Origin of the sequence: Micromonospora sp. WMMD737, assembly GCF_049179055.1 — a bacterium.
Taxonomy (GTDB): Bacteria; Actinomycetota; Actinomycetes; order Mycobacteriales; family Micromonosporaceae; genus Micromonospora; species Micromonospora reichwaldensis.
In genome coordinates this window covers 5672173-5728107 of the sequence record NZ_JBMHMH010000001.1, presented here as the reverse complement: position 1 = coordinate 5728107, position 55935 = coordinate 5672173, and the positions used below count along the sequence as shown (strand labels likewise).

Genomic DNA, 55935 nt, shown 5'->3' with positions numbered 1-55935 from the left:
GGGGCCTCCCGCATCAGGCGCTCGATCTCGTACTCCTTGGAGTAGCCGTAGCCGCCGTGGATGCGGAACGCCTCCTGGACGACCTCGGCGCAGTATTCCGAGGCGAGCAGCTTGGCCATGCCGGCCTCGACGTCGTTGCGCTGGCCGGCGTCCTTGAGGCGGGCGGCGTTGACCATGAGCGCGTGGGCCGCCTCGATCTTGGTGCCCATCTCGGCGAGCTTGAAGGCGACGGCCTGGTGCTTCGCGAGCGGCTGGCCGAAGGTGTGGCGCTGCTGGGCGTACGCGACGGCGAGTTCGAAGGCGCGGATGGAGATGCCGCAGGCGCGGGCGGCCACGTTGACCCGGCCGACCTCGATGCCGTCCATCATCTGGTAGAAGCCGCGGCCGACCTTCTCCGCGCCACCGAGGACGGCGGACTCATCGACGGTCACGCCGTCGAGCACCATCTCGGTGGTCTCGACGCCCTTGTAGCCCATCTTGTCGATCTTGCCGGGGATGGTCAGGCCGGGCGCGGTCTCGCCGAAGCCGGGCTCCTTCTCCAGCAGGAAGGTGCTCATGTTGCCGTAGACGGAGTCGGCACCGGTGTCGGTCTTGACCAGGGTCGCCACCACCGACGAGTACGCCCCGTTGGTCAGCCACATCTTCTGGCCGTTGATGACGTACCGGTCGCCCTCCCGGACGGCCTTCGACTTGATCGCGGAGACGTCGGAGCCGCACTCCGGCTCGGACATGGAGAAGGCGCCCCGCACCTCGCCGGTCGCCATCTTCGGCAGCAGCCGGGCCTTCTGCTCGGCGGAGCCGTGCTGGGAGATCAGGTACGCGACGATGAAGTGGGTGTTGACGATGCCGGAGATCGACATCCAGCCCCGCGACAGCTCCTCGACCACCAGCGCGTAGGTGAGCAGGGACTCGCCGAGCCCTCCGCACTCCTCGTCGATGGTGAGACCGAAGAGGCCCATCTCGCGCATCCCGTCGAGGATGTCGCTCGGGTACTCGTCGGCGTGCTCCAGCCGCTGCGCGTGCGGGATGATCTCCTTGTCGGCGAACTCCCGGACGGTCTCCAGGATCGACCGCTGCACATCGGTCAGGCCGGGCGTCTGGGCGAGTCGGGCCATCTCAGCCTCCGGGGGTCGGCGCCTTACTCATGGGTAACTGAACGCTCCGTCAGTATTGGCCGCACGGCGGTCGAGGCCAAGGTGACCAGTCCACACAACCGCTGTGAAAAGGTTCACCGCTGCGGGTAGCGTCCGGCAAGAGGGGACGCGATCCGCCACCGGCAGGAGGAGACCGTGAGCCAGCCACCGTCGTCGGGGCCGCCCGATCCGGACCGGTCGCCGTCACCCTGGGAGCCCCCGCCGGGGCACGACCCGTCGAGCTACGAGCCCCCACCGGAGCCGCCGTCGTACGGGCCGCCGTCCCACGAGCAGCCGCCCTACGAACCACCGTCCTACGAGCCGCCGGCCCACCAGCAGCCCGCGTACGGGCAGCCCAGCTACGAGCAGCCCGGTGAACCGCCGCACGGACAGCAGTGGGGGCACCAGCCCCCGTACACCCCGCAGACGCCCTACGGGCAGTACGGCCCGCCGTCCGGCCCCCGGGCCGGCGGGACGAACGTGCTCGCCATCCTCTCGCTGGTCTTCGCGTTCGTCTTCTCCCCGATCGGCATCGTCCTCGGGCACCTGGCCAAGCGGCAGATCCGCACGACGGGCGAGGAGGGCGACCAGCTCGCCACGTGGGGCCTCATCCTCAGCTACGTCATCACCGGGCTCGGCGTGCTGGCCTGCTGCGGCTGGATCGCGCTGATCGCCCTCGCCGGCAACAACGGCCCCAACTACTGAGCCCGCAGCTCAGCGGAACTCGGCCTCACGGACGCTGTTGCCGCCGTCCACCACCAGCATCTGCCCGGTGATGTACGAGGCGGCCGGCGAGCAGAGGAAGACGATCGCCGCAGCCACCTCGTCCGGCGTGCCGGGGCGGCCGACCGGGGTACCGAGGCCCTGCCGGATCTCCGCCACCGTGGAGGCCGCGGTGTGGATGGTGCCCGGTGCGACGGCGTTGACGGTCACCCCGTCGGCGATCATCTCCATCGCCAGCGCCCGGGTCAGCCCGACCACGCCCGCCTTGGCCGCCGCGTAGGCCGCCTCGGTGGGCAGGGCGTTGACCGGCCCGGCGGTGGCCGACAGGTTGACGATCCGGCCCCAGCCCCGCTCGGCCATGCCGCCGATGAAGGCGCGGCTGCACAGGAACGCGGTGGTGAGGTTGCGGTCGATCTCACCGCGCCACTCGTCGTAGCTGAGCTGGGCGACCGGGCGCAGCACCTCGGGGCTGGCCCGGCTGGCCAGGCCGGCGTTGTTGACCAGCACCTCGACGTCCCCGAGCTGCTCGGCGACCGCGTCGGCGAGCGCGCCCACCTCCGACTCGTCGGTGAGGTCGGCGACGAAGCCGGTCACGCCCAGCTCGCCGGCCCGGTCGTGGATGCGTCGGGTGGTGGAGACGATGGCCACCCGGGCGCCGAGGTCGGCCAGCCGGCGGGCCGTCGCGTACCCGATGCCGTCCGGGCTGCCCGCCCCGGTGACCAGGGCGACCTTCCCGTCGAGGCGCAGGGTCACCGGGTCCGGCAGCGGCGCGGGCTCGTCGATGCCGGCGGTGCCCGGCTGGGCGGCGGCGCGGGTGCGCCGGGCCACGCCGGGGCGGCTCGCGTCCCGTCTCGGTCGGCTGCCGGAGCGGTCCGCGGCTCGCGCGTCAATCACCATGCCAGGATCCTGCCCGCTTCCTCCGGCCCGGGCAACGCGGCACACCCGGTGGCGACACCTCGGGGTCTGGGCAGGCCTGACTACCCTGACGGGCGCACCCCGCACCCTACGGAGCAGATGAATGACATATCCCCCGCCCTCCGGCGGCTGGAACGACCCGGCGTGGTCGGGCCAGCAGTCGAGCCCACCCGCCGACCCCGCCCTCCCGGTGAGCGGTCAACCCGTCCCCGCCCAGCCCACCGGCCCCGACCCGTACGCGTCGGCCGACCCGTACGCGCCGGACCCGTACGCGGGCGGCGACCCGTACGCCGGGATGAAGCACGCCGCCGGGCAGCCCGGCCCCGCCGCCTACCCGCCGCCCTACCCGAACTACGGCTACGCGCCTTCGTTGCGGACCAACGGCCTCGCCATCGCCGCCCTGGTGCTCGCCCTGGTCGGCATCGGCTCCTGCATCACCGCGCCGATCGGCGCGATCCTCGGCCACGTCGCGCAGAAGCAGATCCGGGAGACCGGCGAGGGCGGCGAGGGCATGGCGAAGGCCGGCATCATCGTCGGCTGGATCGTCACCGGCCTCTACCTGCTGGTGGTCCTCTTCTACGTGGCGGTCATCGTCTTCGCGATCTCCCAGTCCGGCAGCAGCACCTACTGACGCGACGGTGCCGCCCCGGCGCGGACCGGGGCGGCACGGATGCCGGGAGGGCGGGGACTACTCCGCCGGCGGGGTGAACGACGAGGTGCGGGTCATGCCCGCGGCACGGCCCTTCGCCGCCACCACGAGCGCCATCTTGCGGGACGCCTCGTCGATCATCTCGTCGCCGAGCATCACCGCGCCCAGCCGGCCGCCCGCCTCCGACGTGTAGTGCTCGTACGCGTCGAGGATCAGCTCGGCGTGGTCGTAGTCGGCCTGGGCCGGCGAGTAGACCTCGTTCGCGGCGTCGATCTGGCCCGGGTGCAGCACCCACTTGCCGTCGAAGCCGAGCGCCGCCGAGCGCTTGGCCACCTCGCGGAACGCGTCCACGTCGCGGATCTGCAGGAACGGGCCGTCGATGGCCTGCTTGTCGTGCATCCGGGCCGCCATCAGGATGCGCATGAGGATGTAGTGGTAGGGGTCGCCCGGGTAGTCCGGGATGAGCGCGCCGACCACCAGGGACTTCATGTTGATCGAGGCCATGAAGTCGGCCGGACCGAAGATGATGGTCTCGACCCGGGGCGAGGCGGCCGCGATGGCGTCGATGTTGACCAGGCCGGCGGCGTTCTCGATCTGCGCCTCGATGCCGATCCGGCCGACCTCCAGGCCGAGCGTCTTCTCCAGCTGGGTCAGGGTCATGTCGAGCCACTGCACCTGGGCCGCGTTCTGCACCTTGGGCAGCATGACGCAGTCGAGGTTGGCGCCGGCCCCCTCCACCACGTCGATGACGTCCCGGTAGGTCCACGGCGTGGTCAGGTCGTTGACCCGGACGACGCGGGTCTTGCCCGACCAGTCGCCCTCGTTGAGCGCCGCGACGATGTTCTTCCGGGCGTCGGGCTTGGCCAGCGGGGCGACCGCGTCCTCCAGGTCGAGGAAGACCTGGTCGGCGGGGAGCCCCTGGGCCTTGCCGAGCATCTTGACGCTGGAGCCGGGTACCGCGAGGCAGGACCGGCGGGGACGACCGACTGCGGCCATGGATGCGCTCCTTCCAGCGTGCGCGGGCACGCCGACGTCACCTGACGAAATGCGAGGGCTTAACGATCCCAAAGGTCTTTGTGACGCCACGGTAACCTCGTGCCGTGACCGGGGTGAATGGACCTGTGGAAGATCTCACTGGGCGTCGGATCGTGGTGGTGACCGGGGCCAGTTCGGGCATCGGCCTGGCGGCCGCCGTCGACCTGGCGCGCCGCGGTGACCAGGTGGTACTGGTCGGCCGCGACCCGGCCCGACTGCAGGCCGCGGCGGAACAGGTGCGGGAGGCGTCCGGCGAGCGACCGGAGCTGTTCCGGGCCGACTTCGCGGTGCTGGACGACGTCCGTCGGCTGGCCGGCAAGCTGCGCGAGGCGTACGACCGGATCGACGTGCTCGCCAACAACGCCGGGGCGATCGCGCTCCAGCCGCTCACCACGGTCGACGGCTTCGAGCTGTCGATCCAGGCCAACCACCTGGCCCCGTTCCTGCTCAGCAACCTGCTGCGCGACCGGATCGGCCGGATGGTGGTGACCGCCTCGGGCGCGCACCGCAGCGGCGTGCTCGACCCGGCCGACCTGAACGCCGCGCTGCGCCGCTACCGGCCCATGCAGGCGTACGGCACCAGCAAGCAGGCGAACATCCTCTTCACGGCCGAGGCGGCCCGGCGCTGGCCGGAGATCCCCGCGTACTCCTTCCATCCCGGGGTGGTGCGCAGCCGGTTCGGCAACGACAACCGGCTGGTCGCCCTGGGCATGCGGATCCTGCCGCTGCGCAGCCCGGAGAAGGGCGCGGAGACGCTGGTCTGGCTGGCCAACCAGGACCCGGAGCGGCTGATCACGGGCGGTTACTACATCGACCGACGGCTGCGCCGACCGCTGCCCAGGGCGTCCGACCCGCAGCTCGCCGCCCGGCTCTGGACGGCCAGCGCCGAGGCGGTCGGCGTCGCCGGATAACGGTGTCGCCCGCGACCGGAGCGCTGCCATACTCCGCCCCATGACGACGGGGAACGGCATCGACGGGCACGGGGACGCGGGCGGCGGCGTCCTGCGGGTGCTCCGCGAGGACAAGGAACTCCAGGCACGGCTCGACGCGGAGCTGACCGCCTTCAACAACCGGGCGACCGGCGCGGACGACGAGGCCGGCCTCTGCGTCCGGGTCGACGACGCCGACGGCGAGCTGGTCGCCGGCCTGACCGGGTGGACCTGGGGCGGCTGCGCCGGGATCAACATGGTGTGGGTGCGCGAGGACCGCCGCGCCGAGGGCTGGGGCGGCCGGCTGCTGCGGGCCGCCGAGGACGAGGCCCGCCGGCGCGGCTGCGCGGAGATGTCGGTCTCCTCGTTCTCGTTCCAGGCGCCGGAGTTCTACCGCCGGCACGGCTACCTCGACACGGGCCGCCGGGAGGGCATCCCCGGCGGCCACGTCGACCACCACTTCTTCAAGTCGCTGGTCACCGACCCGGCCGCCGCCGTGCGCCTGGTGGCACTGGTGGAGCTGGCCACCGACGCGGTCGAGGCCGGCCAGCGGTACGAGGACGCGGTGCTCGGCCTGCTCGGGCGGCACGGCGGGCGGCTGGAGCGTCGGCAGCGCACCGGCGACGGGCGTACGGAGGTGCACCTGATCCGGTTCGACACCCGCGCCGGCTACGACGGTTTCCTGGCCGACCCGGAGCGGGTGGCGCTGCGCGGTGAGCTGGGCGGGGCCGCCCCGACCACCCGGGTGCTGGAGGTCCACGAGGTCTGAGCCGGCGCGGGAGCGGACCGACCCGCTCCACGTCCGCGGGTGTGTTCACTGTGGACGCTCTGCTACGGTGCAACGCAGTGATCAACGCCGATTAGTGAGGGGAGCTCCCGCATGACCGAGCAGATCGAGGCCTTCGAGCCGGTGGCGTCCGACGACTACGACCAGGAACTGACCTGCCTGGAGCCTCCGGTCGAGGTCTGACCGGTCGAAGCCTGAGTAGTCATGCGTGTCCGTGTGTCGCGGCTGGTCGTCTTCCTGTGGCGTGACGGCCAACTGGTCTGCGACGACCCGCTGAGGCACCGGCAGTTCGCGTTGACTGTGGAGGCGGAGAGGCTGCTGCGCGACTACGCCGACTGGGCCGAGCCCGAAGGCCGGCTCGCGCAGCAGCTCCTCGACGCCCACGTGCTCGTCGCCGAGGGTTCGCCGGAGCACGACCGGGAGGAACGCCTCGGCGCGTGGCGCGACCTGGGACCGGCAGCCACCTACTACCACCTGGCCAGCCGTACGCTCGGCAGCGACGTCTTCCGCTCGGCGGCTCAGGACGCGGCGGTGCTGCGCGCCAAGTCCGGTCAGCCGGATCCGGTCAGGGAGCACGACGGGCCACGCGTCGCCCTGCCTCCGGCCGACCCGCCCGCCGTCGACTTCACCACGGTCCTCGCGGCCCGGCGCTCGACCCGCTGGTTCGACCCCGACCGCCCGGTGCCGCTGCCCGCGTTCGCCGCCCTGCTGCGCTGGACGGCCGGGGTGCGCCGCGAGGTGGACGTCTCCGGGGTGGGGACGGCGCTGCTCAAGACCGTTCCCTCCGGCGGGGCCCGCCACCCGGTCGAGGTCTACCCGGTGGTCCGCGACGTGGCAGGGCTGGAACCGGGGATCTACCACTACGCGGTGCGCCGCCACGAGCTGGTGCGTCTCGCGCCCGCCCCCGGCGAGGAGCGGCTGCGCGAGTGGTGCGGCGGGCAGCCGCACGCCGCCCAGGCCGGCTTCCTGCTGATGTACGCGGCGGTGCTCGACCGGACCGTGTGGAAGTACCCGGCCGCCCGCGCGTACCGCGCGCTCCTGCTCGACGTCGGTCACCTGAGCCAGACCGTGTACCTCACCGCGACGGCGCTCGGGCTCGGGACGTTCTTCACCGCCGCCACCCGCGACGCGCCCGTCGAGGACGCCCTCGGGCTGTCCTGGCCGGACGAGGCCTTCCTCGGCGTCTCCGGCGTCGGCGTGCCGCACCCCGCCGAGCGGGACCGTCAGGCGGCGATGCTCGCCGGCGGCGACGCGGCGTTCTCCTTCCCGCCGGACGCCTGGCACGGGCGCGGCGAATGACGCCGCGGGTGAGCGTCGACCTGGCCCGGCTGGACGCGAACGTCGTGCGGTACGGCCGGCGGGTGGCCGAGGCCGGCGTCGCCCTGCGCGCGCACGTCAAGGGGCACCGGAGCCCCGAGATCGCCGCCCGGCAGGTGGCCGCGGGCGCGGTGGGCGTCGCGGTGCACTCGGCGGCCGAGGCCGAGGCCTACGTGGCGGTGGGCGTGCCGGACGTGACGGTGGCGTGGCCCTGGCGTGACGCGTGGCGGTGGACCAGGTTCGCCCAGCTCGCGCGGCACTGCGCGGTGACGGTGCACGTGGACCACCCCGACGCGGTGGCCGGGCTCGGCGCGGCGGCCGAGGCCCATGGCGTCGAACTCGGCGTACGCGTCGAGGTCGACACCGGTCTGCACCGCGTCGGTGTCGACCCCGGCGCCGCCGTGGGGCTGGCCGCCACGATCGCGCGGACCGGCGGGCTGCGGATGGCGGGCGTCACCGGCTACGTGGGGATCACCGACCCCGCCGCCGCCCGGGACCGGGTCGAGCTGGGCCGCCGCCAGGCGCGCCTGCTGGTGTCGGTCGCCGAGCGGATCCGCGCGGCCGGGTCGCCCTGCCCGGCCGTCAGCGTCGGGGGCACCCCGACCCTCGCCGGCGTGCTGGACGTCGCCGGCGTCACCGAGATCTGCGCCGGGGCGTACGCGCTGCTCGACGGCGGGTTCGCCCGGCTGGGCGAGTGCGACCCCGGGGCGGTCGCGATATCCGTCGCCACGACCGTCACCGGCACCGACGGGCAGGTGCTGCGCACCGACGCCGACGAGCTGCTGGCGGGCGCCGACCAGACCTGGATGAGCGGTGTCGTGCTGACCGCACCCGACGGCGGGCCGGTCGACGCGGGGTCGGTGTCGGTGGGCGACGAGCTGCGGGTGCTGCCCGGGCACGTGTGCCCCGTGGTGGCCCGCCGGCCGCTGCTGCACGTGCTCGACGCCGGCGAGCCGGTGGCGCGGTGGCAGGCGATCGTCCGCCCGGACCGGCCATGACCGACACCGTCGCGCCCGTGGAACGCCCGGCGGACCCGCTGCGCGAGCGCCGGTTCGTCCTGTTCGCCACGGCCAGGACGATCTCCGTCTTCGGCAACGCGATGGGTCCGCTCGCGCTGACCTTCGCCGTACTCGACCTTCCCGGCGGATCGCCCACGGCGCTGTCGCTCGTGCTCGCCGCGATCTCGGTGCCCCGGATCGCGCTGATGCTGCTCGGCGGCGTCATCGGCGACCGGCTGCCGCGCCACCGCGTACTCGTGGCGGCGGAGCTGCTGTGCGGTACGGCGTACGGCGCGATGACCGTCCTCGTGCTGAGCGGGCAAGCCGGCGTCGCCACCCTCGCCGGCTGCGCGGCCGTCGCCGGCACCGCCTCCGCGCTGCTGCTGCCCTCGCTCAACGGGCTGACCGCCGAACTCGTCGCGCCGCAGGCGCGCCAACGCGGCAACGCCCTGCTGCGGCTCGGCACGAACACCGCCACGGTGGCGGGCTTCACGGCGGGCGGCGCCCTGATCACCTGGCTCGGGCCGGGCTGGGCGCTGGCCCTCGACGCCGCGACGTTCGCCGTCGCCGCCGGTCTCCTCGCGCGGCTGCGCCTGGCCGCGACGCCCCGGCCGGCCGGGCGGGACCTGCCGGCCGAACTGCGCGACGGCTGGCGCGAGTTCGTCCGGCGACGATGGCTGTGGCAGATCGTGCTCGCCGCAGCGGTGGTCAACGCCGCCGTCGGGGTCACCTTCGGGCTCGCGGGGCCGCTGCTCGCCAGGGCGCACCTGGGCGGGGCGGGCGCCTGGTCCGGCGTCCTGGCCGGATACGCGGTCGGCATGTTCGCCGGCGTGCTGGTCGCGATGCGGATCAGGACGACCCGCCCCCTGCGTACGGCCGTCCTCGCCGTGTCGCTGCTGGGGCTGCCGGCGCTGCTGCTCGGAGCCGGTGCCGCGCTGCCGTTCGTGATCCTCGCCGCCGTGCTGGCCGGGGTCGCCTTCGACGTCTTCGGCGTGCTGTGGGAGACGACCGTCCAGTCCGAGGTGCCGACGGAGGCGATGTCCCGCGTGAGCGCGTACGAGTGGCTGGGGGCGGTGGGACTGGGCCCGCCCGTCATGATCGCCGCCGGTCTCGTCGTGCCCGCGATCGGCGTGCGGACGGCCCTGCTCGCCCTGGCCACGGTGATCGTCGTGGCCGCACTCGTCCCGTTGGCCAGTTCCACCGTCCGGCACTACGAAAGGCAACCCGATGGCCGAGTACGTTGACGCCTTCGTCACGGCGTATGACCGCTTCTGGGCGCCGTACCCCAAGCGGATGGGCGAGGCGTGGCTGCGGCTGCACGCGCACGTCGCACCCGGCTCGGAGCTGAGCCTGCTGGATGTCGGCTGCGGCACCGGCATCGTGGCCGCCCGGTTCGCCGCCGCCGGCTACCGGGTCGTCGGGGTCGACGTCTCCGCGGCGATGATCGCCCGCGCCCGGGAACGGCTGGCCGGCACCGACGCGGTGCTCATCGCCGCGGACGCCGCCGACTTCGAGGTGCCGCGCCCCTGCGCGTTCGCGGTCTCCACGTACGACGTCCTCAACCACGTCGGCGACATCGACCGGGTCCGGGCCTACCTGCGCTGCGTGCACCGGGCGGTCGCGCCGGGCGGCTGGTTCGGATTCGACATGTCCACGACGAAGGGACTCCTCGCCGACGTCCCCCCGGTCGCCCGGCAGGACGGCACCGTCTCGGTCGAGGTGTCCCGGGGCCCGCTCGACGGCGACCGCCGCCCGCTGCACGTCACCGGGGAGCTACGCACCGACGACGGCCGCACGGCCCCCTTCACCACGACGATCACCAACACCGCCCACCCCGTCGCCGACGTGCTCTCCGCCCTGGCCGACGCCGGTTGGACGACGAGCCACGTCGCCGCAATCGACGACCTGCTCACCCCGGCACCTGACCCGGAGGCGCTGCCCCGGGTCGCCGTGCTAGCCCGACGCGCCTGACGACCCGCGCCGCAGCCGTCCGCCCCAGGTACGAGGTTGATCATGAGGTTAGCGGCAGTAACGGAGATCCGCTTCGCCGCCAACCTCATGATCAACAGGGCCCCGGGATCGTCGAGCCGCTCCCAGCGCACGGCCACCCGGGCCAACGCCACCTGGACCAGGTCCTCGGCGTGGTGCCGGTCGCCGGTCAGCAGGTATGCGAACCGGGTCAGCCCCGCGGTCTCGGCGCGGACGAACTCGGCGAAGCCGGACCGGGCGCGGTCCTCACCGTCAACGGATCGACCTCCTCACCCGGCAGACGCCGGTGGGAGCCGTCGCGGAGGGAGCTACCCGCCCGGGTGCACCGGGAGGCTGGTGACCACCACCCCCGGCAGCCGGCGCAGCGCCGTACGCAGCCGCTGCTCGGTGCGGCTGTGCAGCAGCCGGTGCCAGCGGCTGCGCACCACCACCTCCGGCTCGACGACGGTCAGCACCAGGTCGGCCCGGGAGGCGTGCAGCGCCTCCAGGTAGTGCGCGAGCGGCCCGACCACCGCCCGGTACGGGGACACGATCGTCTCCAGCCGCAGGTGGTCGCCCCACACCCGCCACTGTTCCCGGAACCGGTCCGCCTCCGGTTCCTCGGGAGCGATGTGCACGGCCAGCGTCGGCTGCCCGAGCGAGGCCGCGTACGCCAGGGCCCGCAGCGAGGCCCGGTTCAGCCGGGCGACCGGCACCACCACGAGGTGACGTACCTGCTCGGGCAGTTCCTCGTCCTCCGGCGCGGCGGGCCCGGCGGCGGGCGGCGGGGCCGGCACCACCGGCGGCCCGGGCGCCGGGCCACCCGGCGGCGGGTGCAGCGCCAGGGACCGGTGCAGCCGCCGGTAGTGCCGGTGGATGGCCCGGAACAGCAGGACCAGCAGCGGCACGGCGACGACCACCACCCAGGCGCCCTCGGTGAGCTTGGTGACCGCGGCGGTCACGAGCACCAGGCCGGAGAAGGTGGCGCCCACCGCGTTGACCGTTGCCCAGCGGCGCCAGCCGGGGCCGCGCCGGCAGCGCCAGTGCCGCACCATCCCGGCCTGGGAGAGGGTGAAGGCGAGGAACACCCCGACCGCGTAGAGCGGGATCAGCGCCTCGGTGTGCCCGCGGAAGGCCACCAGGATCACCGCCGCCGCGACGGTGAGCGCCACCAGCCCGTTGCTGAAGGCGAGCCGGTCGCCCATGTGCAGGAACCGGCGCGGCGCGTGCCCGTCCCGGGCCATGAAGAAGAGCAGGCGGGGGAAGTCGTTGAAGGCGGTGTTCGCGGCCAGCAGCAGGATCAGCGCGGTGGCGGCCTGGATCAGGGCGTACCAGGGACCGCTGGGAAAGGTGACCCGGGCCAGTTGGGAGAGGATCGACTGCTCGGCGGTGGGCACCAGCCCGGACAGGTGGATCAACCCGACGAGGCCGCCGAAGAACAGCACCAGCATCGCGACCATCCAGGTGAGCGTGGTGCGCGAGTTGCGCCACTCGGGAGGCCGGAACGCCGGAACCGCGTTGGAGACCGCCTCGATGCCGGTCATCGAGACTGCGCCGGAGGAGAACGCGCGGAGCACCAGCAGAAGCCCCAGCCCCTCCACGGCCGGCACCGGCGGCGGGGCGACCGGGACGAAACCCCGCCCGGCCGCGCGGAACCAGCCGACCGCGAGCAGCGCCAGCAGCGCGACCACGAAGGCGTACGTGGGCAGCACGAAGAGATTGCCGGCGGCCCGTACGCCGCGCAGGTTGCCCGCCAGCAGCAGACCGATCACGGCGAGCCCGAGGGGCACCGTCCAGGCGGCCAGTCCCGGCATCGCCGAGGTGATCGCCCGGACGCCGGCGGAGACGGACACCGCCACGGTGAGCACGTAGTCCGTCATCAGTCCCGCCGCCGCGGCCAGCCCCGCCCCCGCGCCCAGGTTGTCGCCCGCCACGATGTACGACCCGGCCCCGTGCGGGTAGGCGGCGACGGTCTGCCGGTAGGAGACGCCGACCGCGATCATGAGCAGCGCCAGCCCGGCGGCCAGCGGCAGGGACAGCCCGAGCGCCCCGCTGCCGGCGAGCAGCAGCACGGCGAGCATCGCCTCCGGCCCGTACGCCACCGAGCTGAGCAGGTCGGAGGAGAGCACCGGCAGGGCCACCAGCTTGCGCATCCGCTCGTAGACAACTGCGGCGCTGCCCAGCGGCGGCCCGAACAGCCCCCGCCGCAGCCGGGTGCTCGCCCGGCCGAGCCGGCTGCCGGGCAGGTTGGCCGGCGCGGTGGCGACCAGTTCGTCCGGCTCCGCGATCCGGAACATCGCGATCGGGGCGAGGCGGCCGAACCGCGTCGGGGTCGGCCGGTCGGGGTGCCGGCGCAGCGTCGGGTCCACCGGCAGCGTGTCCGCGCCGGGCGGTCGTCCCCGCCGGGCGTTCCGCCAGCGGTCACCGATCCGGCGTAGGGCCCGCAGCTCGTCCGGGTCGAGCGGCGGAAACTCGGCCGACGGCGTGACGATGGTGCCGCCCTCGTCGCCGTCCCGCTCCGCCATCCGCCTTCCCGCCGCCGTGTGCCCTCCCTCGCACTCTCACGGACGCCGCCGGATCCGGCAGGCGGAACGGCCGTTCCCGCGCCGAAGGAGTGGCCGTTCGCCGGCCAGGTGGCCGTCCGGCGCCAGGGGCGGCCGGGGCGGCAGGGGTGGACGGCGGCGGGCCGGGTGGCCGTTCGGCGGCAAGGGGCCGTTCGGCGGTCAGTCGGGCGGTGGGCCGGCGTCGGCGGGGACGGCGGTGGCGACCGGGCGGACGCGGCGGGTCGAGCGGGCGCCGCCGAGCACCACCACGGCGACGCCGGCCAGCAGCAGCCCCAGCCCGGCCAGGGCGGTCACCCCGGGCAGCTGCCCCAGCCAGGCCCAGCCGATCAGGGCCGCGCCCGGGGCCTCCAGCAGGGCCAGCACGCTGACCGTGGTCGCCGAGACCTTCTTCAGGGCGTAGTTGAACATCGAGTGCCCGAGCAACTGGGCCCCGGCCACCAGGGCCAGCACGACTAGCCAGGTGCCGGTGTCGAAGCCGGTCAGCGGCACCCCGCCGACCAGGCAGACCACGAGCAGGACCAGGGCGCAGACCCCGTAGCAGACGGTGGTGTAGGTGGTCGTGCTGATCGTCGTACGGGCCCGCTCGCCGAGCGCGGTGTAGACCGCCGCGAACAGGCCGCCGGCCACCGCGAGCAGGTCGCCGGCCACGGCCCGGCCGGAGACGGCGAAGTCCGCCCCGGTCGCCACCACCGCGCCCGCGACCGCCACCCCGATGCCGACCCAGACGGCGCCCGGCAGCCGGCGGCCCTGGGCGCGGGCGATCAGCCCCTGCCAGACCGGCTGGGTGGCGCAGAGCGCGGTCGCCGCCGCGACCGAGGTGAGTTTGGTGCTGGGCATCCAGGTGGCGAAGTGCGCGGCGAGCGCGACCCCCGACAGCACGCAGTAGACGCCCTCGCGCCGGCCGGCGCCGACGGTCAGCGACCGGAACTCGGCGCGTCGCCGGGCCGCCGAGAACGGGCCGAGCACGGCGACCGAGAGCAGGTTGCGCCAGAACGCGACGGCCAGCGCCGGCGCCGCCGCGACGGCCACCAGCGGCGCGGACGACGAGACGGCGACCACGGCCAGGACGAGCGCCCCGGTGGTCGCCGGGTGGAACGACGGGCGGTGCGCTGCGGGGGACACGGGGAGCAATCCTCACACGCCACAGGCCGACACGGAACGTCAGCACTCCGTTACGATCATGCCTGTCCGCGCCGGCGATTCCCCTACCGCCCGGAGGCGCTCCCCCATGCCCACCTACCAGGCGGTCCTGTTCGACTTCTTCGGCACGCTGACCCGTTCCGTCCAGCGGGGCGAGGCCCACCGGTCGACGGCCGAGCTGCTGGGCTGCGCCCCGCGCACGCTCGTCGACGTGCTCGACCGCACCTACTACGAGCGGGCCTGCGGGCGGCTCGGCAACGCCGAGGCGACCCTGCGCTGGGTCTGCGAGCAGGCCGGGGTGCACCCCTCCGACGACGCCGTCCGCTCGGCGGTCGCCTCCCGCCACCGGGCCATCCGCGCCGACACCCGGCTGCGCGAGGAGGCGGTGCCCACGCTCGCCGCGCTGCGGGGGCTCGGCCTGCGTACGGGAGTGATCAGCGACTGCACGCACGAGCTGCCGGCGTTCCTGCCGCAACTGCCGATCGCCCCGCTGCTCGACGTGCGGGTCTTCTCCGTGCAGGTGGGGCGCTGCAAGCCGGACCCGGCGCTCTACCAGGCGGCGTGCCGGCGGCTCGACCTGGCGCCGGCGGACTGCCTCTACGTCGGCGACGGCGGCAGCCAGGAGCTGACCGGGGCGGAGCGGGCCGGGATGACAGCCGTACGGCTGGCCGCGCCGGACCTGGCCGGCCACATGGTGTTCAACGCCGACGAGGCCTGGACCGGGCCCGTGCTGCGCTCGCTCGACGAGGTGGTCGGCCTCGTCGACGGGGTGCCGGGGCGGGTGGGCGTGCCGGCGGGTTGCGTCCCCGCGTGAAGCCCGGGACCCGGGCCGGACGCCTCAGCGGCGGCGGACCCGGTGCAGGCGGAACGGCTTGCGGGTCGCCCGGACCGCCGGCGTCTCGCGGGGCACCTCGGCCAGCGAGTCCGCGGGCAGCCCGGCGCCGGCGAGCGGCTCGCCGGCCGGCTCCAGCCGGTTCACCGCGCAGCCCTCGGCCGCCCAGCGCTCCACCAGCTCGGCCGTGGGCCCGGGCGCGTTGAGCCGCTTCGCGGCCACCAGCGGCGCGGTCGTCTCCCAGTGCTCGGTGCCGGGCGCCAGGCGGCTCACGCGCGCCGGCCAGGTGACGATCCGCCCGCCATGGTCACCGCGCAGGGTGACCTGCGCCTCGGTCGCGTCGGCCAGACCCGGGGCGGACTGCTCCCCGGGGCCGCTGACCACGAAGAGCGCCCCCTCCAGGGGCAGGCACCACAGCGCGAGCGCCGGCCCGCCGGGCACGCTCACCCAGGCCACGGCGGCCTTCTTCATCGCCTCGTCGACCAGCGGCGTGCTGGTCCGCTCCGCGTCGGTCACCCTCGCATCCTCCCGCATCCGCCCCCGTCCCGTCAGTGCCGCCCGGGGCCCGGCCGCGCACCGCCGTGGACGCAGTCGGGGCGCACGGCACGGGCACGACGCCGGACGATCCGGTCCGGCGGCACGGATCGCGCAGGTCAGCCGACGAACGGCGGGACCATGATCTCGCCCCGGGCCACCGCTACGACGTGCCCGGCCACGGTGGCGCCCACCGCCTGACCGTCCTCGGCGGTCACCGTGCAGGCCAGCACGGACGGGCGGTTGATCTCGATGCCCTGGTGGACGGTGTACTCCGCGCGCCCGTCGGCGGGCAGCAGGCCGCTGGCGACCAGCCACACCCCCAGGCCCAGGGCCGCCGAACCGGTGGCCGGGTCCTCCGGCACGCCGAGCCCGGGGACGAAGACCCGGGCGTGCGCGGTTTGAGCGGCGGCGTCCCAGGAGAAGACGCTGACGTGCTCCACTCCGTACCGCTGTGCCGCCGCCGCGTTGACCCGTGCGCGGGCCACCGCGTCCGGGCGGACCGGGAGGTAGGGGAACTCCAGCCCGCAGCCGGCCACCCGGGGCGCCGGGCCGACGTGGTCGGCCGCGTCCAGGCCGGCCATCTCCAGCAGTGGCTCCGGGTCCAGCTCGGGACCGAGGGTGGGCACGCCGCCGGTGAGCGTGGCCCCGGTCGCGGTCACCTCGATCGGCAGCACGCCCGCCCCACATTCCTGGGTGATCTGCCCCACACCGAACATGCCACGGCGGCTGGCGGTCACCGCCGCGCCGACGCTGGGGTGACCGGCGAAGGGCAGCTCCTCGGCCGGGGTGAAGATGCGGGCCCGGTAGGTGGCGCCGACCTGGGTGGGCGGGAGCACGAACACCGTCTCGGAGAGGTTGAACTCCAGCGCGAGCGCCTGCATCTGCTCGGTGGCAAGCCCTTCGGCGCCGAACACCACCGCCAGCGGGTTGCCGGCGAACGGGCGGTCGGTGAAGACGTCCACGATCTCGTAGGCCAAGGTCGACATGTTGATAGACACTAGGCGCTTAGGCTGGTGCCCGTGAGCACGCCGACCCGGGTCTACCTCGCCCGGCTCGCCGGGGTGGCCGTCTTCGATCCCAACGGCGACCAGGTGGGCCGGGTCCGCGACGCGGTGGGCAGGCTGCGGCCGACGCAACGCCCGCCCGAGGTGGTCGGTCTGGTCGCCGAGATGCCGATGCGGCGGCGCATCTTCCTCTCGCTGAACCGGATCACCTCCATCGACGCCGACGCGGTGGTGCTCGGCAGCGGCACGCTCAACCTGCGCCGCTTCGAGAAGCGCCCGAACGAGCTGCTCGTACTCCAGGAGCTGCTGGACCGCCGGGTGCAGGTCGAGCCCGGCGGGCAGTCGGGCTCCGTGGTCGACGTGGCGATGGAGTGCAGCCGGGGCGGCGAGTGGTCGCTGGCCCGGGTCGCCGTACGCGAGCAGACCGGCCGGTTGACCCGCCGCGGCCACCTGCACCAGGTCGAGTGGGAGCGGGTACGCGGGCTCAGCGGCATCGCCGACAGCCGGGGCACGGCCAACCTGCTCTCGGTGCTGGAGGACATGCGCCCCGCCGACCTCGCCAACGCCCTCCAGGACCTCCCCGACACCCGGCGCAACGAGGTCGCCGCCGCGCTCGACGACGAGCGCCTGGCCGACGTGCTGAGCGAGCTGCCGGAACGCGACCAGGTGGAGATCCTGGCCGCGCTGGACCGCGAGCGGGCCGCCGACGTGCTGGAGGAGATGGACCCGGACGACGCCGCCGACCTGCTCAGTGAGCTGCCGCCGCCCGAGCAGGACGTGCTGCTCGACCTGATGCAGCCGGGCGAGGCCGACCCGGTGCGTCAGCTGCTCAAGTACACGCCGGGAACGGCGGGCAGCGTGATGACCTCCGAGCCGGTCATCCTGCCGCCGGACGCCACCGTCGCCGAGGCCCTGGCCCGGATCCGGGAACCGCAGCTCTCCCCCGCGATCGCCGCCCAGGTCTTCGTGTCCCGGGCGCCGATGACCACGCCGACCGGCCGTTACCTCGGCATGGTGCACTTCCAGCGGCTGCTCCGCGAGCCGCCGGCCGACCTGCTCGGCGGCATCGTGGTCAACGACATCGACCCGCTGCGGCCGACCACCCCGCTGCCGGAGATCACCCGCCGGATGGCCACGTACGACCTGGTCGCCATGCCCGTCATCGACCGCAACAACCGGCTGGTCGGCGCGGTCACGGTCGACGACGTGCTGGACCACCTCCTGCCCCGGGACTGGCGGGACCGGGACGCCGCCGAGCGCCCGTCCACCGTCGGGCCGACGCTGGACGGCGCGGATGGCTGAGCAGCGACGGGCGCAGCGGCTCGACCAGCCGCGCGAGCCCCGGGGCGTCAAGCTGCCCCGGTTCGACCCGGAGGCCTTCGGCCGGTGGTCCGAGGGGATCGCCCGGGGGATGGGCACCGCGAACTTCATCGTCTACATGACGATCGTGATCGCGCTGTGGTTCGGCTGGAACACCCTGGCCCCGGCGCACCTGCGCTTCGACCCGTACACCTTCACGTTCCTGACCCTGGTGCTGTCCCTCCAGGCCAGCTACGCGGCCCCGCTGATCCTGCTGGCGCAGAACCGGCAGGCCGACCGGGACCGGGTCTCCCTGGAGGAGGACCGCCGCCGGGCGACCATGCAGAAGGCCGACACGGAGTACCTGGCGCGGGAGATCGCCGCGCTGCGCAACGCGATGGGCGAGGTCGCGACCCGGGACTTCCTCCGTTCGGAGCTGGCCCGGCTGGCCGAGGAGCTGGACGAGGCGGGCCGGCGCCGGCAGCGGCTGGAGCGCCGGCAGCAGGACAGGGTCCCGCAGCACGGCGACGGGCTGGAGGAGCCCCGCGACGACCTGGACGGCGATCGGGCCCTCGACGGCCGCCCGGAGGGCCGGGAAGCCGGGGCCTGAGCGGCCCGGACGCCGCTCGTCCCGGAGGGCCGGCGCAGCGGGAGCGGCTCGATCGTCCCGCTTCGTCCGGTATGCCGCCCAGCGCAGCCGTCGCCATCGATTCGCTCACACCGCCCCCCGCTGGCGGCGGTGGGGCAGGGCCGCCGACGTAGCATTGCGGGCATGTCAGCACCCGTCAGCACCGTCTCCGACGCGATCCAGGCCGCGCTGGCCACCGTCAACGACCCGGAGATCCGCCGGCCCATCACCGAACTGGGCATGGTCCGCTCCGCCGAGGTCGGCGACGACGGCGTCGTACGGGTCGAGCTGCTGCTCACCGTCGCCGGCTGCCCGCTGAAGGACAAGCTGCGCTCGGACATCACGGCCGCCGTCGGCGCGGTGCCCGGGGTGACCGGCGTGACGATCGAGTTCGGCGTGATGAGCCCCGAGCAGCGCCAGGAACTCCAGGCGAAGCTGCGCGGCGGCGGCGCCTCCCAGGAGCCGGTCATCCCGTTCGCCCAGCCGGGCTCCCGCACCCGCGTGTACGCGGTCGCCAGCGGCAAGGGCGGCGTCGGCAAGTCCAGCGTGACGGTCAACCTGGCCGCCGCGCTGGCCGCCCGCGGGCTCTCCGTCGGCGTGGTCGACGCCGACATCTACGGCCACTCGGTGCCCCGGATGCTCGGCGCGGACGGCCGCCCGACCCGCGTCGAGGACATGATCATGCCGCCGCAGTCGCACGGCGTGAAGGTCATCTCGATCGGCATGTTCACCGCCGGCAACGCCGCCGTGGTGTGGCGCGGCCCGATGCTGCACCGGGCGTTGCAGCAGTTCCTCGCCGACGTCTACTGGGGCGAGCTGGACGTGCTCCTGCTCGACCTGCCCCCGGGCACCGGCGACGTGGCGATCTCCCTGGCCCAGCTGCTGCCCAACTCCGAGATCCTGATCGTCACGACCCCGCAGGCCGCCGCCGCCGAGGTGGCGGAGCGGGCCGGCGCGATCGCGTTGCAGACCCACCAGCGCGTGGTCGGCGTCATCGAGAACATGTCCTGGCTGGAGCTGCCGGACGGCTCCCGGATGGAGGTCTTCGGCGCGGGCGGCGGCCAGGCGGTCGCCGAGTCGCTGACGAAGACCATCGGCGCGCAGGTGCCGCTGCTCGGGCAGGTCCCGCTCGACACCCGCGTGCGCGAGGCCGGCGACGTGGGCACCCCGATCGTGCTGGCCGAGCCGGAGTCGCCGGCCGCGAAGGCGCTGGGCCAGGTCGCCGACCGGCTCGCCCTGCGCCGGGAGTCGCTGCTCGGCAAGCCGCTGGGCCTCAAGCCCGCCGGCCGCTGACCGTACGCCGGCCACGGCCGGCACTGTCGCCACCCGCACGGGGGCGGCGTTCCCCCGGGAGCGCCGCCCCCGTCGCCGTCCGTGGCGGGCCGGGGTCGAGTCGGCGCGACCTCGCCGCTGACCGGGCCAGGTCGTGTCGTCGCAGCGAACCCGGGGTCAGGTCGCGTCGTCGTAGCTGACCCGGGGGGCGGGGGCCGGGGCGGCGCCGGTGGCGGTCGCCGGGCGGCTGCCGTTCGCGCGCACGTCGGCGGCGGAGGCCACGTCCTTCAGCTCGTTGTGCACGCCGGTGACGTCCGCCCGCAGGTTGTCGTAGACGCCCTGGAGGGGCTTCCGGATCGCCTGCTCGTCCTCCTCGCTGAGCAGGTGCTTGCGGATGAACGCCTTCGGGTGCAGGTCCTCCAGCTGGATGTCGGTGCCCAGCTCGCGACTGAGGTCGGTGGTGGCGTTGCTGGCCATCGCGCGCAGGTTGCGCACCATGCGCAGGCCGTCGCTGATCACCGCGGGCAGCCGGTCACCGAAGATCAGCAGCGCCAGGAGCAGCAGCGCACCGATCTCCCACCAGTTCAGGTTCTCGAACACTGCGCGGGCCTCCTTCGGCGTCAGCAGCAAGACTACGCACGTGGGGCCCCGGCCGGGGAGGGGGTGACCGGTCCCTACTTGGCGTCAGCGGCCAGGGTCACGGAGGCGTTCTGCCGGTTGGCGCCCCGGCGGTACTCCACGGTCACCACCGCGCCCGGCGCGAACTTCCGGACCAGGGCGATCAGGTCGGTCGGTTCGGTCATCGGCCGGCCGGCGAGCTTCAGGATCACGTCACCGGCCCGCAGCCCCGCGCCGGCCGCCGGGCCGGACGGCTCCACGGCCGCCAGGCGTACGCCGGCTCCTCCGGTGCCCGCGCCGGACCCGCCGACCTGGGCGCCGATCACCGTGCGCCGGGCCTTGCCGGTGCCGATGATGTCCTGCGTGATCCGCTTGGCCTGGTTGATCGGGATGGCGAAGGCGAGGCCGATGTTGCCCGCCTCCTGCCCCTCGGAGACCAGCGACTTGATCGTCGAGTTGACCCCGATCACCCGGCCCGCGCCGTCGACGAGCGGGCCGCCCGAGTTGCCGTGGTTGACCGCCGCGTCTGTCTGGATCGCCGCGTAGTAGCGCGTCGGGCCGCCGGGCTCACCGGCCCGCATCGTCCGGTCCAGGGCACTGACGATGCCGGCCGTGACCGTGTTGGCCAGCGAGAGCGGCGAGCCCATCGCCAGCACCGGGTCGCCCACGGCCAGCGCGTCGGAGTCGCCGAACTCGACCGGCCGCAGGCCCGTCCGGGAGACCTTGATCACCGCGATGTCGGACTCCGGGTCCTGCCCGACGACTGTCGCCGGGGCCGAACTGCCGTCGTTGAAGACCACCGACGCCTTGCCGGTCGCCCCCGCCACCACGTGGTCGTTGGTGATGACGTGCCCGTCGGCGCTGGCGATGAAGCCGGAGCCCTCGCTCGTGCCGCCGAGGCCCGCCACCCGGACCGTCACCACGCTGGGCAGCACCCGCTCGGCGACCCCGGCCAGCGACTCGGGCCTGCGCTGGGCCAGGCCGGGCGCCTGCGGGTCCGCGCCGAGCACCGTGCCGGCCACGGCGCCCCCGCGCACCGCGAAGGCGTACCCGAGCGCGCCGCCCAGGCTGCCCGCGAGCAGCGCGGTGATCAACGGGATGAGGAGGAGCTGCCGCAGCGTCGGCCGGCCCGGGGTGTCCGGGTCGCTGACCGGCTCCGGCTCGGTGCCGGGGCTCGGCGCGGCCGGCAGCACCACTGCGGCCGGCGCGGTCGGGTCGCGCCACGGGTCGGCCAGCGCGTCGGACCACCAGGGCGAAGTCGTTCCGCCCCCGGCGCCCTGAGGCGTCGGCGGCGACCCCACCGGCGGATGTCCGGGCACCGGCGGTCGCGCCGGCGCCGGAGTTCCCCCGGGCTGGCGCCAGTCCCAGCCGTCGGTCACGTCGGTGCCCTCCCAGTCCATCCCCGGATCCCGCGCTCCACGGACCCGGCGACAGCGTCGCCCGGTCGCGCTGGCCGGAACACCGCTTCCAGGATTACACGGATGCCGCGGATGGAGTCACCGGTTGCCGACCGTGATCGTCGGGTGGCGGACGCGCGGCTGCGCCCGTTCGACGTCGCCTCTAGGCTCACAGTGCCCACCCGCCCCCGCACCACGCATGCCGCCCGGAGGTGTCCCATCGCCACGGTCGCCGGTTCCGGCAATTCGACGGCCCAGACCCTGCACTTCGCCGAGTCGTACGTGACCGAGGATCTCGTCCTGCGCACCGCCCGCAGCCTGGCCCACGAGGTAGGCTTGGAGGCGGTGACCCCCGGCGCCGGCGCGGCGCTGCGACTGCTCGCCGCCGCCGGCAGCGCCCGGGCGGTGGTGGAGATCGGCACCGGCACGGGAGTCAGTGGGGTCTGGCTGCTGCGCGGCATGCGCGCCGACGGCGTACTCACCACCATCGACGTCGAGGTCGAGCACCAGCGGATCGCCCGGCGGATCTTCGCCGAGGCGGGCTTCGCCGCGGGTCGCACCCGGATCATCACCGGCCGGGCGCTGGACGTGCTCCCCCGGCTCGCCGACGGCGCGTACGACCTGGTCTTCGTGGACGCGGAGGCGACCGGGTTCGCCGCCTGCGTGGACGCCGCGCTGCGGCTGCTGCGGCCGGGCGGCGTGGTCGCGCTCAACGGCACGCTGGCCGGCGGCCGGATCGGCGATCCCGCCGCCCGGGACGTCGAGACGGTGACCGTCCGCGAGGCGATCAAGGCGATCCGGGAGTCCGAGCACTGGATCCCGGCACTGCTGCCGGTCGGCCACGGGCTGCTCGCCGCCGTCAAGTGCTGACCCGCCGCTGACCGGGGGCCCGCCGGGGGCGGGCGCCGCCGGGCGGTCAACCCAGCGAGCCCAGCCAGCGCAGCAGCGAGCGTACGCCCCAGCCGGTCGCGCCCCGGGTCAGCTCGGCGTCGTCGCCGTCGGCCCATGACGGCGCGGACATGTCCACGTGCAGCCACCGGTCGCGCAGCCCGCCGGTGAACTCCCGCAGGTAGAGCGCGGCCATCACGGACCCGGCGCCCCGGTCCGGCGAGCTGTGCAGGTCGGCCAGGTCGCTGCCGAGGTGCTCGGCGTAGTCGGCGGGCAGCGGCATCCGCCAGGCGGCCTCGCCTGCGGCGGCGACAGCGGCCAGCACGTCCGCGGCGAGCCCGTCGTTGTCGCTGTAGAGGGCGCCGGTGCGCTTGCCCAGCGCGACCGCGTTCGCCCCGGTGAGCGTGGCGAGGTCGATCAGCAGGTCGGGCTGGAGTTCGGCGACGGCGTACGCGAGCGCGTCGGCCAGGACGAGCCGCCCCTCGGCGTCGGAGTTGGTGGTCTCGCTGGTCGTGCCGCCGTAGTGGCGGATGATGTCGCCGGGGCGGAACGCCGAGCCGCTGAGCATGTTCTCCGCCAGCGGCGCGAGCGTGGTGACCCGGACCGGCAGGCGCAGGGCCGCCGCGCCGAGGGTCGCCGCGACCACCGCCGCGGCCCCCGCCATGTCCTTGCGCATCAGCTTCATCGACGCCACCGGCTTGATCGAGATGCCGCCGGTGTCGAACGTGATCCCCTTGCCGACCAGCACCACGTGGGTACGCGCGTCGGCCGGCCGCCAGTCCAGCTCGACCAGGCGCGGGCCGCTGGCCGAGCCGCCCCCGACGGCGAGGATCCCGCCGAAGCCCTCGGCCGCCAGCTCCGCCGGCTCGCGGACCCGCAGGTGCAGGTCCGGCACGTCGGCGGCGAGGGCGGCGACCTGGTCGGCGAACCACTGCGGGTTCTTCACCGACGAGGGGGTGTTGGTGAGGTCGCGGGCGAACCGGGTCATCCGGGCCGTCGTCCGGGCCACCTCCAGGGTCGCGCCGTGCGCGTCCGGGTCGGTCACCACGACGTCGACCTCCGCCAGGGCGGGGGCGGTGCCGGCGTCGGTGAGCCGGAACCGGTACGAGGCCAGCAGCAGCCCCTCGACCAGTCCGCGTACGGCCGCCGACGTGGCACCGGCCGGCATGGCCAACGTGACGCGTGTCTCATCCTTCGCGGCCCGGGCCAGAGCCGCGCCGGCCGTCCGCCAGCCCGCCTCGTCGCCCTCGCCGACACCGAGCAGCAGCAGCCGGCCGGGGTCCCGCACGGGTCGCAGCTGCGCCTGGACCTCACCGGGGCGCCCGGTCAGCCGGGCTGCCGGCACCAGAGCATCGGCCTCCTCGGCCACGCCGTCGGGCAGCGTCGCCCCGGTCGGGGCCGGTCGGGCCGGTTCGTCGCCGGCCGCACCTGGCCGGACGGGCAGAACGAGGGTGTCGAGCCGGTCCGGCTCGGCGAGCAGACGGATGGCGAGCACGCGGAGCCGTACCTCCAGGAAAGCTCGCGGAGCATGGCTCCGCGGGAGAATGAAGACCCTGAGCCACCGGCGGGGCCGGTGGCTCAGGGGTTGACGAAAGGCCCACGCGGGCGCGCGGACCGTTCCTCGGTCAGCCGGCGGCTGCCTTCAGTGCGTCACCGAGCGCGTTGGCCTCGTCGGGAGTCATCTCGACGACGAGCCGGCCACCGCCCTCCAGCGGGACGCGCATGACGATGCCCCGGCCCTCCTTGGTGACTTCCAGCGGACCGTCGCCCGTCCGCGGCTTCATCGCCGCCATGTTGTCTCCCCTCAGACCTACACCAGGGTCGGTGGGTTGCCCCACAGCCACTTCGTCTTGACCACCCGCAACCTACGCGGGGGTGTCGACCAACGATTTTCCCTGATGAACACCGCCGGACCCAAACCGAAGCAGCATTGATGTAACAGCATCTAGCTTATCCTGAGAAGGCCTGTCACAATGTGCGGTCATGCAGGCACGGTCGGCACTCTTCGACCTGTACGGCGACCACCTCCGGGCGAGGGGCGGCCGGGCACCCGTCGCCGCCCTGGTCAGGCTGCTGGCGCCGCTCGGGATCGCCCCGCCCGCCGTGCGTACGGCGGTCTCCCGGATGGTCCGTCAGGGGTGGCTCGACCCGTGTCGGCTGACCTCCGGGCCGGGATATTCGATCACCGCGAAAGCCGCCCGCCGGCTGGACGAGGCGGCGGCGCGGATCTACCGGACGGGCCGGATCACCTGGGACGGGCGGTTCGACCTGCTGGTGCTGGAGGCCCCCCTGTCCCGGCGGGACCGGCAGCGGCTCGCCGCCAACCTGACCTTCCTCGGCTACGGTGCCCTGGACGAGTGCACCTGGGTGGCGACCCGGCCCGGCGAGGACGTGGACGTGCTGCTCGACGAGGCGGGCGTGCGCTACGAGCGGTTCACCGCCGCGCACACCGCCGGCACCCCCGGCGCGATGGGCGTGGTGCGCCGGGCCTGGGACCTGACGGAGATCGGCCAGGCGTACGAGCAGTTCGTCGCCGAGCAGCGACCGCTGCTGGCCGGGGTCACCGTGCGCAGCCTCGACGAGGAGGCGTACGCCGCCCGGTTCCGGCTCGTGCACGCGTGGCGTACCTTCCTGTTCCGGGACCCGCAGTTGCCCCCGGCGCTGCTCCCCGAGCGTTGGCCCGGCACCGCCGCGGCCAGTTTCTTCGACCGGCACGCGGCACGGCTGCGGCCGGCCGCCGACCGGTACGTCGAGCAGTGCCTCGACTCCGGCAACCGCATCGCCCGACAGAAGGGTCGTTAGAAGTGACCGAGCCGCTGCTCGTCGACCGCACCGACGCCGTCGTCACCCTGACGCTGAACCGCCCCACGGCGATGAACGCGCTCGACGTCGCGCTCAAGGAGGCGCTGCGCGACACGCTGGCCGAGCTGGAGACCGACCGGTCCTGCCGCGCGGTGGTGCTCGCGGGCGCGGGTCGGTCGTTCAGCGCCGGCCAGGACCTCCGTGAGCACGTGCAGACCCTGGAGTCCACCGACGGCAACCCGCTGGACACCGTCCGCGCGCACTACAACCCGATCGCCGCCCGGCTGGCCAACCTGCCCAAGCCGGTGGTCGCCGCCGTGCGGGGGATGGCCGCCGGGGCGGGCGCCTCGCTGGCCTTCCTCGCCGACATCCGCATCGGCGGGCCGTCGACCAGCTTCCTGATGGCGTTCGCCAAGGTCGGGCTCGCCGCCGACACCGGCGCCTCCTGGACGCTGCCCCGGCTGGTCGGGCACGCCAAGGCCATCGAGCTGCTGATGCTGGCCGAGCCCGTGGGCGCGACGGACGCCTGCCAGATCGGGCTGCTCAACCGCCTGGTGGAGGACGACGAGCAGGTGCTGCCGACCGCGCAGGAGCTGGCCGCCCGGCTGGCCGCCGGCCCGACCGTCGCGTACGGGGCGATCAAGCGGCAGCTCTCCATCGCCGACGCGGGCACGCTGGCCGACGCCCTGTCCGCCGAGGCGCAGGCGCAGTCGATCTGCGGGGGCACCGCCGACCACCGCGCCGGCACCCTGGCCTTCGTCAACAAGCAGAAGCCGGTCTTCGAGGGCCGCTGAGGCCTCCCCGGGCCAGCCCGGCCCCGCATTCCGCAGGCGGTGGGCCGGGCGGCCTCCAGCGGAGTGAAGCGGGTCTTGGATCATCGGCGGCGGGCTGGGGGCGTCGCGGGGAGGTGGCCGGTCGGGTCAGTCGTCCTCCTCCGGATCCTGGTTGGCCTCCGCGCCGAGCACGAACGCCTGCATGGCCAGCTCGTCGCCGGAGGGCGAGACGAAGGCCGGCAGCTCGCGGGGGCCCAGCTCCTGCACGTAGGCCCAGAACAGGCGGACCGCCTCGGCCGGCGACGCGGCCTCGATCGGCAGGTCCAGGCTGACCAGCCAGGAGCGCCGCTGCGGCGGCGGGCCGAGCCGGTCGGCCAGGGCCCGGAAGGCCGCCGGGTCCAGCGCGGTCACCGGCCCGTCGAGCGTCAGCGCGTCGGCCGGCGCCGGCTCGTCGAAGGCCCGCCGGGTGTACGCCACCACCAGCGGCGCCTCGACCCGCTCGGACTGCGGGTCGTCCGGGTCCTCCCGCTCCTCGCCGCCGGCTCCGGTGACCCGGCCCAGCGCCACCAGCCGGGGCGGCGCGTCGACCAGCACGGCCACCCGGTCGCCGGGGCGGGGTCGGGCGACGTCGGCCAGGCCGGTCAACTCGAGCGTGTCGTGGTGGACGAGCCGCTCGGCCTCGTAGCGCCCGGTGGGCAGCAGCACCGCCCAGGCGCCCGTGCCGTCGGCGGGGCGCGCCCCGTCCACCCGGTGCGCGGTGTCGGTCGTCATGGCCTCCATCCCATCACGCCGCCCGCGCCGCCACGACGTGGCAGCCCGCAAGGTGGTCGTCGACCATCCCGGTGGCCTGCATCAGCGCGTAGGCCGTGGTCGGGCCGACGAAGCGGAAGCCCCGCTTCTTGAGCGCCTTGGCCATCGCGGTGGACTCGGCGGTCAGCGCCGGCACCTCCGCGAACGACGTGGGTCGGGCCGGCCGGGGCGGCGGGGCGAAGGACCAGAGCAGCGCGGAGAGCCCCTCCGGAAGCGCCAACGCCGCCCGGGCGTTGGCGATCGCCGCCTCGATCTTGGCCCGGTTGCGGACGATGCCGGCGTCGGCGAGCAGCCGGGCGACGTCGGCGTCGCCGTAGTCGGCCACGGTCTCGATCCGGAACTCGTCGAAGGCCAGCCGGAACGCGGGACGTTTGCGGAGGATGGTCAGCCAGGACAGCCCCGACTGGAACGCCTCCAGCGTGAGCCGCTCGTAGAGCGCGTCGTCGCCGCGCAGGGGCCGGCCCCACTCGGTGTCGTGGTAGGCGGCGTAGTCGGGGGTGCTGTGCCCCCAGCCGCATCGCGGCAGCCCGTCGGCGCCGATCACCAGGTCAGTCACGCGTCCACGCTAGGGCACGGCCCCGACGGGCCCGCGCCCTGCGGCCCCGCGCCGCACCCCGGCCGCCGGGCCCGGTCCGCCCGGGTTCGCCGACATCGGGGCGTCCCGGTCACGCCGACACCCCGATGTCGGCGACATCGAGTCGATCAAGCCAAGTCGCCCGGCAGGGCACGATCCCCGGCCGCCCCGGTCAGGGGAGCCGGCCCTGCTCCACCAGCCGACCGAACTTCTTCAGCGCCTGGCTGAGGCTGAACTTCGACCCGGGCCAGAGCACCGGCCAGGCCACCCGGCCCGCCGGCCCGCCGGGCAGGTGGAACCACTCGTGCCAGACCACCTGGGTGCGGTTCCGCTCCAGCGGCGTGCAGCGGAGCACGCCGGGGCCGCGCAGCAGCTTCCCGCAGTGCACCACGCCCACCTCGTAGGGTGCGTCCACCCGGACCACCCGCATCTCGTCACGCAGCACGGCGGGGCCGAGCGCCGTGACCGCCTCGACCAGGCTGCCCTCGCCGCCGTCGCCCTCGACCACCCGGACGGTGGTGAAGGGGATCCAGTCCGACTGCCGCTCCCAGGCGGTCAGCGCCGCGAAGACCCGCTCCGCCGGCGCGTCGACGATCACCGTGGCGGTGACCTCGCCCGCGCCGGGCTGCGCCACGTCGCGCAGGTCGTCCCCGGGTTCCGGACCGGTCACTTCGACTCCGACCCCGACCCGACCACCGGGCCGGGGCTGGTCGCGTCACCCGCCGGCCGCGTCGTGCCGTCGCCCGCGTCGGACCGATGCGCGGCAGCGTCGCCCGCCTCAGGCCGGTCAGCGGCCGCGTCGCCCGCGTCGGACCGGTCCACGACCGCGTCGCCCGCCTCAGGCCGGTCCACGGCGGTGTCGCCCGCGTCGGGCCGGTCCACAGCGGTATCAGCCTCGTCGGGCCGGTCCACGGCGGTGTCGGCGTCGCCGGTCCGGTCCACGGCGCGGTCGGTGCCGGGCCGGGCGAAGGCGGCGTCGCCGGGGTGCCCGGCGGCTGCGGAGCCGGCCGGGGTCGCGTCCTCCGCCGCCGACGCGGCGGTCGGGCCCGCGAACGCGGGGATCGGCGCGACGACCACGTCGGTGTCCCCCGGCGCGTCCGGGCGGTCGGCCCCGACCGGCACCGTCCCCCGGGCCTCCGGCGACGACTCGGCGGCGGCCCCGGCCGCCTGCTCCCGCGCCCGGCGCAGGGCGTCGGCATCCGCCGTCCGCCCCTCGCGCAGCGCGGCGACCTCCGCCTCCAGCACGCCGATCAGCTCGGACTTGTAGCCGATGTCGTAGGCCGCCCGACGCAACGCGTGGTCGACCTGGGCCATGCGGTAACCCCGCAGCGCCGTGTCGAACCGGACCTCGCCCACGTCGGACTCGGCGAGCGGGCGGGACGCCGGCAGCGGCACTGACCGTCCGTCCGGCTCGGCCGGCACCAGGCCGGGATCCCGGCCGGAGACCAGCACCGTCACCCCGAACACGACCGCCGCGACGGTCAACGCCACGACCAGCAGGAGCAGAACCTGACCCATGCACAGATCGTGGCATGTCGAACCGCCGGGAGCGACCCCGCCACCCACCGCGCCCCGGATCCGTGCCGAAGACCCCCGCCCGACGCACCCGTACGGGAGGCGGCGACGGCGGACCGGCGGGGCCCGACCGGGGCGGACCGGCTAGCGTCGTCATCGGCCGACGGCGGGGACGGGTCGGCGGCGGACCTTCAGGAGGCGGCATGGCCGGGGCGCTTCGGCTCGGTGGGCGCACGTTCGGCCCGGACGAGCTGGTGGTGATGGCGATCGTCAACCGCACGCCGGACTCGTTCTTCGACCAGGGCGCGACCTTCGCGCAGGACAGCGCGCTGCGCGCCGTGGAGCGGGCGGTCGAGGAGGGCGCCGAGATCATCGACATCGGCGGGGTCAAGGCCGGTCCCGGCACCGAGGTCGACGTGGCCGAGGAGATCCGTCGCACGGTGGCGACCATCGCCGCCGTCCGGGCCGCCTTCCCGGACGTGGTGATCTCGATCGACACCTGGCGGGCCGAGGTGGCGGTGGAGGCGGTGGCGGCGGGCGCCGACCTGCTCAACGACACCTGGTCCGGCGCCGATCCGGCCCTGGCCCAGGTGGCGGCGCAGACGGGCGCCGGCCTGGTCTGCTCGCACGCCGGCGGTCTGGCGCCCCGGACCCGCCCGCACCGCGCGGCCTTCGCCGACGTGGTCGCCGACGTGCTCACGACGGTGACCGGGCTCGCCGACCGCGCGGTCGCGCTGGGCGTACGCGCCGACGGGATCCTGATCGACCCGGCGCACGACTTCGGCAAGAACACCCGACACTCCCTGGAGATCACCCGCCGGCTCGGCGAGCTCTCCGGCACCGGCTGGCCGCTGCTGGTGGCCCTGTCGAACAAGGACTTCATCGGCGAGACGCTGGACCTGCCGGTGGCCGAACGGCTGGAGGGAACGCTCGCGGCCACGGCGGTCTCGGCCTGGCTGGGCGCCCGGGTGTTCCGCGCGCACCAGGTCCGCCCGACCCGGCGGGTGCTCGACATGGTCGCCTCGATCCGGGGCGACCGTCCGCCGACGCTGACCCGGCGCGGCCTCGCCTGACCGAGGCCGAGGTCAGGACCAGCGCAGGATGTTCTTGCGCCAGGCGTAGAGGATGCCGAGCGCCAGCACCGCGACGAAGACCGCCATCTCCACGACCGTGACCATCCCGAACCCCGGCCGGTCGAAGACGACCGCCCAGGGGAAGAGGAACACCGACTCCACGGCGAACAACACGTAGAGGTACGCGTACACGTAGTAACGGATCTGCATCTGCGCCCAGTCGGCGCCGACGGGGTCGAGGCCGCACTCGTAGCTGGCGCGCTTGCCGAAGGGATCCGCCGGACGCGCAGGGCGTAACACCCGGTTGGCCGAGAACGCCGTAACGAAGAAGAGGACGCTGGCGAGCAGCAGCAGCCCGAGCGTCGCGTACGAGCCCAGGTAACCGGTCACGGTCGCTGAGCCTACCGCTCCTCGTCGCGGCTCGGGTCGAACCCGTTACGGATTCGTTTCCCGGCGGGACTAGTGCCCTCTGGCAACAATTGTCGAATATTGGGATCTCACTCATCGTCACCGGAGGACAGATGGCTCGCGTGGACGTACGGCCTAGCCGGCGGGCGCGTGACCGACGCGTCGTGCCCCTGTTGGCGATCGGCCTCGCGGTCGGACTGACCGTCGCCGCGGTGCCCGGCTGGGCGACCGCCGCACCGACCGCCGCCCGGGCCGCCTCCGCCGCGACCGAGCCGGCCGGCGAGCCGGGCGGGGACACGCCCACGGCGGATCCGACGGACACGGGGCCGGTGCCCACCGAGGCGCCCTCGACCACCGCGCCGCCGCCGGAGACCACGCCACCGGCCCCGACGACCGAGCCGGCCCCGACGACGACGGCCCCGGAGCAGCCGGCGCCGACCACCGCCGCGCCGACCACCGCCGCACCGCCCCCGGCGCCGTCGGTGCCGCCGGTCCGGCCCTCCGCGCCCGCCGCCACCCCGCCGGCGCCCCTGGCCGGGGTCAGCGTCACGACCGACGACATCACCCTGACCGCCGCGTACTGGAACGCGGCGAGCACGGTGACCACGCTCCGGGTGACCATCACGAACACGGGCGCCACGCCCGCCCGCATCGGGCTGTCCTACACGCTCCCGGCCGGGCTCTCCGACGCCGGCACCGCGGGCTGCGCGCTGGTCGGCGGCGGGGAGCACCGCTGCGGGGAGTGGGCCAGCGCGCCCGGCGCCCGGTTCAGCACCCTGCTCCGGGTACGCGTCGACGGCGACGCCTGGAAGCGGATGCCGCTCAGCGGCTCCGTCCGGGTCACCGCGACCGCCCCCGGCGCGCCCGGTCCGGTGGGCGACGACGAGGGGTTCGCCGTGCTCTTCCCGCCCGGCCCGCCGGTGCCGGGGATCAGGCTGGACGCCGACGCGGTCTCCTTCGACATCAGTGGCGGGTCGAGCGGGCTCGACGTGCGCCTGGGCAACACCGGGAAGGTGGACGCCGAGGGCCGGATCGAGGTGGTCCTGCCGGCCGGGGTGACCGTGCCGACGCCCCCGTCCGGCTGCACCACGGTCGACCCCGCCCGTACGCGCTGCGAGCTGGGCACGCTCGCCGCCGGCCGGACCGTACAGCTGCGGCTGCCGGTCTCCGCGACCCCCGAGGCGCAGCGGCAGGCCCCGCTGGCCGGCGCGGTGCTCGGCCAGCTCGACCCGCGCAGCGGCCGGGCCCGGCAGGTGCAGATGAGCTTCCGGATCACCGCCGCCGCCGCGCTGGCGACCCCGGTGGCCTCGCCGCCCGCGCCGACCGGGTCGCAGGGTGTGCTCGCCGCCGACGCCGCCGCCGTCGGCGGCGACGGCGGAGGTGGCTCGGTACGGCGGACCGCGATCCTGCTGATCGTGGTCTCCACGCTGCTGGTGGTGTTCGCCCTCACGCTGGCGACCACCTCCCTGCGGCGGCGGATGACCGCCCCGGCGGGTGGACCGTCCACGGCACCAACCGAGTGACCCGGGCGGCCCTGGTTCGTCCGGGTCTGCGTCCCGCCCGCTCCGTGACCGGTGATCTGGATTACGGCGGGCGGACGGAAACACCTCAAATCGGGGTGGAATCTCGCTGGATCGCATCCCACAGGGCGGCCTCCGAGAAGGTTGGGGCCGCGATTCGACGTAGGCTCTCAGGTGAGGTAACTACAGCGGACCGGGCCCGCCTCGGCGGGTCTGGTGCAGCGGTGCGTCAAGGAGGTCACGTGGCCGGGCAAGGCGAGGTCACCATCATGTTCAGCCGCCCGCGCGACCGCGCCCAGCGAAGCGAGGTGCAGGCGTGACCAAGCAGATCCGTCAACTGGACCGGGTGGTGATCCGGTTCGCCGGTGACTCCGGCGACGGCATGCAGCTCACCGGCGACCGGTTCACCTCGGAGACCGCGCAGCTCGGCAACGACATCTCCACGTTGCCGAACTTCCCGGCGGAGATCCGCGCTCCCGCCGGCACCCTGCCGGGCGTGTCGAGCTTCCAGGTGCACTTCGCCGACTACGACATCCTGACCCCCGGCGACTCGCCGAACGTGCTGGTGGCGATGAACCCGGCGGCGCTCAAGGCCAACCTCGCCGACCTGCCGCGGGGCGCGGACATCATCGTCAACACCGACGAGTTCACCAAGCGCAACCTGGCCAAGGTCGGCTACCAGTCGAACCCGCTCGAGGACGACTCCCTCGCCGGCTACGTGGTGCACCCGGTGGCGCTGACCTCGATGACGGTGGGCGCGCTCGCCGAGCTCGCGGTGTCCAAGAAGGACGCCGAGCGGGCCAAGAACATGTTCGCCCTCGGCCTGCTCTCCTGGATGTACAACCGGCCGTACGAGTCGACGCTGCGCTTCCTGGAGCGCAAGTTCGCCGCCCGCCCCGAGCTGGTCGCGGCGAACGTCGCGGCGTTCCGGGCCGGCTGGAACTTCGGCGAGACCACCGAGGACTTCGCGGTCCGCTACGAGGTCAAGCCGGCGAAGATGCGGCCGGGCACCTACCGCAACATCACCGGCAACGCGGCCCTGTCGCTCGGCCTGGTGGCCGCCGGCGTCCGCTCCGGGCTGCCGGTCTTCCTGGGCGCCTACCCGATCACTCCGGCCTCGGACATCCTGCACGAGCTGAGCAAGCACAAGCGCTTCGGCGTGCTCACCATGCAGGCGGAGGACGAGATCGCCGCGGTCGGCGCGGCGTTGGGCGCGTCGTACGGCGGCTCGCTCGGCGTCACCACCACCAGCGGCCCGGGCGTCGCGCTCAAGAGCGAGACGATCTCCCTCGCGGTGGCGCTGGAGCTGCCGCTGGTCATCGTCGACGTGCAGCGGGCCGGTCCCTCCACGGGCATGCCCACCAAGACCGAGCAGGCCGACCTCAACATGGCGCTCTACGGCCGCCACGGCGAGGCCCCGATCGCGGTGATCGCGCCGAAGTCGCCGTCGGACTGCTTCCACGCGGCCATCGAGGCGGCCCGGATCGCGCTGACCTACCGCACGCCGGTCATCCTGCTGTCCGACAACTACGTCGCCAACGGCTCCGAGCCGTGGCTGCTGCCCGACGTGGAGTCGCTGCCCGACCTGCGGGTCGAGTTCGCGACGAAGCCCAACGGCGACGACGGCACCACGTTCCTGCCCTACCTGCGCGACCCGGAGACCCTGGCCCGGCCGTGGGCCGTCCCGGGCACCGCCGGCCTGGAGCACCGCATCGGCGGCCTGGAGAAGGCCGACAAGACCGGCGACATCTCGTACGACCCGGCGAACCACGACTTCATGGTGCGCACCCGCGCGGCCCGGATCGAGACGATCCCGGTGCCGGACGTCGAGGTCGAGGACCCGGACGGCGACGCCCGGGTGCTGGTGCTCGGCTGGGGCTCCACGTACGGGCCGATCGGCGCGGCGTGCCGGGGCCTGCGCCAGCGCGGCCACGCCATCGCGCAGGCGCACCTGCGGCACCTCGCCCCGATGCCGGCCAACCTCGGCACGGTGCTGCGTTCCTACGACCGCGTGGTCATCCCCGAGATGAACCTCGGCCAGCTCGCCCACGTGATCCGGGCGAAGTACCTGGTCGACGCGATCGGCTACAACCAGGTCCGCGGCCTGCCGTTCACGGCCAACGAGCTGGAGACGATGCTGGAAGAGGTCCTGAAGAATGTCTGAGCCCGTCGCCCTCAAGCTCACCGCCAAGGACTTCAAGTCCGACCAGGAGGTGCGCTGGTGCCCCGGCTGCGGCGACTACGCGATCCTCGCCGCGATCCAGCAGTTCATGCCGGAGCTGAACATCCCGCGCGAGCGGATCGTCTTCGTCTCGGGCATCGGCTGTTCGTCGCGCTTCCCGTACTACATGAACACCTACGGGATGCACTCGATCCACGGCCGCGCTCCGGCGATCGCCACCGGCCTGTCGGCCAGCCGGCCCGACCTGTCGGTCTGGGTGGTCACCGGTGACGGCGACGCGCTCTCCATCGGCGGCAACCACCTGATCCACGCGCTGCGCCGCAACGTCAACCTGAAGATCCTGCTGTTCAACAACCGGATCTACGGCCTGACGAAGGGGCAGTACTCGCCGACCTCCGAGGTCGGGAAGGTCACGAAGTCGACCCCGGCGGGCTCGGCCGACGCGCCGTTCAACCCGCTGTCGCTCGCCCTCGGGGCCGAGGCCACCTTCGTGGGCCGCACCATCGACTCGGACCGCAAGCACCTCCAGTCGGTGCTGCGGGCGGCGGCGGAGCACCAGGGCTCGGCGTTCGTGGAGATCTACCAGAACTGCAACATCTTCAACGACGGCGCGTTCGACCAGCTCAAGGAGCCGGCCACCCGCGACGACTTCCTGATCCGGCTGGAGCACGGGCAGCCGATCACGTTCGGCAAGGACGGGCAGTTCTGCGTCGTGCACCCGCCCGGCGGGTTCGGCCTGGAGGTCCGGGAGACCGCGACGGTAAGCCCGGGTGAGATCGTCGTGCACGACGCGACGGTCACCGACCCGGCGTACGCCTTCGCGCTCTCCCGCCTGCCCGGCCTGGACCTGCGGAACACCCCGATCGGCGTGTTCCGCTCGGTGGACCGGCCGTCGTACGACAGCGTGGTGCAGGAGCAGCTCGCCGAGGCGAAGGCGAAGGTCACCGAGACCCCGGAGCAGCAGCTCGCCGGTCTCCTCGCCAGCGGGGACACCTGGACGATCCTCTGACCGGCGCGACCGGCCGTCCCTGAGCGAGGAGCCGGGGAGGCTGGCCGCCCAAGGGGCCAGAACCGCGAGAAGGGTCCGCCACCGACCGGTGGCGGACCCTTCTACGGTTGCTGGAACCCAAGAGCCGGGTCGCACCGTCACGTCATGTCGCGTTGAGTGACAGGACGCATCTCCCTCGCGATTCGCTACGTTCGGTAACGGCGATGTCGGCACTGAAGCGAACCCCGACTGCCGCCAATCAGGCCGACATGCCCGTGACCAGCGGCTTCAGCGAATCTCGCGCCGACAAGCCGCCCCGACCCTGCGGGCCCTTTGCTCTGCAGCCGCATACGCACCAGGCACTCAGGGTCGCTGGCGCGTATACGGATGCAGAGCAAAGGGCGCGGACTGGCGTGGCACCCGGAGGACGAGTTGTCACCGAACGTGACCGCAGATGGCCGTTGCCCACGCGAAAGCGGGTGACGGCTCGGACCTCACGGGTCGGACGTCTGCGACCGGCCGCCAACGCCCGACAGATCAGGGCGACCGCAGGCCAAGGGACCGCAGGCCAGGACGACCGCAGGCCAGGACGACCAGAGGTCAGGACGACCGCAGCCAGGACGACCACACATCAGGGCGACCACAGGTCAGGGGGCAGGGCGACCAGGGATCAGGGGGCGGTGGTCGCCTGCGGGCGGTCGTCGCGTACGTGCACCAGCATGTCGCCGGTCTCGATGACCGCGCCGGCCTTGTCGGCCAGGGTGACCACCTTGCCCCGCCGGACCAGGGCGATGACCAGCGATTCCAGCTCGCGGGGCGAGCGGCCCACCTCGGAGCGCTCGGCGGAGCGCATCGCCAGCGCCATGCCCTGGCCGGGGGTGAGCAGGTCCTCCACCACGTCGATCAGCGGCGGGGCCGAGGTGGACAGGCCCAGCAGCCGGCCGGCGGTGGCCGAGGAGACGATCACGTGGTGGGCGCCGCTCTGCTTGAGCAGCGGGGCGTTCTCCGCCTCCCGGGCGGCGGCGATGATCCGCACCTGCCCGGCGGTGAGCTGCCGTACGGTCAGCGCCACCAGGACCGAGGCGTCGTCGCTGTCGGTTGCGATGATCACCGCCTTGGCGTTGCGTACGTGTGCCTCGTTGAGCACCGACGAGCGGGTCGCCGAGCCCTCGATCGCCACCAGGCCGGCCGAGGTGGCCTGCCGCAGCGCCGGGCCGCTGCGTTCCACCACCACGATCCGGGACTTGTCGAGCCCGTTCTCCAGCAGAGCGGAGACCGCGCTGCGGCCCTTCGTGCCGTAGCCGCAGATGATGACGTGGTCCTTCACGGCTCTCCTCCACCGCGACAGGCGACGCCCGGTGCGGTACTGCTCGGTCAGCACTTCCAGAGTGGTGCCGACCAGGATGATCAGGAAGATCACCCGGGCCGGCGTGATGTAGACGACGTTGATCAGCCGGGCCGTCTGGCTGACCGGGGTGATGTCCCCGTAGCCGGTGGTCGAGAGGGTGACCACCGTGTAGTAGAAGCAGTCGAGGAGGGTCAGCGCGTCCTCGTTGACGTCGCGGTAGCCGTCCCGGTCGAGGTAGACCACGGCGACGGTGGCGAAGACCAGGCCGATGGCGGCGGCCAGCCGGAGACTCAGCGCGCTCAGGGGGCCCCGTCGCTGGGCGGGAAAGTGGATCACGTGTGGGCCTCTCCCGGCCCTGTCGTCGCCTGCACGACCACAACATAGCGGCCTTCGCGGATCTCGCACGGCGGGGTCGTGCACCCGGGGCACCACGGCTAGCCCCGGCTCACCGACGACGCGCGGCACGACGGGACGACCCGCGCGCCCGACAGGGGGCATGATGGGGGTGTCCCGGACGACGAGCCCGAGAGTGAGGCCCGCATGTCGTTGCTGCGACGAGTGATCGGCGGGGTGCTGCGCCGGTTCCGGCTCCGGCAGGGCCGCACGCTGCGCGAGGTGGCCGAGGCCGCCGGAGTGTCGGTGCCCTACCTGTCCGAGGTCGAACGCGGTCGCAAGGAGGCCTCCTCGGAGGTGCTCGCGGCGATCTGCCGGGCGCTCGGCATCCACCTGTCCGACCTGCTGGAGGAGGCGCGCGACGACCTGCGTCGGGTCGAGCCGCGCATCCCGGCCGCGCCCCGGGCCGGCCTGGCCCGGCTGGAGCGGGCGGAGGTCGGCCGGCCCGACGTCGTCACCCCGGCCGGGCGGGTCGCTCCCCGGGCCGGTGGCCCCCTGCTCCACCTGGCTCCGCGTCCGGGCGGCACGACCCTGCGGGTCGGGCGGTCCACCTCCGCCGTGGGCGGGCGCTCCGGCCCGCGTACCCGCGTCGCGCTGGGCTGCGGGCGGACGCGGGCGGGCGCGCGGACGTTGACCGTCGTCTAGGCCGGCCGGTTCTGCCGTCGGCTGATCTGCCGCCGGCAGAATGGCTGGCCTCGCGCGTCCCGTTCCGCGCAGGCTGGACGTGCCGGTCCCCCGGGCGTCCTCCGGTCGCCCGCCGGCAGTGCCGGAAGGGCGGACGCGATGATCGGTCTCGACGTGCGGATGTTGGACGGTGGGCAGCCGTCCTTCGGCGACCAGGTGTTCGACCGGCTGTTGAAGGAGCGGATCATCTTCCTCGGCACCGAGGTCACCGACGCCTCGGCGAACCAGATCTGCGCCCAGATGCTGCTGCTCGCCGCCGAGGACCCGGAGCGGGACATCGTGCTCTACATCAACTCGCCGGGTGGCTCGGTCAGCGCGGGCATGGCCGTCTACGACACGATGCGGTTCGTCCGCAACGACGTGGCGACGGTGGCGCTCGGCTTCGCCGGCTCGATGGGGCAGTTCCTGCTCTGCGCGGGCACGGCCGGCAAGCGTTACGCGCTGCCCCATTCACGGATCATGATGCACCAGCCGTCCGGCGGGATGGGCGGCACCGCCGCGGACATCACGATCCAGGCGGAGAACATGCTGCACGTGAAGCGGACCATGCAGGAGCTGATCGCCCGGCACAGCGGGCGCAGCCTGGAGGAGATCCAGCGGGACTGGGACCGCGACCGGTGGTTCACCGCCGAGCAGGCCCGCGAGTACGGCCTGATCGACCGGGTGGTCACGAGGGCCGAGCAGCTCCCGGGGAGCTGACGGAGCCGGGCCGCGACGGGAGGCGGCGACACCGGCGCCGGACGCGCCCCCTCGCTCCGCGTCCGACCTCCGGTACGCGATGGCCATCGCCGTGCTGGCCGCCGATAGACGGAGCCTATTCCCGCCAGTGGGAATCCGCGCGGACTGCCGGCGCAGCGTCTTGTGCACGAATCCCGTTACGTCCGCCTACGCCGCGTAGCGCAGGTGTTCGCCGTCCGGCGCGCAGGACCGGTAGCGTGCCTGGGCGTGATCGAATCCGAGCACCCGCATGACACCCGATCGTCCTACGACGCCCTGGCCGTCGACTATGCCGAGCGGTTCCAGGACGAGCTGGTCGCCAACCCATGGGAGCGGGCGGTCCTCACCGCCTTCGCCGACCTCGTGCGCGCCGCCGGAAACGGGCCCGTCGCCGACGTCGGCTGCGGCCCCGGCCGGCTCACCGGGTACCTGCACAAGCTCGGGCTCGACGCGTTCGGCATCGACCTCTCCCCGCGGATGGTCGAGGTCGCCCGCCGGGCCCACCCCGACCTGCGCTTCGACGTGGGCGCGATGCCCGATCTGGGGCTGCCCGACGCCTCCCTCGGCGGCGTCGTGGCCTGGTACTCGACCATCCACGTCCCGGACGACCTGCTCCCGGCCACCTTCGCGGACTTCCACCGGACGTTGACGCCCGGCGGTCACCTGGTGCTGGCGTTCCAGGTCGGCGACGAGCCGCTGCACCTGACCGAGGCGCTCGGCCACCCGGTCTCGCTGGAATTCCGGCGCCGCCGACCCGACCGGGTCGCCGAGCTGCTGACCGACGCGGGGCTGGACGTCCGCGTCCGGCTGGTGCGCGAGCCCGAGGCCTTCGGGAGCCAGCCGGAGCGCACGCCGCAGGCGTACCTGGTGGCCCGCCGGCCGGCCGGCTGAGGCGCCGGGTCAGCGTGCGACGGTCAGCACCACCTTGCCGAGCGCCCGGCGTCCCTCCAGGTCGGCGTGCGCGGTGGCGGCGTCGGCCAGCGGGTAGGTCGAGACCAGCGGTCGCCACCAGCCCTGCCCGGCCAGCTCCAGCGACCGGGCGGCCAGCGCCGGGATGCCGCCGGGCAGGGCGCGGAGCCGCTGACCCAGCCAGCCCACGGTCAGGCCCCGGCCGATGATGTCGCCGGTGTCGATCCGGGTCGCCTCGCCCGCCGACCAGCCGAACATCATGAACCGCCCGCCCGGCCGCGTCAGCTCCAGGGCGGCCCGGCCCACCGCGCCGCCCACCCCGTCGTACACCAGGCTCAGGCCGCCGACCCGGTCCCGCACCGTCCCGACCCACTCCGGGCGGCCGTAGTCCACCACGAGGTCCGCGCCCAGCTCGCGCAGCTTCGCCGTCCGGTCGGCCCCGCGCGCCGCCGCCACCACGGTGGCGCCGGTCGTCCGCGCGGCCTGCGCCAGCAGCCAGCCGACCCCGCCGGCCGCCGACGGCACGAAGACGACGTCGCCCGCCGTCGGCGGCTCCAGATCGAAGACCCCGAGGGCGGTACGGCCCGTGCCGACCGCTGCCACGGCCTCGGCGTCCGTCAGCCCCGGCGGTACGGCGTACAGCGAGCCGACGTCGGTGACCGCCTGCTCGGCGTACCCGCCCGGCACCATGCCCAGGTGCGCGACGACCCGCCGCCCGCGCCACGCCCCGTCCACGCCCTCGCCCAGCTCGTCGACGACGCCGGCGACCTCCCGGCCGGGGACGGTGGGCAGGTCGGGCAGCGGGAGCGGGCCGCCGGCCTCGCCCCGGCGCAGGGTCGTGTCGAGCAGGTGCACGCCGCTGGCCGACACCGCGATCCGGACCTGGCCGGGGCCGGGTGTCAGGTCGGGCAGGTCGTCGAGCACCAGGTTTGCGGGGGGACCGAACTCGTGAAGCCGAATGGCACGCATGCCCCCATCCGACAACCTCAATCCCGCTTCAGGTCAACCCCCGGAGTCAGACGGTCGGCACCACCATCGGGGTTCCCGTCGCCGGGTTCGGCATCACCAGGCTCGGCAGGTCGAACACCTCGCGCATGAGGGCGGCGTCCACCACGTCGGCCGGCGGCCCCTGCGCGACGATCCGGCCGTCCTTCATCGCCACGACGTGGTCGGCGAAGCGGCACGCCTGGTTGATGTCGTGCAGGACGGCGACGATCGTGCGCCCCTCGTCGCGCAGCCGCGCGAAGAGCGCCAGCAGCTCGTACTGGTGGGTGATGTCGAGGAAGGTGGTGGGCTCGTCGAGCAGCAGGTACGGCGTCTCCTGCGCCAGCACCATCGCGATCCAGACCCGTTGCCGCTGGCCCCCGGAGAGCTCCTCGACGGGCCGCTCGGCGAGGTCCGTGACGCCGGCCACCGCCATGGCCGACCGGACGGCTTCCTCGTCGGCGGCCGACCCGGTGGCGAGCAGGGACTGGTGCGGGTACCGGCCCCGGGCGACGAGCCGCCGGACGACGATGTTCTCCGGAGCGACGAGGCCCTGGGGCAGGAAGCCGACCTGACGCGCGAACCGCTTCGGCCGGTGCTCGGCGACGTCCCGGCCGTCGAGGCGGATCGTGCCAGACGAGGGCGTGAGCAGCCGGACGAACGCCTTCAGCAACGTCGACTTCCCGCACGCGTTGGGCCCGACGATCGCCGTGAACGCACCGTCCGGCACGGCCAGGCTCACCCGCGACGACACCACCCGCTCGCCGTAGCCGAGCGTGACGTCCTCCGCGGTCAGGCGGCTCTTCACCGTCGTTTCACCTCCATACCGAGCAGCCAGATGAGATAGCAGCCGCCGATGGCCGTGGTGACCACGCCGACCGGCAGCGCGACCGGCGCCAGCAGCACCTGCGCGACGAGGTCGGCGGCCAGCAGCAGCACCCCGCCGGTCAGCGCCGCCGGCACCAGGGGCACACCGGCGGCCCGCGCGAGCCGCCGGCCGATCTGGGGCGCGGCGAGGGCGATGAACACCACCGGCCCGGCGATCGCGGTCACGGTCGCGGTGCAGCCGACGCCGGCCAGGACCATCAGCAGCCGGAGCCGCCCCAGGCGTACGCCGGTGGTGCGGGCGACCTGGTCGCCCAGCGCCGCCTGGTGCATGGCGTGCGAGATCGCGACGAGCAGCAGCACGAACAGGCCGATGACGGCGAACGGGAGGCGGACCTCGGCCCAGTCGACACCGTTGAGCGAGCCGGCGCTCCACCCGGTCGCGGCGAGCGCCACGTCGATCTCGGCCCGCAGGACGATCCAGGAGTTGAGCGCCGTCAGCATCGCGTTGACGGCGATCCCGACGACGATCAGCCGGAGGCCGCTGAGCCCGGAGTCCAGCGACAGCACGTAGATGACCGCGGCGGCCAGCAGTCCGCCGGCCACCGAGCCCGCCGCGAGTTGCCCGGCGGTGCCGTTCAGCACCGTGATCGCCACCAGCGCCCCGGTGTACGCGCCCGCGTCGAGGCCGATGACGTCCGGGCTGCCCAGCGCGTTGCGGGTCAGGTTCTGGAAGACCGCCCCGGCGAGCCCGAGGGAGGCGCCGAAGACCAGCGCCGCGGCCACCCGGGGCAGCCGCCACTCCCGGATCACGAAGGCGGACTCGCCGCCCCGGGTCAGCGCGGTGAGCACCTCCGCCGGGGTGGCCCAGTCCTGCCCCTGGCAGAGGCCCAGCAGGGCGAGGGCCGCGGCGACCACGACGAGCGCCGACGTCACGGCGGCCGTACGTCGTTCGACCTCGACCACGACCGGCCCCGCCCGCAGCGTCAGCGTGCTCACAGTGCCGCCGCCCCGTAGCGACGGACGGCCCAGATCAGCACCGGACCGCCCAGGAACGCCGTGACGATCGACACCGGCACCTCGCCCGTGGGCAGCAGGATCCGCGACCCCACGTCGGCGGCGAGCAGCAGGAACGGGCCGAGCAGCATCGAGTACGCCATGATCCAGGGAATCGAGTCGACGGCGAGCCGCCGCGCGAGGTGCGGCACCATGAGGCCGACGAACGCGATCGGCCCGGCGACGGCCGTGGCGACTCCGGTGAGCAGCGTGACGAGCACCAGGACGGTGACCCGGATCCGCGTCACGTGGGCGCCGAGCGCGTGGGCGACGCTCTCGCCGAGCGCCAGCGCGTTCAACGGCCGGGCCGCGACCATCGCGGCGACCAGGCCGGCCACGGTCACCAGCACCGGCAGCGCCAACGGGGTCTGCTCGGTGCCGGCCATCGCCCCCACCGACCAGAACCGGTACCGGTCGAAGACGTCGGGGAAGGTCAGCCGCAGGCCGAGCGAGACGCCCATCAGGACCCAGCTCAGCGCGACGCCGGCGAGGACCAGCCGCAGCGGCGAGGTCCGCCCGACGGCGTAGACCGCGACCGCCGCGAGGGCGGCACCGACCACCGCGAGGCCGAGCTGACCGGCCTGCGACCCGGCGACGCCCGCCAGGACACCCAGGTTGATCGCGAAACCGGCCCCGGCGGTCACGCCGAGGATCCCGGGCTCGGCCAGCGGGTTGCGGGTCAGCGTCTGGATCAGCACGCCGGCCGCGCCGAGGGCGGCGCCGACGCAGACGCCGAGGATCGTGCGGGGCAGCCGGATGTCGCGTACGACGAGGTGGTCGGTGGTGCCCGCGAAGTCGGTGAGCGCCCGCCACACCTCGGCCAGCGCGACGGGGCGCGCCCCCACGGCCATGCTCGTGCCCGCCGCGACGACGAGCAGCGCGGCGGACACGAGCAGGAGCGTCGCCCGTCGGGGCAGGTCAGTCTTCAAGCCCGGCGGTCCCGCGTTTCCAGTACCCGGTGATCAGCGAGTCCAGGCGGTCCCGGCTCCAGTCACGCAGGGGTCTGATGTCGGTCGCCTCGCCGGCCGCGAAGAGGAAGGTCCGCCCGGCCGGCAGGCGCAGCGACCGTACCTCCTGCGCCAGCGTCGACCCGGTGCCCTCGCGCACCAGCCACGTCACGGCCACCTGGTCGCGCGGCGGCAGCGGGTAGTCCCGTTCGGCGGCGTCGTCGACCTCGGCCACCAGGTGCGCCGACACGTCGGCCGGCGATTCCTCCAGCCACCGCGCGACGGCCGGCAGGGCGGTGGCGTCGACGGCGAGGACGTAGTGGTCGTAGGTGTGCGGGAACGCCTTCGCTCCGGGCGGGCCGGCGATCGTCACCTCGTCGCCCACGGCCGCCGTGGCCGCCCACGTCGAGGCGACGCCGCCGTCGTGCAGCACGAAGTCCAGGTCGAGCTCGTTGGTGGCGGGGTCGTACCGGCGCACCGTGTACTTGCGGGTGGTGGGCAGCGGGCGTGGCCAGTCGAGCATCCCCCGGCCGTCCGGGACGGGGTCGCGGCGGGTGCCGTCCGGGTCGGGGAAGACGATCTTGACGTGGTCGTCCGCCTGGTAGGTGTGGAAGTCGGCGAGGGCCGGGCCGCCGAGGGTCAGCCGCAGCATGCGGGGAGTCAGCTGCCGCCGGGCGACGACCCGCACGCCGCGTACGCCGATCGGGTAGGCGATCCGGGCCGTACCGCTGCCGGAGCGGTGGTGGGCGGCGACCCGGCCTGCCGGATCGTGGCGGTCTACGGTCATGGCGCGAGCAGCGGCGCGAACGCCTTGTCGACGGAGTCGAGGGTCCTGAGGGCCGACTCGTACGTCGCCGCCTCCGTGTACTGCAACCCGAACACCCGGCCGGCCTTGACCGCGGGCAGGTTCTTCCACAGCGCGGAGTCGAGCACCTGCTTCACCGCCTCGGCGGGGGTGCCGTCGGGCTGGAGCGTGTACGTGACGGCGTCGGCCCCGCCGAGGCTCTCCGGCAGTTCCTCGATGGCCGGGTACTCGGTGACGTCGAGCCCGCCCCCGCCCTTCTCCTTGACCTCGCCGTAGTAGGTCACGCCCACGTCCTGGGCGATGTTGGTGCCCCACGACTTGGCGAACTCGCGGTGGAACGTGCCCTTGGAGATGTCGCCGTACGCGCCCACGTGCCCGAACTTGAGGGTGGCGAGGGCGTCGCCGTACTTGGCCTTCAGCTCCCCCGCCTTCTTCTCGTACGCGTCCTTGGCCGCCTGGAAGTGCGCGGTGCGCCCGGCGGCGTCGGACTGGCGGCGGGACAGCTCGCGCCAGGCGTCGGGGACCGTCGGGCCGATCGCCACGACGGGCGCGATGCTCTCGAGCCGCTTCATGTCGATGTCGCCGAGGACCGGCTTCGGCACGCCGATCACGATGAGGTCCGGCTTGGCGGCGGCGATGGCCTCGTAGTTGGTCTCGGCGGCCGCCTCGCCGGCCACCTTGGGCAGCCGGTCGTAGGTGGCCCGGTCCTGCTCGGTCATCATCGCCAGGCCGCGCTTCCAGGTGGAGATCCCCACCAGGGCCGCGTCCGCCTCGATGAGGACCGGCACCGCGTATCCGGTGGCGACGACGCGCTCGGGGTCGACCGGGATGGTGATCTCGCCGTTGTCGGCGGAGAAGACGCGGGTCCCGGCGGAGCCCTCGGACGTCGCGGCGGATTCGGCGCCGTCGGAGCCGCAACCGGTGACCACGGCGAGCGCCAGGGCGGCGGCGGCCAGACGCCAGTGCTGTCGTACGGACATCTACTGTTCCTTCGAGGGGCGGCAAGGGGGTGGCAGCCCCGCTGGGCTGCAAAGCTTAGGCTAGCCTTACCAAACGTTCCGGGATGTCGACGAGAGGTCAACCCATGTCGGGGAGAGGTCAGAGCGTCACCGTCACGGAGTCCCTCGCGGCGGATCCCGTCAGCTGCGAGGAGTTCGGCTACGGCCTCGGCCGGCCCGACGGGATCCTCGTCCTGAGGTACCGCTCGGTGACCCGCCTGGCGTTCGGCGAGAACCGGCAGGACTTCCTGCACCAGCTCTACTGGTCGCCCGACGGCCTGCTCTCCGCCCGGCACGGGCGGCGCACCAGCTTCATCGGCCCCGACGAGGTGTTCTGGGCCCACCGGGCGGTGACCCACGAGGTGCAGGCGGCGGACCGGCAGACCGTCTACCGGATCTGCCTGCGCGAGGTGCCCGCCGCCCTCGACGGGCTGCGGGCCGGCGCCGCCGCCATCGACGCCGAGGCGGCACGGCTCGTCCTCGCGCTCACCGGCCCCGGGTACGACGAGCGGGACGCACTCGACGCCCGCAGCCGCATCATGGCCGGGATCGGCGGCCCGTCCCATCCCGCCGACGACCGGCAGGCCGGCCGGCCCGGCGTCGCGGTGACGGTCGCCATGGCGCTGGCACACGACCCCGGTGACCCCACCGGCCTCGCCGAGTGGGCCGAGCGCCTGCACGTCAGCGTCAAGACCCTGCAACGCGACTTCACCCGTGAGTTCGGCATGTCGTACTCGCAGTGGCGGACGAAGCTGCGCCTGCGTGCCTCGCTGGCGCTGCTGGAGACCCGGCCCGTCGGGGAGGTCGCCCACCGCATCGGCTACGCCAGCCCGTCCGCCTTCATCGCCGCCTTCGCCCGCGAGTACGGCTACACCCCGGGTCGCGCCGCCGCGATGAGGCACACCGCCGACGAGCCCCGAGGGGTCTCCCGCCCGTAGCCCTCCCGGCCCCGCGCCGAAGACACCTCGGGAAGGTTGGGTCGGGCCCTGATCCGGGTACCAGAAGGCACCGGACGAGACGCGTTTCCGGTCCGTCCGGGATCGGGTCCCCCGGGACGACCTTTAGACTAAGGTCACAGTCCGTAATCCGGATTCCCCCGGACAATCGGAAGGACTAGACGTGATCGAGACCATGCAGATGAGGCCGATCAACCCCGAGTCGGTGCCGGAGGCCACGGGCGGTTACCACAACGCGCTGGAGGTCCAGACCGCCGGGCGGATGCTGTTCATCAGCGGGCAGATCCCCCAGACCCGGGACGGGCACGTCCCGGCCACCCCCGAGGCGCAGTGCCGGCTGGTCTGGGACAACATCCGGGCCGTCCTCGCCGACGCCGGCATGGACGTCGACAATCTGGTCAAGGTCACCACGTTCCTGGCCGACCGCCGGCACGCCGACGTCAACACCAAGGTCCGCAACGAGGTGCTCGGCGCGCACCGCCCCGCCCTGACGGTGATCGTCACCGGGATCTTCGACCCGGAGTGGATCATCGAGATCGAGGCTATCGCCGTCGCCTGACCGGCCCGTCCGACGGCCCGCCCGGCGACGACCAGCCGCCGGTAGCCGGGCCGCCGCGCGTGCCCGTTCGGGCCGGCTCACCGGCGCGGCCGGGCAGTCGTGGGGGAATGCTGACCGCGCAGGGCCACGACCTGGTCGCACTCCGGGCTGCGGCCCAGTTCGCGCACGTGGGCGCGGACGAGCTCGGGGATCCGGTAGCGGCCGTCGGGCAGCGCCTCGGCGAGCCCCGCGTCGACCAGGCGTTCGGCGGCGACCTCGGCGGCGGCCATCGGCTGGCCCGACAGCGCGGCGAGGTTCGACACGCTGACCAGGCCACGGTCCAGCCGGCTCAGCAGCCGCAGGGCCCGCAGCGCCACGCCGTCGCCGTCGCCGTACCGGGTCAGCACCCGCACCGCGCCGGCGAGGCAGTCCCGGATCGACATCGACTCGCAGACCAGGGCGTCGAGCCGGGCGGCGGGATCGGCCAGCCGGGCGGCGAAGGCGTCGAGCGACCAGTTCTGCCGTGTCGCCAGCCGGGCGGCCGCGATCCGCAGGGCCAGGGGCAGCGCGTCGCAGCGCCCCACGAGCGTGCGCGCCGCCTCGGGCTCGGCGTCCACCCGCTCGGCGCCGAGGTGGTACCGGAGCATGTCGAGCGCGTCGTCCGCGTCCAGGGAGCCGACGGAGACCCGGGTGGCCCCGTCGAGGGTGGTCATCCCGGAGCGTGAGGTGACGATCAGGGCGCAGCCGACGGGCATCGGCCCGAGGACGCGTACCTGGGCGGCGGTGGCCACGTCGTCGAGGACGACCACGACGCGACGGCCGGTCAACAGGGCCGACCAGCCCGACGCGGGGTGGTCGCCCGTCGGCGACGACAACCCGAGCGCCTCGGCCAGGACCCGCACCGCCCGGGCGGCCTCCGCCGGCCCGTCGGGTGTGCCCCCGCCCATGGGTACGAACACCGACCCGCCCGGGTGCTCCGCGGCCAGCTCGTGCGCGGCGCGCACCGCCAGGGCGGTCTTGCCGGCGCCGGCCAGCCCCTGGACCACGCCCGGTCGCCCGGACCGCACGCCCTTGACGAGCCGGCCCAGCTCGGCCGCCCGCCCGTGCAGGGCCACCGGGTCGGCGGGGAACCGGGAGGCCGGCGGGCTCGACGTGACCACCCGCACGGGTGGGCGGGCCCCGGGGTGGTGCAGCCGCAGCGCCGGATCGTTGCGCAGGATCCGCTGTTCCAGGTCGCGCAGGGACTCGCTGGGCTCGATGCCCAGCTCGTCGACCAGCAACCGCCGCAGGTCGCGGTACGCCCCCAGGGCGACCGCCTGCTGGCCGTCGCGGTACAGGGCGGTCATCAGGTGGGCGTGCAGGCGCTCCCGCAGGGGATGCTGGCTGACGAGCACCTTGAGTTCCGGCAGCAGCATGCCGTGCCGGCCCAGCTCCAGCTCGGCGCCGATGCGGGCCTCGACCGTGGCGATCCGGGTCTCCTCCAGGCGGGCCACCTCGGCCATCACCAGCGGGGTCGGCCGGACGTCGGCCAGCGGGGCGCCGCGCCACAGCGCCAGCGCCGCGTCGAACCCCTCGACGGCGGCGTCCGGCAGGCCGGCCGCGAGATCGGCGTGGGCCTGCCTGATCAGCCGCTCACACTCGCCGATGTCGATCGTCTCCGCGGCGACCACCAGGCGGTAGCCGGGACTGCGGGTGGTCAGGACGCGGCCGTCGCGGTCGTTCAGGGCGCGGCGCAGCCGCCACGCGTACCCGGCGACGAGACCGCTGGCCGAGGCCGGCGGGTTGTCGTCCCAGAGTTCGGCCACCAGTTGTTCGAGCGACACCACCTGGTCGGCCTTGAGCAGCAGCATCGCCAGCAACGCGCGCTGTTTCGCCGACCCGATCCCCCGCCACTGGACGCCGTCGTGGAACTCCACCGGCCCCATCAACCGGAAACGCAGGCGGGCGGGTGGTGCTTGCCGCGGGATGGGCATCTCTGCTCTCGATTCGTGAGCGTGGTGGGAGTCGGTGCCGCTCAGACCAGTCCGACGTCCGCTGCCAGCCGCCGTCGGTCGACCTTGCCGTTGGCGTTGACCGGAAAGAACTCGACCCGGTGGTACCGCGCCGGTGCCATGTAGGGCGGCAGGTGGTCGGCCACCAGCGCCGCCAGGGCCGCCTCCGCCACGGTGTCGCAGGTGTAGAGCGCGTGCAGCTCGACGCCTCCGGCACCGGGCAGCGCCAGGACGACGACGTCGTGCACTGCCGGGTGCCGGCGCAGGACGGACTCGATCTCGCCCAGCTCGATCCGGTAGCCGTGGATCTTGACCTGGTCGTCGAGCCGGCCCAGGTGGACCAGCTCGCCGTCCTCGCGGCGGACCCGGTCCCCGGTCCGGTACCAGCTTGCCGGGCCGGGCGGGCCGTCGACCGGCGTCGACCGGCGGCCGTCGTGGTCGACGAACCGGCCGGGGTTCTGCGTGGGGTCGAGGTAGCCGTCGAACCGCTGGCCGCCCCGCACGCAGAGCTCGCCGTCGTCCCCGGCGGCCCCGTCGGCCGCGAGCAGGACCCCCTCCAGGTGCGGGTGGATGCGCCCGATCGGCACGGTGTCGTTGCTGGTGCGGGGCCACCGCGCCGGATCGGCGGGAAGCTGGTAGCGGGTGCAGGTGACGGTGAGTTCGGTGGGCCCGTACAGGTTCTCCAGGGTGCTGCCCGGCGCGGCGTCCGCCCACGCCCGCGCCTGGGCCAGGGTGAGCTGCTCACCGGCGAAGAGGCTCCACCGCAGGCCCGGCATGCTGCCGGGACGCAGGGTGCGCAGGCGGCGGGCCAGGGAGATCACCGACGGTACGGAGAACCAGTGGGTGATCCCGTTGTCGTTCACGTAGCGGACGGGGGCCAGGGTGTCGCCGGGCGCGGCGACCACCAGCAGCGCGCCGGACGACCAGGCGACGAACATGTCGAACACCGACGGGTCGAAGGTCAGCTCGAAGGTCTGCGACAGCCGCGACCCCGGCCCCACCTGGTAGGCCTGCACGCAGTGCGCGAGGTAGGGGGCGAGGTTGCGGTGCCGGATCGGCACCCCCTTGGGCGTGCCGGTGGATCCGGAGGTGAACAGGGTGTACGCGACGTCGTCGGGGCCGCCGGCGTACGCGTCGGTCCACCGCTCGGCCGGCACGTCGTACCAGCGCTGCTCCGGGGTGTCGGGCAGGTGCAGGACGCCGACCGGCCCGGCCGCCTCGTCGGCCACCCGGCCGCCCGCGTCGTCGGCGAGCAGCGCGTCCACCCCGGCGTGGGCGCAGGTCCGCCGGATCCGTTCCGCCGGTGCGTCGGGGCCGAGCGGCACGACTGTCGCGGCCAGCCGCAGCGCGGCGAGATAGCCGACGTACGCGGCGAGGCTGCGCGACGCGCAGAGCCCGACGACCCGGGGCGGGCGGCCGTGCAGGTCGGCCAGCCGGGTGGCCAGCCGCTCGACCCGGTCCAGGAGTTCGGCGTACGTCAGCTCGTGCCCGGCGACGCGCAGCGCCGGTGCGTCGGGATGCCGGCGGACCGCGTCGGTGAACCCCTGGAGGAGCGTCGGGCCGTCCGCGCTCACCGGGAGCCGCCGGTGGTCGCCGCCTCCGGCAGGTCCCCGCCGTCGTCGGCGGTGCCGGCGCCCCCGCTGTCGTCCGCGTCGCCGGCCGCCGGCGCGGCGGCCGGGCCGTCGACCTCAGCCATGCGCTCCCGGGTGACCACCTTGAAGAACGGGTAGATCAGCAGTACGCAGAGCACCGCGAAGAAGCCGAACGCCACCTGGTAGGAGAAGAACTCGGCGAGGATGCCGGCGAGGATCGCGGCGACCGGGGTCATGCCCCAGGCCACGAGGCGGCTCGCGGCGCTGAACCGGCCGAGCATGTCGGCCGGCACCAGCGACTGCGTGATGAACCGGGAGTTGACCGTCCACATCGTGCCGCCGGCGCCGGCGAGGAACGCCGCCGCGCCGATGGCCCAGGCGCTGGACGGCGCGGCGGGCAGCAGCGCCGGGGCCGCGACGAGGGCGAAGGCGCCGACGATGTCGGTGAACATGGACCAGCGGCGGCCGATCCACCGGTTGACCGGCCCGACGATGACGGTGCCGATCACCCCGCCCGCGCCGAGGCCGGTGAGCAGGAAGCCGTACTGCCGCTCGTCGAGGCCGAGCGGGCCGCCGACGGCGTAGACCGGGATGAGGGCGAGCCACGCCGCCCAGCAGCCGGCCATGATCGCGATGAGCAGCGCCATCGTCCGGAGCAGCCGGTGCTGCCAGAGGAACCGGAGGCCCTCGCGGATGTCCTCGTTGACCGAGCGCTTGCGCTCGGGGGCCGCGACCTTGAAGTTGCCGACCAGCAGGAGCAGCAGGACCGCGCCGGCCACGTAGGCGAACCCGGTGACGCTGAGCGCGAGCCCGAACCCGACCGCCACCAGGAAGCCGCCGATCGGCTGCCCGGCGAAGCCGTTGAACAGGTATTCCAGGGCCGTGATCCGCGCGTTGGCGGTCTCCCAGCGGTGCTTCGGCACGGCCGACGGGACGATGGAGACTCCGGCGATCCCGGCCACCACGTCGGCCAGGCCGATGACCAGGGCGGCGGCGTAGACCAGCGCCAGGGTCGGGCTCGCGGCGAGCACGGCGACGAGGAGCGCGCCGACGGAGACCATCCGGGCGATCTCGGCGCCCATCAGCAGGGCCCGCCGGTCCATCCGGTCGACGAAGACCCCGACGTGCAGCGCGGCCACCAGCCACGGCAGGCTCATGATGGCCGCGACGGCGGTGACCACGACGGGTGATCGACTGATCTGGGCGGCGAGCAGCGGGAGGGCGATCCGGGCCACCGCGTCGGCGATGTTCGTGGTGCCCGTGAAGATGACCAGAATCCATTCGTTTCGCCTGGCTCCGGGCGGATCCGCCTGCGCTGTGGTTTGAGCTGTGGCCACGACAATCCCTCGCACGGTCTTGAATTGGGAGAAGTGAATCGGAACTCCGCCGCGAAGTTCGCACAGCACCCGGACAAACGATAAGGGACCCTTTACCCGGCCGCGCTTGTCAATTAGCTGACACGCAATGCCGAGCGGGTCGGGGACCGATCCCGCACTTCCGCCCCGGCCATCGCCGGCAATTCCGATCGAACCGGTCGCCGGGGCTGAACGGAGTCGCAGGTCATCGGGGTCCGCGCGTTGACAGGGTGGTCGTACGGGTATCGACAGGCGGCTCCAACAATCGCGGAAAGTCCCTTTCGCACCTTATGGGAATACTCTGCGTTGCGCTGGTTGCACCATAGGTCATCCGGGGGAACGTGTCCATCCTCACGTCAGCGGGTCGGCCGGCCTCTCCGGCGGCGACCACGACAGCCCACCGGGACCCGAATAATACGTACGGGGGTTTCTGTCGCCCGGTGCCGCATCTGAGGCGATTACGGCGGCATTGCCGCCCCGCCGGGCACCGCCGCCCCGCCTCCGTCACTGGCCAGCGCCCCTTTTACGCCGTACCCGCCTGGAGCCGGACGGGCTCCGGGGTGCCGCCCGAATCAGCGACCAACGACATTCCATCCCGGGAACATCGAGAGAACATCGGCGCCGGGATGCTCGGACCCGTAGAACTTCCAAGCGCAAATTCAGTCGACCCCCACCTCGATCGGCGCCCGGCTCCCCGCCCGGTTTCCGATCATTGCGGCGCGGCCGACCTCAGGTGAACGGGAAGCAGGGATGACGACTCCAGCTGACCTCGACACGACGATCGCGAAGTACGCGTCGGTGGCCTTCGACGACTCGACCCCCCTGCTGGAGGCCGGCCTCGAATCGCTGTCCCTGCTTCGGCTCGCCGTCGAGCTGGCCGACGACGACGACGCGGAGATCGACGCCACCCGCCTGGTGGACCTCCGCACCGTCGGCGACCTCAAGCAGTGGCTACGCGAGCTGAGCGCCGTGGGCGCCGAGACCGGGGGCGCACGGTGACCACGACGGCCGGGACGCAACCCGCGACGGACACCGGCCCGGTGCGACTGCCGATCACCGAGTCGCAGAAGGGGCTGCTGGTCGTCAACGAACGCTCGCCCGGCCGCGCCGTCTACAACCAGCTCGTCCGCTTCGACATCGACCCGTCGATCCCCGACGAGACGATCGAGCGCGCGCTGGCCACGGTGGTCGCCGTCCAGCCGGCGATGCGCCAGGTCTTCGGGCTGCTCCCGGAGATGCACGCGCGGCTCACCCCGCCGCCGGGTCCGGAGGACTTCCCGCTCGACCGGGTCACGGCCCGGCTGCGCGACTTCGAGGAGGCCGTCGCAGCGGCGCAGCGGCGGATCGGCCGACCCGAGTTCGACCTGGCCAACGGCCCCGCGTACCGCTTCGCCGTCGTCCGCTGCGTCGACGAGCCCCGGGTGGCCGTCCTCCTCTGCGACCACCACATCATCCTCGACGGCGTGTCGATGGGGCCCCTGGTGCGGGACCTCCAGGAGGCACTGGCCGGCCGCCTCGCCGGGGCGGAGGTCGAGCAGCGGCGCGCCGCCCGCGAGAAGGCCTTCGTCAAGGAGCTGGCGGCGCAGAACCGCACCGCCACCTCCGACCGCGTCGTCGACCGGTCCCGGGAGTGGGCGGCCCGGCTGCGGGAGGTCCCGCCCCTGGTGCTGGCCCCCCTGCCCGGCCGCGCCGCGCAGACGGAGTTCACCGGCGACCGGGTCAGTTGGTACCTGAGCGCGGCCGAGACGGCCGCGCTGTCGGAGACCTGCCGGCGGCTGGAGATCTCCCCCTTCGTCTTCTTCTCCGGCATCTACGGGACCGTGCTGGCCCGGCACGGCAACGTGTCCAGCGTCCTGGTCGGCAGCCCGTTCATGGCCCGCCGCACGATCGGCGCCTTCGACCTCGGCGGCTTCTTCGTCAACACGCTGCCGGTCACCGTCGACGTGGAGTGGAGCCGCACCGTCGACGAGCATCTCGGCAAGGTGGTCCGGGAGTCCATCGACTTCTGCCGCGCCAACGTCGACGTCACCTTCAACCGGCTCGTCGCCGACGTACGGCCCGACCGGTCCAGCAACCGCAACCCGCTGTTCTCGGCGATGCTCGCCATGCAGGACACCTTCACGCCCGAACCGGGCGGGGCCGTGCTGCGGGTCCTGGAGCCCGGCAACGGCACCGCCAAGTTCGACCTCTGGCTGGGCGCCACCCCCGTCGACGGCCGCTGGCTGCTCGAACTCGAGTACGACCGGCAGCTCATCGCACCTGTCGTCGCCGACGGGCTGCTCACGTCGCTGCGCGACGCCGTACGCGGGGCGGTCCGGGACGGCTCGCAACGGCTCGGTGACCTCTTCGCCGACGCCTCCGCCGCGGCCAGCGCCCGCTCCGACGGCTGGACCAGCCCGCTGACCGGCGACACGCCGTGGGACTGGGTGACGGCGGCGGCCCGGCAGCGGCCCGACGCCCCCGCGATCGAGGACCCGACCCGCCAGCTCGACTACCGCCAGTTGCTGACCGAGGCCGAGCGGATCAGCGCCGGGCTCGCCGCGCACGGCGTCGGCCCCCGGGCCGTGGTGGGCCTCGCCGCGACGACCCTCTGCGACACGGTGACCGCCATCCTGGCCATCCTGCGCCGGGGCGCGGCGTACCTCCCCCTGGATCCGGGCCTGCCCGCCGAGCGGCTGGAGTACATGGTCCGGCGGGCCGGCTGCGAGTTCGTCGTCGGCGAGGCCCTGGTGCCCGACGTGCCCACGGTCGCGGTGGCGGACCTGGCCGCGACGACGGAGCCGGTACCCGATTCGCTGGCCGACCCCCACGCCCCGATCTACGTGATGTACACGTCGGGCTCCACCGGGCAGCCCAAGGGCGTCCAGATGGGTCACGGCCCCCTGGCCAACCTCACGAGCTGGCAGATCGCGGCCCTCGGCATGGACGCCGAGACCCGCTTCCTCCAGTACGCCCCGCTCGGCTTCGACGTCTCCTTCCAGGAGATCCTGCCGACCCTGGCGGCGGGCGGGACGGTGGTCTCCCGCGAGCCGGCCGACCGGCGGATGTTCACCGCCGTCCTCAGCCGGATCGCCAGGACCGAGGTGACCCACGTCTACCTGCCGGTCGCGGCGCTGCGTCCCCTGGTGCAGACCGCCGCGAGCCGGGGCACCCGGTTGCCCGCGCTGCGCTACCTGTGCGTCTCCGGCGAGCAGCTCATCGTCGACGACGAGATCCGCGACTTCTTCCTCGCCCACCCGCACTGCACCCTGGTCAACCTGTACGGCCCCACCGAGACCCACGCGGTCACCTCGCACCGGCTGTCGTACCGGGACGCGGTGTGGCCGACCCACGTGCCGATCGGCCAGCCGTACCCGCGGGTGAGCGCGTACGTGGTCGACGCCACCGGCCACCTCGCCCCGCCCGGCGTCGCCGGCGAGCTGCTCCTGGGCGGGGACTGCCCCGCCGACGGCTACATCAACGACCCGGAGATCACGGCCGAGCGGTTCGTGCCCGACCGGTTCTCCGGCGCGCCCGACGCGACCATGTACCGCACCGGGGACCTCGTGGTCCGCGACGACCGGGGCGACCTGGTCTTCCTGGGCCGGATGGACACCCAGGTCAAGATCCGGGGATACCGGATCGAGCTGGGCGAGATCGAGGCGGTCGCGAACCAGGTCGACGGCGTCCGACAGTCGGTGGCCGTGGTCCGGGGCTCCGGCTCCGACCGGGAACTCGGGCTGTTCGTCCGCCCCGACGCGGACTCGACAGTCGACCCGGAACAGGTCCGCCAACGGCTGACCACGGCGCTGCCGGTCTACATGCGTCCCCTGTGGATCTTCCCGGTCGACCGGGTCCCGACCACGCCGACCGGCAAGACCGACCGCGACGCCCTGCTGCGGCTCGCCGACGAGCTGCTGGTCGAGCAGCAGAGCGCCGACAGCACGGAGGTCGCGTACGCCGACGACCTGGAGCGGGAGCTGGCCGGGCTGTGGGGCGGGGTGCTCGACGTCGAGGGCATCCGGCCGGACCGCCCGCTCATCGAGTACGGCGCCCACTCGCTGAACATCTTCACCACCCTCGCCGAGGTCCAGGAGCGCTACGGGGTGGCGGTGCCGCTCGTCGACTTCTTCGCCGCGCCCACCGTGGCCACCCTGGCGGGGCTCGTCCGCGCGGGGCGGGGCGGCGACGATGCGGCGGTGACGCCGTGACGACCAGGCTGCCCGGCCGGCTGGTCCCCCTGCTGCGGCGGGGCGCCCGACCGGCGTGCGTACTGCTGCCGGGCGCCGGCGGCGGGCTGCAGCCCTACCTGCGGCTCGCCGCTGCCATCGGCAAGACCCACAACGTCGCGGCCGTACGCGCGGCCGGCCTGCTGCCCGACGAGGAGCCGGAGCTCAGCATCGCCGAGATGGCCGACGCGGCGGCGCATGCGCTGGACGCGGACGGCACCGTCCCGGCGGCCGTCTTCGGCTGGTCCCTCGGCGGCTCGGTCGCCTGGGAGCTGTGCGTCCGGCTGGCCGAGCGGGGGCACCTGCCCGACCTGGTGCTGGTGGACGCGACGCCGCTGCCGCGCCGCGCCA

At 74.1% G+C, this 55935-nt stretch carries 52 protein-coding genes and 2 pseudogenes (2 of these 54 cut by a window edge); 27 read left to right on the top strand and 27 right to left on the bottom strand.

Annotated elements, in window-relative coordinates; all coding sequences use genetic code 11:
- On the bottom strand, positions 1 to 1115 hold the 5' portion of the coding sequence (locus tag ACN27A_RS25470; protein ID WP_421457135.1) for an acyl-CoA dehydrogenase family protein. It extends 82 nt beyond the left edge of the window; the window shows 1115 of its 1197 coding nt (coding positions 1-1115); its start codon is at positions 1113 to 1115; the stop codon falls past the left edge of the window.
- 174 nt (positions 1116 to 1289) lie between these two features.
- Between ACN27A_RS25470 and ACN27A_RS25465 the strand changes: the two genes are divergently transcribed.
- Positions 1290 to 1838 (top strand): DUF4190 domain-containing protein, encoded by a 549-nt coding sequence (locus ACN27A_RS25465; protein WP_421457134.1) that lies wholly within the window; start codon positions 1290 to 1292, stop codon positions 1836 to 1838.
- A 9-nt stretch (positions 1839 to 1847) separates the two neighbouring features.
- Here the strand turns inward: ACN27A_RS25465 and ACN27A_RS25460 are convergent, their stop codons facing one another.
- Positions 1848 to 2753, bottom strand: a complete 906-nt coding sequence (locus ACN27A_RS25460; protein WP_311410655.1) for an SDR family NAD(P)-dependent oxidoreductase — start codon at positions 2751 to 2753, stop codon at positions 1848 to 1850.
- A 121-nt stretch (positions 2754 to 2874) separates the two neighbouring features.
- On the opposite strand from ACN27A_RS25460, the gene ACN27A_RS25455 reads away from it, so the two are divergent.
- On the top strand, positions 2875 to 3402 hold the full coding sequence (locus ACN27A_RS25455) for a DUF4190 domain-containing protein (RefSeq protein ID WP_421457133.1): 528 nt from the start codon (positions 2875 to 2877) through the stop codon (positions 3400 to 3402).
- A 57-nt stretch (positions 3403 to 3459) separates the two neighbouring features.
- On the opposite strand, the gene ACN27A_RS25450 is transcribed toward ACN27A_RS25455, so the two are convergent.
- A complete protein-coding gene (locus ACN27A_RS25450; RefSeq protein WP_132231620.1) occupies positions 3460 to 4416 on the bottom strand; it encodes an HpcH/HpaI aldolase/citrate lyase family protein in 957 nt (318 codons plus the stop codon).
- A gap of 125 nt (positions 4417 to 4541) precedes the next feature.
- On the opposite strand from ACN27A_RS25450, the gene ACN27A_RS25445 reads away from it, so the two are divergent.
- From ACN27A_RS25445 to ACN27A_RS25420, 6 genes are all read left to right on the top strand, one after another.
- Positions 4542 to 5366, top strand: a complete 825-nt coding sequence (locus tag ACN27A_RS25445) for an SDR family NAD(P)-dependent oxidoreductase (RefSeq protein ID WP_357576598.1) — start codon at positions 4542 to 4544, stop codon at positions 5364 to 5366.
- A gap of 40 nt (positions 5367 to 5406) precedes the next feature.
- Positions 5407 to 6153 (top strand): GNAT family N-acetyltransferase, encoded by a 747-nt coding sequence (locus ACN27A_RS25440; RefSeq protein ID WP_421457132.1) that lies wholly within the window; start codon positions 5407 to 5409, stop codon positions 6151 to 6153.
- A 222-nt stretch (positions 6154 to 6375) separates the two neighbouring features.
- On the top strand, positions 6376 to 7470 hold the full coding sequence (locus ACN27A_RS25435) for a SagB family peptide dehydrogenase (protein WP_421457131.1): 1095 nt from the start codon (positions 6376 to 6378) through the stop codon (positions 7468 to 7470).
- Between the two features lie 8 nt (positions 7471 to 7478).
- Positions 7479 to 8486, top strand: a complete 1008-nt coding sequence (locus ACN27A_RS25430; protein WP_421457130.1) for an alanine racemase — start codon at positions 7479 to 7481, stop codon at positions 8484 to 8486.
- Entirely contained in the window at positions 8483 to 9730 is a 1248-nt protein-coding gene (locus ACN27A_RS25425) for an MFS transporter (protein WP_421457129.1), read from the top strand. Before ACN27A_RS25430 ends, ACN27A_RS25425 begins: the two co-directional genes overlap by 4 nt.
- On the top strand, positions 9714 to 10457 hold the full coding sequence (locus ACN27A_RS25420; protein ID WP_421457128.1) for a class I SAM-dependent DNA methyltransferase: 744 nt from the start codon (positions 9714 to 9716) through the stop codon (positions 10455 to 10457). Before ACN27A_RS25425 ends, ACN27A_RS25420 begins: the two co-directional genes overlap by 17 nt.
- 113 nt (positions 10458 to 10570) lie before the next feature.
- On the opposite strand, the pseudogene ACN27A_RS25415 reads toward ACN27A_RS25420, so the two are convergent.
- The 3 genes and pseudogenes from ACN27A_RS25415 to ACN27A_RS25405 all read right to left on the bottom strand — a co-directional run.
- A pseudogene (locus ACN27A_RS25415) lies at positions 10571 to 10669 on the bottom strand (sigma factor); the annotation flags it as partial.
- 114 nt (positions 10670 to 10783) lie between these two features.
- Positions 10784 to 12979, bottom strand: coding sequence for an APC family permease (locus tag ACN27A_RS25410; protein WP_421457127.1), 2196 nt, complete (start codon positions 12977 to 12979; stop codon positions 10784 to 10786).
- Positions 12980 to 13177: 198 nt separating this feature from the next.
- The gene (locus ACN27A_RS25405; protein WP_421457126.1) at positions 13178 to 14149 is read right to left on the bottom strand and encodes a DMT family transporter; all 972 of its coding nucleotides are present in this window, start codon (positions 14147 to 14149) and stop codon (positions 13178 to 13180) included.
- A 97-nt stretch (positions 14150 to 14246) separates the two neighbouring features.
- Here ACN27A_RS25405 and ACN27A_RS25400 point away from each other — a divergent pair, with 97 nt between their 5' ends.
- Complete coding sequence (locus tag ACN27A_RS25400) at positions 14247 to 14972, top strand: HAD family hydrolase (RefSeq protein WP_421457125.1); 726 nt, start codon at positions 14247 to 14249, stop codon at positions 14970 to 14972.
- A 24-nt stretch (positions 14973 to 14996) separates the two neighbouring features.
- Here ACN27A_RS25400 and ACN27A_RS25395 read toward each other — a convergent pair whose 3' ends face one another.
- A complete protein-coding gene (locus ACN27A_RS25395) occupies positions 14997 to 15524 on the bottom strand; it encodes a hypothetical protein (RefSeq protein WP_421457124.1) in 528 nt (175 codons plus the stop codon).
- 119 nt (positions 15525 to 15643) lie between these two features.
- Positions 15644 to 16513, bottom strand: a complete 870-nt coding sequence (locus ACN27A_RS25390) for a PhzF family phenazine biosynthesis protein (RefSeq protein WP_421457123.1) — start codon at positions 16511 to 16513, stop codon at positions 15644 to 15646.
- Positions 16514 to 16546: 33 nt separating this feature from the next.
- Between ACN27A_RS25390 and ACN27A_RS25385 the strand changes: the two genes are divergently transcribed.
- The 3 genes from ACN27A_RS25385 (at position 16547) to ACN27A_RS25375 (ending at position 19751) form a co-directional block, all read left to right on the top strand.
- Positions 16547 to 17833 (top strand): magnesium transporter MgtE N-terminal domain-containing protein, encoded by a 1287-nt coding sequence (locus ACN27A_RS25385; RefSeq protein ID WP_421457122.1) that lies wholly within the window; start codon positions 16547 to 16549, stop codon positions 17831 to 17833.
- Positions 17826 to 18440 (top strand): DUF1003 domain-containing protein, encoded by a 615-nt coding sequence (locus ACN27A_RS25380; RefSeq protein ID WP_421457121.1) that lies wholly within the window; start codon positions 17826 to 17828, stop codon positions 18438 to 18440. Before ACN27A_RS25385 ends, ACN27A_RS25380 begins: the two co-directional genes overlap by 8 nt.
- Positions 18441 to 18602: 162 nt before the next feature.
- Complete coding sequence (locus ACN27A_RS25375; RefSeq protein WP_421457120.1) at positions 18603 to 19751, top strand: Mrp/NBP35 family ATP-binding protein; 1149 nt, start codon at positions 18603 to 18605, stop codon at positions 19749 to 19751.
- Between the two features lie 156 nt (positions 19752 to 19907).
- Here the strand turns inward: ACN27A_RS25375 and ACN27A_RS25370 are convergent, their stop codons facing one another.
- Together ACN27A_RS25370 and ACN27A_RS25365 are read right to left on the bottom strand one after the other, a co-directional pair.
- Positions 19908 to 20330, bottom strand: coding sequence for a preprotein translocase subunit TatB (locus ACN27A_RS25370; RefSeq protein ID WP_132231648.1), 423 nt, complete (start codon positions 20328 to 20330; stop codon positions 19908 to 19910).
- Positions 20331 to 20404: 74 nt separating this feature from the next.
- On the bottom strand, positions 20405 to 21748 hold the full coding sequence (locus ACN27A_RS25365) for a S1C family serine protease (RefSeq protein WP_421457119.1): 1344 nt from the start codon (positions 21746 to 21748) through the stop codon (positions 20405 to 20407).
- Between the two features lie 279 nt (positions 21749 to 22027).
- Here ACN27A_RS25365 and ACN27A_RS25360 point away from each other — a divergent pair, with 279 nt between their 5' ends.
- Complete coding sequence (locus ACN27A_RS25360; RefSeq protein WP_311410699.1) at positions 22028 to 22615, top strand: O-methyltransferase; 588 nt, start codon at positions 22028 to 22030, stop codon at positions 22613 to 22615.
- Between the two features lie 46 nt (positions 22616 to 22661).
- Here the strand turns inward: ACN27A_RS25360 and ACN27A_RS25355 are convergent, their stop codons facing one another.
- Both ACN27A_RS25355 and ACN27A_RS25350 read right to left on the bottom strand, forming a co-directional pair.
- Positions 22662 to 24128, bottom strand: a complete 1467-nt coding sequence (locus tag ACN27A_RS25355) for a leucyl aminopeptidase family protein (RefSeq protein ID WP_421457118.1) — start codon at positions 24126 to 24128, stop codon at positions 22662 to 22664.
- A gap of 130 nt (positions 24129 to 24258) precedes the next feature.
- A complete protein-coding gene (locus tag ACN27A_RS25350; protein WP_007455245.1) occupies positions 24259 to 24426 on the bottom strand; it encodes a DUF3117 domain-containing protein in 168 nt (55 codons plus the stop codon).
- Between the two features lie 190 nt (positions 24427 to 24616).
- Between ACN27A_RS25350 and ACN27A_RS25345 the strand changes: the two genes are divergently transcribed.
- A complete protein-coding gene (locus ACN27A_RS25345) occupies positions 24617 to 25435 on the top strand; it encodes a PaaX family transcriptional regulator C-terminal domain-containing protein (protein ID WP_421457117.1) in 819 nt (272 codons plus the stop codon).
- A gap of 2 nt (positions 25436 to 25437) precedes the next feature.
- Entirely contained in the window at positions 25438 to 26229 is a 792-nt protein-coding gene (locus ACN27A_RS25340; protein WP_311410636.1) for an enoyl-CoA hydratase-related protein, read from the top strand.
- A 126-nt stretch (positions 26230 to 26355) separates the two neighbouring features.
- On the opposite strand, the gene ACN27A_RS25335 is transcribed toward ACN27A_RS25340, so the two are convergent.
- The 4 genes and pseudogenes from ACN27A_RS25335 to ACN27A_RS25320 all read right to left on the bottom strand — a co-directional run.
- Complete coding sequence (locus tag ACN27A_RS25335; RefSeq protein WP_421457116.1) at positions 26356 to 26979, bottom strand: hypothetical protein; 624 nt, start codon at positions 26977 to 26979, stop codon at positions 26356 to 26358.
- 13 nt (positions 26980 to 26992) lie between these two features.
- Complete coding sequence (locus ACN27A_RS25330; RefSeq protein WP_421457115.1) at positions 26993 to 27574, bottom strand: DNA-3-methyladenine glycosylase I; 582 nt, start codon at positions 27572 to 27574, stop codon at positions 26993 to 26995.
- A 190-nt stretch (positions 27575 to 27764) separates the two neighbouring features.
- Positions 27765 to 28262, bottom strand: coding sequence for an SRPBCC family protein (locus tag ACN27A_RS25325; protein WP_132231660.1), 498 nt, complete (start codon positions 28260 to 28262; stop codon positions 27765 to 27767).
- A 326-nt stretch (positions 28263 to 28588) separates the two neighbouring features.
- A pseudogene (locus tag ACN27A_RS25320) lies at positions 28589 to 29110 on the bottom strand (DivIVA domain-containing protein); the annotation flags it as partial.
- Between the two features lie 200 nt (positions 29111 to 29310).
- On the opposite strand from ACN27A_RS25320, the gene folP reads away from it, so the two are divergent.
- Positions 29311 to 30180, top strand: coding sequence for a dihydropteroate synthase (gene folP, locus ACN27A_RS25315; RefSeq protein WP_421457114.1), 870 nt, complete (start codon positions 29311 to 29313; stop codon positions 30178 to 30180).
- Positions 30181 to 30192: 12 nt separating this feature from the next.
- Here folP and ndhC read toward each other — a convergent pair whose 3' ends face one another.
- Complete coding sequence (gene ndhC / locus ACN27A_RS25310) at positions 30193 to 30570, bottom strand: NADH-quinone oxidoreductase subunit A (protein ID WP_421457113.1); 378 nt, start codon at positions 30568 to 30570, stop codon at positions 30193 to 30195.
- A 182-nt stretch (positions 30571 to 30752) separates the two neighbouring features.
- On the opposite strand from ndhC, the gene ACN27A_RS25305 reads away from it, so the two are divergent.
- From ACN27A_RS25305 to ACN27A_RS25295, 3 genes are all read left to right on the top strand, one after another.
- Positions 30753 to 32111: a hypothetical protein gene (locus ACN27A_RS25305; RefSeq protein ID WP_421457112.1), complete on the top strand. Its 1359-nt coding sequence runs from the start codon at positions 30753 to 30755 to the stop codon at positions 32109 to 32111.
- 313 nt (positions 32112 to 32424) lie between these two features.
- A complete protein-coding gene (locus ACN27A_RS25300; protein WP_132231666.1) occupies positions 32425 to 34272 on the top strand; it encodes a 2-oxoacid:acceptor oxidoreductase subunit alpha in 1848 nt (615 codons plus the stop codon).
- Entirely contained in the window at positions 34265 to 35299 is a 1035-nt protein-coding gene (locus tag ACN27A_RS25295) for a 2-oxoacid:ferredoxin oxidoreductase subunit beta (protein WP_421457111.1), read from the top strand. Before ACN27A_RS25300 ends, ACN27A_RS25295 begins: the two co-directional genes overlap by 8 nt.
- A 649-nt stretch (positions 35300 to 35948) precedes the next feature.
- Here ACN27A_RS25295 and ACN27A_RS25290 read toward each other — a convergent pair.
- Positions 35949 to 36962, bottom strand: coding sequence for a potassium channel family protein (locus ACN27A_RS25290; RefSeq protein ID WP_421457110.1), 1014 nt, complete (start codon positions 36960 to 36962; stop codon positions 35949 to 35951).
- Between the two features lie 204 nt (positions 36963 to 37166).
- Here ACN27A_RS25290 and ACN27A_RS25285 point away from each other — a divergent pair, with 204 nt between their 5' ends.
- The 3 genes from ACN27A_RS25285 to ACN27A_RS25275 all read left to right on the top strand — a co-directional run bounded on the left by ACN27A_RS25285 (position 37167) and on the right by ACN27A_RS25275 (position 39311).
- The gene (locus tag ACN27A_RS25285; RefSeq protein ID WP_421457109.1) at positions 37167 to 37664 is read left to right on the top strand and encodes a helix-turn-helix domain-containing protein; all 498 of its coding nucleotides are present in this window, start codon (positions 37167 to 37169) and stop codon (positions 37662 to 37664) included.
- Between the two features lie 138 nt (positions 37665 to 37802).
- Entirely contained in the window at positions 37803 to 38402 is a 600-nt protein-coding gene (locus ACN27A_RS25280) for a ClpP family protease (protein WP_132231676.1), read from the top strand.
- A 246-nt stretch (positions 38403 to 38648) separates the two neighbouring features.
- Positions 38649 to 39311 (top strand): class I SAM-dependent DNA methyltransferase, encoded by a 663-nt coding sequence (locus ACN27A_RS25275; protein WP_421457108.1) that lies wholly within the window; start codon positions 38649 to 38651, stop codon positions 39309 to 39311.
- Positions 39312 to 39320: 9 nt separating this feature from the next.
- On the opposite strand, the gene ACN27A_RS25270 is transcribed toward ACN27A_RS25275, so the two are convergent.
- From ACN27A_RS25270 to ACN27A_RS25245, 6 genes are read right to left on the bottom strand one after another with little or no spacing between them, the layout of a single operon-like run.
- On the bottom strand, positions 39321 to 40298 hold the full coding sequence (locus tag ACN27A_RS25270; RefSeq protein WP_421457107.1) for a zinc-binding dehydrogenase: 978 nt from the start codon (positions 40296 to 40298) through the stop codon (positions 39321 to 39323).
- A gap of 46 nt (positions 40299 to 40344) precedes the next feature.
- Positions 40345 to 41121 (bottom strand): ABC transporter ATP-binding protein, encoded by a 777-nt coding sequence (locus ACN27A_RS25265; protein WP_421457106.1) that lies wholly within the window; start codon positions 41119 to 41121, stop codon positions 40345 to 40347.
- Positions 41118 to 42137 carry a FecCD family ABC transporter permease gene (locus ACN27A_RS25260; protein WP_421457105.1) on the bottom strand — a complete coding sequence of 340 codons (1020 nt, stop codon included), beginning with the start codon at positions 42135 to 42137 and terminating at the stop codon, positions 41118 to 41120. Before ACN27A_RS25260 ends, ACN27A_RS25265 begins: the two co-directional genes overlap by 4 nt.
- Positions 42134 to 43123 (bottom strand): FecCD family ABC transporter permease, encoded by a 990-nt coding sequence (locus ACN27A_RS25255; protein WP_421457104.1) that lies wholly within the window; start codon positions 43121 to 43123, stop codon positions 42134 to 42136. The genes ACN27A_RS25260 and ACN27A_RS25255 overlap by 4 nt, the downstream gene beginning before the upstream one ends.
- Positions 43113 to 43928 carry a siderophore-interacting protein gene (locus ACN27A_RS25250; protein WP_421457103.1) on the bottom strand — a complete coding sequence of 272 codons (816 nt, stop codon included), beginning with the start codon at positions 43926 to 43928 and terminating at the stop codon, positions 43113 to 43115. Before ACN27A_RS25250 ends, ACN27A_RS25255 begins: the two co-directional genes overlap by 11 nt.
- Positions 43925 to 44926: a hypothetical protein gene (locus ACN27A_RS25245; RefSeq protein ID WP_421457102.1), complete on the bottom strand. Its 1002-nt coding sequence runs from the start codon at positions 44924 to 44926 to the stop codon at positions 43925 to 43927. Before ACN27A_RS25245 ends, ACN27A_RS25250 begins: the two co-directional genes overlap by 4 nt.
- A gap of 104 nt (positions 44927 to 45030) precedes the next feature.
- On the opposite strand from ACN27A_RS25245, the gene ACN27A_RS25240 reads away from it, so the two are divergent.
- Together ACN27A_RS25240 and ACN27A_RS25235 are read left to right on the top strand one after the other, a co-directional pair.
- Positions 45031 to 45882 carry a helix-turn-helix transcriptional regulator gene (locus ACN27A_RS25240; protein WP_421457101.1) on the top strand — a complete coding sequence of 284 codons (852 nt, stop codon included), beginning with the start codon at positions 45031 to 45033 and terminating at the stop codon, positions 45880 to 45882.
- Positions 45883 to 46063: 181 nt separating this feature from the next.
- The gene (locus ACN27A_RS25235) at positions 46064 to 46459 is read left to right on the top strand and encodes a RidA family protein (RefSeq protein WP_282313121.1); all 396 of its coding nucleotides are present in this window, start codon (positions 46064 to 46066) and stop codon (positions 46457 to 46459) included.
- Positions 46460 to 46536: 77 nt separating this feature from the next.
- Here the strand turns inward: ACN27A_RS25235 and ACN27A_RS25230 are convergent, their stop codons facing one another.
- From ACN27A_RS25230 to ACN27A_RS25220, 3 genes are read right to left on the bottom strand one after another with little or no spacing between them, the layout of a single operon-like run.
- Positions 46537 to 48411 (bottom strand): BTAD domain-containing putative transcriptional regulator, encoded by a 1875-nt coding sequence (locus tag ACN27A_RS25230; RefSeq protein ID WP_421457100.1) that lies wholly within the window; start codon positions 48409 to 48411, stop codon positions 46537 to 46539.
- Between the two features lie 41 nt (positions 48412 to 48452).
- Positions 48453 to 50003, bottom strand: coding sequence for an amino acid adenylation domain-containing protein (locus ACN27A_RS25225; protein WP_421457099.1), 1551 nt, complete (start codon positions 50001 to 50003; stop codon positions 48453 to 48455).
- Positions 50000 to 51358, bottom strand: a complete 1359-nt coding sequence (locus tag ACN27A_RS25220) for an MFS transporter (RefSeq protein WP_421457098.1) — start codon at positions 51356 to 51358, stop codon at positions 50000 to 50002. Before ACN27A_RS25220 ends, ACN27A_RS25225 begins: the two co-directional genes overlap by 4 nt.
- A 768-nt stretch (positions 51359 to 52126) precedes the next feature.
- On the opposite strand from ACN27A_RS25220, the gene ACN27A_RS25215 reads away from it, so the two are divergent.
- The 3 genes in view from ACN27A_RS25215 to ACN27A_RS25205 are tightly spaced (each overlapping or abutting the next) and all read left to right on the top strand, a layout consistent with a single transcriptional unit that may run on beyond the window.
- Positions 52127 to 52375 carry a phosphopantetheine-binding protein gene (locus tag ACN27A_RS25215; protein ID WP_151453764.1) on the top strand — a complete coding sequence of 83 codons (249 nt, stop codon included), beginning with the start codon at positions 52127 to 52129 and terminating at the stop codon, positions 52373 to 52375.
- Positions 52372 to 55566, top strand: a complete 3195-nt coding sequence (locus tag ACN27A_RS25210; RefSeq protein WP_421457097.1) for a non-ribosomal peptide synthetase — start codon at positions 52372 to 52374, stop codon at positions 55564 to 55566. The genes ACN27A_RS25215 and ACN27A_RS25210 overlap by 4 nt, the downstream gene beginning before the upstream one ends.
- On the top strand, positions 55563 to 55935 hold the 5' portion of the coding sequence (locus ACN27A_RS25205; RefSeq protein WP_421457096.1) for an alpha/beta fold hydrolase. The gene runs 353 nt beyond the window's last position; the window shows 373 of its 726 coding nt (coding positions 1-373); it begins with the start codon at positions 55563 to 55565; its stop codon lies off the right edge, out of view. The genes ACN27A_RS25210 and ACN27A_RS25205 overlap by 4 nt, the downstream gene beginning before the upstream one ends.

Excerpts from the sequence above, each read along its gene's own strand:
- ACN27A_RS25460 (WP_311410655.1), bottom strand. The coding sequence starts at position 2,753 with ATGGTGATTGACGCGCGAGCCGCGGACCGCTCCGGCAGCCGACCGAGA.
- ACN27A_RS25455 (WP_421457133.1), top strand. The coding sequence starts at position 2,875 with ATGACATATCCCCCGCCCTCCGGCGGCTGGAACGACCCGGCGTGGTCG.
- ACN27A_RS25450 (WP_132231620.1), bottom strand. The coding sequence starts at position 4,416 with ATGGCCGCAGTCGGTCGTCCCCGCCGGTCCTGCCTCGCGGTACCCGGC.
- ACN27A_RS25440 (WP_421457132.1), top strand. The coding sequence starts at position 5,407 with ATGACGACGGGGAACGGCATCGACGGGCACGGGGACGCGGGCGGCGGC.
- ACN27A_RS25435 (WP_421457131.1), top strand. The coding sequence starts at position 6,376 with ATGCGTGTCCGTGTGTCGCGGCTGGTCGTCTTCCTGTGGCGTGACGGC.
- ACN27A_RS25425 (WP_421457129.1), top strand. The coding sequence starts at position 8,483 with ATGACCGACACCGTCGCGCCCGTGGAACGCCCGGCGGACCCGCTGCGC.
- ACN27A_RS25420 (WP_421457128.1), top strand. The coding sequence starts at position 9,714 with ATGGCCGAGTACGTTGACGCCTTCGTCACGGCGTATGACCGCTTCTGG.
- ACN27A_RS25410 (WP_421457127.1), bottom strand. The coding sequence starts at position 12,979 with ATGGCGGAGCGGGACGGCGACGAGGGCGGCACCATCGTCACGCCGTCG.
- ACN27A_RS25400 (WP_421457125.1), top strand. The coding sequence starts at position 14,247 with ATGCCCACCTACCAGGCGGTCCTGTTCGACTTCTTCGGCACGCTGACC.
- ACN27A_RS25395 (WP_421457124.1), bottom strand. The coding sequence starts at position 15,524 with ATGCGGGAGGATGCGAGGGTGACCGACGCGGAGCGGACCAGCACGCCG.
- ACN27A_RS25390 (WP_421457123.1), bottom strand. The coding sequence starts at position 16,513 with ATGTCGACCTTGGCCTACGAGATCGTGGACGTCTTCACCGACCGCCCG.
- ACN27A_RS25380 (WP_421457121.1), top strand. The coding sequence starts at position 17,826 with ATGGCTGAGCAGCGACGGGCGCAGCGGCTCGACCAGCCGCGCGAGCCC.
- ACN27A_RS25375 (WP_421457120.1), top strand. The coding sequence starts at position 18,603 with ATGTCAGCACCCGTCAGCACCGTCTCCGACGCGATCCAGGCCGCGCTG.
- ACN27A_RS25365 (WP_421457119.1), bottom strand. The coding sequence starts at position 21,748 with ATGGACTGGGAGGGCACCGACGTGACCGACGGCTGGGACTGGCGCCAG.
- ACN27A_RS25350 (WP_007455245.1), bottom strand. The coding sequence starts at position 24,426 with ATGGCGGCGATGAAGCCGCGGACGGGCGACGGTCCGCTGGAAGTCACC.
- ACN27A_RS25345 (WP_421457117.1), top strand. The coding sequence starts at position 24,617 with ATGCAGGCACGGTCGGCACTCTTCGACCTGTACGGCGACCACCTCCGG.
- ACN27A_RS25335 (WP_421457116.1), bottom strand. The coding sequence starts at position 26,979 with ATGACGACCGACACCGCGCACCGGGTGGACGGGGCGCGCCCCGCCGAC.
- folP (WP_421457114.1), top strand. The coding sequence starts at position 29,311 with ATGGCCGGGGCGCTTCGGCTCGGTGGGCGCACGTTCGGCCCGGACGAG.
- ACN27A_RS25295 (WP_421457111.1), top strand. The coding sequence starts at position 34,265 with ATGTCTGAGCCCGTCGCCCTCAAGCTCACCGCCAAGGACTTCAAGTCC.
- ACN27A_RS25285 (WP_421457109.1), top strand. The coding sequence starts at position 37,167 with ATGTCGTTGCTGCGACGAGTGATCGGCGGGGTGCTGCGCCGGTTCCGG.
- ACN27A_RS25280 (WP_132231676.1), top strand. The coding sequence starts at position 37,803 with ATGATCGGTCTCGACGTGCGGATGTTGGACGGTGGGCAGCCGTCCTTC.
- ACN27A_RS25270 (WP_421457107.1), bottom strand. The coding sequence starts at position 40,298 with ATGCGTGCCATTCGGCTTCACGAGTTCGGTCCCCCCGCAAACCTGGTG.
- ACN27A_RS25250 (WP_421457103.1), bottom strand. The coding sequence starts at position 43,928 with ATGACCGTAGACCGCCACGATCCGGCAGGCCGGGTCGCCGCCCACCAC.
- ACN27A_RS25245 (WP_421457102.1), bottom strand. The coding sequence starts at position 44,926 with ATGTCCGTACGACAGCACTGGCGTCTGGCCGCCGCCGCCCTGGCGCTC.
- ACN27A_RS25240 (WP_421457101.1), top strand. The coding sequence starts at position 45,031 with ATGTCGGGGAGAGGTCAGAGCGTCACCGTCACGGAGTCCCTCGCGGCG.
- ACN27A_RS25230 (WP_421457100.1), bottom strand. The coding sequence starts at position 48,411 with ATGCCCATCCCGCGGCAAGCACCACCCGCCCGCCTGCGTTTCCGGTTG.
- ACN27A_RS25215 (WP_151453764.1), top strand. The coding sequence starts at position 52,127 with ATGACGACTCCAGCTGACCTCGACACGACGATCGCGAAGTACGCGTCG.